The sequence below is a fragment of the Flavobacterium alvei genome, from assembly GCF_002920895.1.
In the GTDB taxonomy this organism is placed as follows: Bacteria; Bacteroidota; Bacteroidia; order Flavobacteriales; family Flavobacteriaceae; genus Flavobacterium; species Flavobacterium alvei.
Genome location: NZ_PQVG01000004.1, coordinates 57,672 through 115,342 on the forward strand (window position 1 = coordinate 57,672; position 57,671 = coordinate 115,342).

The 57,671-nt window shown below is 34.1% G+C and carries 48 protein-coding genes (2 of these 48 cut by a window edge); 23 read left to right on the forward strand and 25 right to left on the reverse strand.

The genetic code is table 11. The features are described 5' to 3' along the window. A protein-coding gene (locus tag C3L50_RS07800) for a S9 family peptidase (RefSeq protein WP_103805616.1) crosses the window boundary here: on the reverse strand, positions 1–63 show its start. The gene continues 1,839 nt to the left of window position 1, outside the view; 63 of the gene's 1,902 nt are visible here — the first part of the coding sequence; the start codon lies at positions 61–63; its stop codon lies off the left edge, out of view. A gap of 129 nt (positions 64–192) precedes the next feature. Here C3L50_RS07800 and mtgA point away from each other — a divergent pair, with 129 nt between their 5' ends. After that, positions 193–933, forward strand: a complete 741-nt coding sequence (gene mtgA / locus C3L50_RS07805) for a monofunctional biosynthetic peptidoglycan transglycosylase (protein WP_103805617.1) — start codon at positions 193–195, stop codon at positions 931–933. Between the two features lie 168 nt (positions 934–1,101). Next, a complete protein-coding gene (thiL, locus tag C3L50_RS07810) occupies positions 1,102–2,151 on the forward strand; it encodes a thiamine-phosphate kinase (protein WP_103805618.1) in 1,050 nt (349 codons plus the stop codon). A 55-nt stretch (positions 2,152–2,206) separates the two neighbouring features. On the opposite strand, the gene C3L50_RS07815 is transcribed toward thiL, so the two are convergent. The 4 genes from C3L50_RS07815 to C3L50_RS16475 form a co-directional block, all read right to left on the reverse strand. Beyond that, positions 2,207–2,902 (reverse strand): response regulator, encoded by a 696-nt coding sequence (locus C3L50_RS07815; RefSeq protein ID WP_103805939.1) that lies wholly within the window; start codon positions 2,900–2,902, stop codon positions 2,207–2,209. 16 nt (positions 2,903–2,918) lie between these two features. Then, a complete protein-coding gene (locus C3L50_RS07820; protein WP_243400352.1) occupies positions 2,919–4,943 on the reverse strand; it encodes a tetratricopeptide repeat-containing sensor histidine kinase in 2,025 nt (674 codons plus the stop codon). Positions 4,944–5,053: 110 nt separating this feature from the next. Then, positions 5,054–5,350, reverse strand: a complete 297-nt coding sequence (locus tag C3L50_RS07825) for a 3-oxoacyl-ACP reductase (RefSeq protein ID WP_133158861.1) — start codon at positions 5,348–5,350, stop codon at positions 5,054–5,056. A gap of 177 nt (positions 5,351–5,527) precedes the next feature. Further along, on the reverse strand, positions 5,528–6,610 hold the full coding sequence (locus tag C3L50_RS16475) for a LytR/AlgR family response regulator transcription factor (protein WP_243400353.1): 1,083 nt from the start codon (positions 6,608–6,610) through the stop codon (positions 5,528–5,530). Between the two features lie 323 nt (positions 6,611–6,933). Between C3L50_RS16475 and C3L50_RS07840 the strand changes: the two genes are divergently transcribed. Then, on the forward strand, positions 6,934–7,470 hold the full coding sequence (locus C3L50_RS07840; RefSeq protein ID WP_103805621.1) for a DUF3575 domain-containing protein: 537 nt from the start codon (positions 6,934–6,936) through the stop codon (positions 7,468–7,470). A 69-nt stretch (positions 7,471–7,539) separates the two neighbouring features. Here C3L50_RS07840 and C3L50_RS07845 read toward each other — a convergent pair whose 3' ends face one another. Then, positions 7,540–9,081: a glycine--tRNA ligase gene (locus C3L50_RS07845; protein WP_103805622.1), complete on the reverse strand. Its 1,542-nt coding sequence runs from the start codon at positions 9,079–9,081 to the stop codon at positions 7,540–7,542. A 96-nt stretch (positions 9,082–9,177) separates the two neighbouring features. On the opposite strand from C3L50_RS07845, the gene C3L50_RS07850 reads away from it, so the two are divergent. Beyond that, positions 9,178–9,861: a ComF family protein gene (locus tag C3L50_RS07850; RefSeq protein ID WP_103805623.1), complete on the forward strand. Its 684-nt coding sequence runs from the start codon at positions 9,178–9,180 to the stop codon at positions 9,859–9,861. Between the two features lie 129 nt (positions 9,862–9,990). After that, positions 9,991–11,658 (forward strand): Ig-like domain-containing protein, encoded by a 1,668-nt coding sequence (locus tag C3L50_RS07855; RefSeq protein ID WP_103805624.1) that lies wholly within the window; start codon positions 9,991–9,993, stop codon positions 11,656–11,658. On the opposite strand, the gene C3L50_RS07860 is transcribed toward C3L50_RS07855, so the two are convergent. After that, positions 11,647–12,414 (reverse strand): amidohydrolase, encoded by a 768-nt coding sequence (locus C3L50_RS07860; RefSeq protein WP_103805625.1) that lies wholly within the window; start codon positions 12,412–12,414, stop codon positions 11,647–11,649. The genes C3L50_RS07855 and C3L50_RS07860 overlap by 12 nt on opposite strands. Before the next feature lie 170 nt (positions 12,415–12,584). Between C3L50_RS07860 and C3L50_RS07865 the strand changes: the two genes are divergently transcribed. From C3L50_RS07865 to C3L50_RS07890, 7 genes are all read left to right on the forward strand, one after another. Then, a complete protein-coding gene (locus tag C3L50_RS07865) occupies positions 12,585–13,631 on the forward strand; it encodes a right-handed parallel beta-helix repeat-containing protein (RefSeq protein ID WP_133158862.1) in 1,047 nt (348 codons plus the stop codon). A gap of 65 nt (positions 13,632–13,696) precedes the next feature. After that, entirely contained in the window at positions 13,697–14,056 is a 360-nt protein-coding gene (locus tag C3L50_RS07870) for a hypothetical protein (RefSeq protein WP_103805627.1), read from the forward strand. Between the two features lie 71 nt (positions 14,057–14,127). Then, entirely contained in the window at positions 14,128–14,286 is a 159-nt protein-coding gene (locus C3L50_RS16315) for a hypothetical protein (protein WP_165783989.1), read from the forward strand. A 71-nt stretch (positions 14,287–14,357) separates the two neighbouring features. Beyond that, positions 14,358–15,143: a T9SS type A sorting domain-containing protein gene (locus C3L50_RS07875; protein ID WP_103805628.1), complete on the forward strand. Its 786-nt coding sequence runs from the start codon at positions 14,358–14,360 to the stop codon at positions 15,141–15,143. Between the two features lie 7 nt (positions 15,144–15,150). Continuing rightward, entirely contained in the window at positions 15,151–17,112 is a 1,962-nt protein-coding gene (locus C3L50_RS07880; RefSeq protein ID WP_103805629.1) for a leucine-rich repeat domain-containing protein, read from the forward strand. Positions 17,113–17,188: 76 nt separating this feature from the next. Further along, a complete protein-coding gene (locus tag C3L50_RS07885; protein WP_103805630.1) occupies positions 17,189–19,090 on the forward strand; it encodes a tetratricopeptide repeat-containing sensor histidine kinase in 1,902 nt (633 codons plus the stop codon). Next, positions 19,087–19,716 (forward strand): response regulator, encoded by a 630-nt coding sequence (locus C3L50_RS07890; RefSeq protein ID WP_103805631.1) that lies wholly within the window; start codon positions 19,087–19,089, stop codon positions 19,714–19,716. Before C3L50_RS07885 ends, C3L50_RS07890 begins: the two co-directional genes overlap by 4 nt. Before the next feature lie 70 nt (positions 19,717–19,786). On the opposite strand, the gene C3L50_RS07895 is transcribed toward C3L50_RS07890, so the two are convergent. Genes C3L50_RS07895 through C3L50_RS07905 form a run of 3 tightly spaced genes read right to left on the reverse strand, consistent with a single transcriptional unit; the run spans position 19,787 to position 23,248 of the window. Continuing rightward, positions 19,787–20,548 (reverse strand): succinate dehydrogenase/fumarate reductase iron-sulfur subunit, encoded by a 762-nt coding sequence (locus tag C3L50_RS07895; protein WP_103805632.1) that lies wholly within the window; start codon positions 20,546–20,548, stop codon positions 19,787–19,789. A 7-nt stretch (positions 20,549–20,555) separates the two neighbouring features. Next, positions 20,556–22,565, reverse strand: coding sequence for a fumarate reductase/succinate dehydrogenase flavoprotein subunit (locus C3L50_RS07900; protein WP_103805633.1), 2,010 nt, complete (start codon positions 22,563–22,565; stop codon positions 20,556–20,558). 14 nt (positions 22,566–22,579) lie between these two features. Then, on the reverse strand, positions 22,580–23,248 hold the full coding sequence (locus C3L50_RS07905; protein ID WP_103805634.1) for a succinate dehydrogenase cytochrome b subunit: 669 nt from the start codon (positions 23,246–23,248) through the stop codon (positions 22,580–22,582). 363 nt (positions 23,249–23,611) lie between these two features. Between C3L50_RS07905 and C3L50_RS07910 the strand changes: the two genes are divergently transcribed. The 3 genes from C3L50_RS07910 to C3L50_RS07920 all read left to right on the forward strand — a co-directional run bounded on the left by C3L50_RS07910 (position 23,612) and on the right by C3L50_RS07920 (position 27,062). Beyond that, positions 23,612–24,904 carry an aminopeptidase P family protein gene (locus tag C3L50_RS07910; protein ID WP_103805635.1) on the forward strand — a complete coding sequence of 431 codons (1,293 nt, stop codon included), beginning with the start codon at positions 23,612–23,614 and terminating at the stop codon, positions 24,902–24,904. 59 nt (positions 24,905–24,963) lie between these two features. Next, positions 24,964–26,112 carry a toxin-antitoxin system YwqK family antitoxin gene (locus tag C3L50_RS07915; protein WP_103805636.1) on the forward strand — a complete coding sequence of 383 codons (1,149 nt, stop codon included), beginning with the start codon at positions 24,964–24,966 and terminating at the stop codon, positions 26,110–26,112. A 167-nt stretch (positions 26,113–26,279) separates the two neighbouring features. Beyond that, positions 26,280–27,062: an alpha/beta fold hydrolase gene (locus C3L50_RS07920; RefSeq protein ID WP_103805637.1), complete on the forward strand. Its 783-nt coding sequence runs from the start codon at positions 26,280–26,282 to the stop codon at positions 27,060–27,062. A gap of 42 nt (positions 27,063–27,104) precedes the next feature. Here the strand turns inward: C3L50_RS07920 and C3L50_RS07925 are convergent, their stop codons facing one another. The 6 genes from C3L50_RS07925 to C3L50_RS07950 all read right to left on the reverse strand — a co-directional run bounded on the left by C3L50_RS07925 (position 27,105) and on the right by C3L50_RS07950 (position 38,967). Further along, positions 27,105–29,867, reverse strand: a complete 2,763-nt coding sequence (locus tag C3L50_RS07925) for a PD-(D/E)XK nuclease family protein (RefSeq protein ID WP_103805638.1) — start codon at positions 29,865–29,867, stop codon at positions 27,105–27,107. Between the two features lie 63 nt (positions 29,868–29,930). After that, positions 29,931–31,406: an OmpA family protein gene (locus C3L50_RS07930; protein WP_103805639.1), complete on the reverse strand. Its 1,476-nt coding sequence runs from the start codon at positions 31,404–31,406 to the stop codon at positions 29,931–29,933. Positions 31,407–31,749: 343 nt separating this feature from the next. Then, the gene (locus C3L50_RS07935) at positions 31,750–33,225 is read right to left on the reverse strand and encodes an OmpA family protein (RefSeq protein ID WP_103805640.1); all 1,476 of its coding nucleotides are present in this window, start codon (positions 33,223–33,225) and stop codon (positions 31,750–31,752) included. A 115-nt stretch (positions 33,226–33,340) separates the two neighbouring features. Next, on the reverse strand, positions 33,341–34,531 hold the full coding sequence (gene kbl, locus C3L50_RS07940; RefSeq protein ID WP_103805641.1) for a glycine C-acetyltransferase: 1,191 nt from the start codon (positions 34,529–34,531) through the stop codon (positions 33,341–33,343). A 39-nt stretch (positions 34,532–34,570) separates the two neighbouring features. After that, positions 34,571–37,720 (reverse strand): UvrD-helicase domain-containing protein, encoded by a 3,150-nt coding sequence (locus tag C3L50_RS07945; RefSeq protein ID WP_103805642.1) that lies wholly within the window; start codon positions 37,718–37,720, stop codon positions 34,571–34,573. Positions 37,721–37,899: 179 nt separating this feature from the next. Then, positions 37,900–38,967 carry a type I restriction endonuclease gene (locus C3L50_RS07950; protein WP_103805643.1) on the reverse strand — a complete coding sequence of 356 codons (1,068 nt, stop codon included), beginning with the start codon at positions 38,965–38,967 and terminating at the stop codon, positions 37,900–37,902. 200 nt (positions 38,968–39,167) lie between these two features. Between C3L50_RS07950 and C3L50_RS07955 the strand changes: the two genes are divergently transcribed. Together C3L50_RS07955 and C3L50_RS07960 are read left to right on the forward strand one after the other, a co-directional pair. Beyond that, on the forward strand, positions 39,168–39,386 hold the full coding sequence (locus tag C3L50_RS07955) for a helix-turn-helix domain-containing protein (RefSeq protein ID WP_103805644.1): 219 nt from the start codon (positions 39,168–39,170) through the stop codon (positions 39,384–39,386). A gap of 254 nt (positions 39,387–39,640) precedes the next feature. Further along, on the forward strand, positions 39,641–40,246 hold the full coding sequence (locus C3L50_RS07960; RefSeq protein WP_103805645.1) for a superoxide dismutase: 606 nt from the start codon (positions 39,641–39,643) through the stop codon (positions 40,244–40,246). Between the two features lie 90 nt (positions 40,247–40,336). Here the strand turns inward: C3L50_RS07960 and C3L50_RS07965 are convergent, their stop codons facing one another. From C3L50_RS07965 to gdhA, 8 genes are all read right to left on the reverse strand, one after another. Beyond that, complete coding sequence (locus C3L50_RS07965) at positions 40,337–40,945, reverse strand: lipoprotein signal peptidase (RefSeq protein WP_103805646.1); 609 nt, start codon at positions 40,943–40,945, stop codon at positions 40,337–40,339. 115 nt (positions 40,946–41,060) lie between these two features. Further along, entirely contained in the window at positions 41,061–41,441 is a 381-nt protein-coding gene (locus C3L50_RS07970; RefSeq protein WP_103805647.1) for a TraR/DksA family transcriptional regulator, read from the reverse strand. 7 nt (positions 41,442–41,448) lie between these two features. Continuing rightward, positions 41,449–44,850, reverse strand: coding sequence for an isoleucine--tRNA ligase (ileS, locus tag C3L50_RS07975; protein WP_103805648.1), 3,402 nt, complete (start codon positions 44,848–44,850; stop codon positions 41,449–41,451). Positions 44,851–44,937: 87 nt separating this feature from the next. Next, positions 44,938–45,651: a DNA repair protein RecO gene (gene recO / locus C3L50_RS07980; RefSeq protein ID WP_103805649.1), complete on the reverse strand. Its 714-nt coding sequence runs from the start codon at positions 45,649–45,651 to the stop codon at positions 44,938–44,940. After that, positions 45,645–46,934 carry a hypothetical protein gene (locus C3L50_RS07985; RefSeq protein WP_133158863.1) on the reverse strand — a complete coding sequence of 430 codons (1,290 nt, stop codon included), beginning with the start codon at positions 46,932–46,934 and terminating at the stop codon, positions 45,645–45,647. The genes recO and C3L50_RS07985 overlap by 7 nt, the downstream gene beginning before the upstream one ends. Before the next feature lie 2 nt (positions 46,935–46,936). Further along, positions 46,937–48,493 carry an NAD(P)/FAD-dependent oxidoreductase gene (locus C3L50_RS07990; RefSeq protein ID WP_103805651.1) on the reverse strand — a complete coding sequence of 519 codons (1,557 nt, stop codon included), beginning with the start codon at positions 48,491–48,493 and terminating at the stop codon, positions 46,937–46,939. A gap of 3 nt (positions 48,494–48,496) precedes the next feature. Continuing rightward, positions 48,497–50,791: a type IX secretion system anionic LPS delivery protein PorZ gene (gene porZ / locus C3L50_RS07995; RefSeq protein WP_103805652.1), complete on the reverse strand. Its 2,295-nt coding sequence runs from the start codon at positions 50,789–50,791 to the stop codon at positions 48,497–48,499. Positions 50,792–50,926: 135 nt separating this feature from the next. Continuing rightward, positions 50,927–52,270 carry an NADP-specific glutamate dehydrogenase gene (gene gdhA / locus C3L50_RS08000; RefSeq protein ID WP_103805653.1) on the reverse strand — a complete coding sequence of 448 codons (1,344 nt, stop codon included), beginning with the start codon at positions 52,268–52,270 and terminating at the stop codon, positions 50,927–50,929. Positions 52,271–52,602: 332 nt separating this feature from the next. On the opposite strand from gdhA, the gene C3L50_RS08005 reads away from it, so the two are divergent. Then, complete coding sequence (locus tag C3L50_RS08005) at positions 52,603–53,406, forward strand: THC0290_0291 family protein (RefSeq protein ID WP_103805654.1); 804 nt, start codon at positions 52,603–52,605, stop codon at positions 53,404–53,406. Positions 53,407–53,484: 78 nt separating this feature from the next. Here C3L50_RS08005 and C3L50_RS08010 read toward each other — a convergent pair whose 3' ends face one another. Beyond that, entirely contained in the window at positions 53,485–53,940 is a 456-nt protein-coding gene (locus C3L50_RS08010; RefSeq protein ID WP_103805655.1) for a DinB family protein, read from the reverse strand. 96 nt (positions 53,941–54,036) lie between these two features. Here C3L50_RS08010 and C3L50_RS08015 point away from each other — a divergent pair, with 96 nt between their 5' ends. The 5 genes from C3L50_RS08015 to gmk form a co-directional block, all read left to right on the forward strand. Beyond that, positions 54,037–54,393 carry an arsenate reductase family protein gene (locus C3L50_RS08015; RefSeq protein WP_103805656.1) on the forward strand — a complete coding sequence of 119 codons (357 nt, stop codon included), beginning with the start codon at positions 54,037–54,039 and terminating at the stop codon, positions 54,391–54,393. After that, positions 54,386–55,282, forward strand: a complete 897-nt coding sequence (locus C3L50_RS08020; RefSeq protein ID WP_103805657.1) for a DMT family transporter — start codon at positions 54,386–54,388, stop codon at positions 55,280–55,282. The genes C3L50_RS08015 and C3L50_RS08020 overlap by 8 nt, the downstream gene beginning before the upstream one ends. A 93-nt stretch (positions 55,283–55,375) precedes the next feature. Further along, positions 55,376–56,236, forward strand: coding sequence for a YicC/YloC family endoribonuclease (locus C3L50_RS08025; protein WP_103805658.1), 861 nt, complete (start codon positions 55,376–55,378; stop codon positions 56,234–56,236). 16 nt (positions 56,237–56,252) lie between these two features. Then, positions 56,253–57,128, forward strand: coding sequence for a hypothetical protein (locus tag C3L50_RS08030; protein ID WP_133158864.1), 876 nt, complete (start codon positions 56,253–56,255; stop codon positions 57,126–57,128). Between the two features lie 9 nt (positions 57,129–57,137). Next, a protein-coding gene (gmk, locus tag C3L50_RS08035; RefSeq protein WP_103805660.1) for a guanylate kinase crosses the window boundary here: on the forward strand, positions 57,138–57,671 show its 5' portion. The gene runs 36 nt beyond the window's last position; 534 of the gene's 570 nt are visible here — the first part of the coding sequence; it begins with the start codon at positions 57,138–57,140; its stop codon lies off the right edge, out of view.

The following is a 57,671-nucleotide window of genomic DNA, read 5'->3' on the forward strand; positions in this document are numbered from 1 at the left end:
TGCGTTTTGCGCCATCGCATTTAAGTTTATCATTATCAGTATTATAAAAGCTATTTTTTTCATTATAAATTGGGGATTTTTATAGTTTTAAAAATACAAAAACCAATCAGAATACGATGAAGTTATTTCTAGCAAATTTTAGAAATAAGAAGCAATTTTTTTTACTTTTATAAAAAAATCAGTTTTAACAGAATGGCGACAAAAATAACATCGAAAAAAACAAAAAAACCAGCAAAAAAAGATACTGGAACTTTCAGGAGCAAAGTCTCTAGGTTTTTATTCAAAGCAATGTTGTGGTTTTTTGGGGTGTCTATCTTTCTTGTGGTATTATTTAAGTTTGTGCCCGTTCCATTCACACCTTTGATGGTGATTCGAACCATAGAAAATAAGCTCGCTGGCAAAGAAAATTATTATAGCCACGACTGGGAACCCATAGAAAACATTTCGCTTAATTTGCAAAAAGCCGTAATTGCGAGTGAAGATGGAACTTTTCTGAGCCATCACGGTTTTGATTTTACAGCCATGCAAAAAGCCTATAAAAACAATGAAAGAGGGAGACGGATAAAAGGAGGAAGTACCATTTCGCAACAAACCGCTAAAAACGTTTTTCTTTGGCAAGGCAGAAGCTATTTGCGCAAAGGTTTGGAAGCTTATTTTACGATTTTGATAGAACTAATTTGGGGCAAAGAGCGCATTATGGAAGTCTATCTCAACAGCATCGAAATGGGAAATGGGATTTATGGAGCCCAAGCTGCAACGCAACATTGGTACCGAAAAGATGCTAAGAGTCTTACCAAAATTCAAGCCGCTGGAATTGCAGCTATTTTGCCGAATCCAAGAAAATATTCAGCGACCAGTTCTTCTTCTTATATCAATCGCAGAAAAGACAAAATTGTCCGTATAATGAGGCATATTGGCAAAATTAACTATTAAAAAAATGCTATAATTTAAATTACACATTCCTACTAAAGTGTAATTAACGATTTTTTACTGATTTATTTCAGTAAAAATCCTTGCCATTCGTGGCTAAAAAACTTTGTACCTTTGCACCTCAACACTAATTTAAATAATGAATGAAGATTGTTTCATTCCTGCAATACTATGATTGAAGATAAAAACCCACAACGAACCAGTATTGCTCAATTGGGCGAATTTGGATTGATAGAACACTTGACCAAAAACTTTGAAATCAATCAAACCTCGACCATAAAAGGCATTGGTGATGATGCTGCTGTTTTGAATTTTGCAGACAAAAAAGTTGTAGTTTCAACAGATATTTTGGTGGAAGGAGTTCATTTTGATTTGGCTTATATGCCTTTGAAACATTTAGGATACAAAGCTGTTGTAGTCAATGTTTCGGATATTTGTGCTATGAATGCAAAAGCAACACAAATTTTAGTTTCGATTGCAGTTTCAAATCGTTTTCCACTAGAAGCATTAGAAGAATTATTCGACGGAATTTCGCTAGCTGCAAATGAATATAAAATAGATGTTATTGGTGGTGACACTACTTCTTCTCAAAAAGGTATGATTATCAGCATTACAGTTCTTGGTGAAGCAGATGAAAATGAAATTGTGTATAGAAATGGAGCGGGACAAACTGACTTATTAGTAGTAACTGGAGATATTGGCGCTGCCTACATGGGATTACAAGTTTTAGAAAGAGAAAAACAAGTTTTTCAGGTAAACCCCAATTCGCAACCCGATTTAGATGCTTATACCTATTTAATTGAACGCCAATTAAAGCCAGAAGCCCGTAAAGACATTCGCACTTTATTGCACGCATTGGAAATACAACCAACAGCAATGATAGATATTTCAGACGGATTGTCTTCTGAGATTATGCATATTTGCAAACAATCCAAAGTGGGTTGTAATTTATATGAAGACAAATTGCCTCTTGATCCGCAATTTATGAATGTTTGCGAAGAATTTAACCTTGATGCAACCACTGTAGCAATCAATGGTGGCGAAGATTATGAATTACTCTTCACGATTAAAATGGAAGATTTTGAAAAAATAAAAGGAAATCCAAATTTCACAATTATTGGACATATGACCCAAGAAAGCGAAGGAATTCATTTGGTAACTCGTGCCAACACTAGAATTCCGCTGAAAGCTCGTGGCTGGAATGCTTTGAGTGAAGAATAAAAAAACCAAAAACGGCGCTGATTATGCGCCGTTTTCTTTTCTTGTATTTAATAGTTTAAAAAAGCAAACCTCTATTTTTAGCGACTCTCACTAATTCAATATCAGTTTCGTCAGTAATACTTAATAATTTTTTCAAATTCATTTTCCTTTTTTCAATAGCACTTAAAGAAATTGGAACATATTGTGGAATATCTTTTGTTTTTGTCCCTTTTGAGATGTGAAAAAGAATTTGTTTGTCGAAAAGATCAATTTCTATAGTTTCAAGTTCAGATTGATCTAACATTTTTTGAATAGATTGACTGTAATAAATTTCGTTGTTGATGACTTTATTAAATCCAAAAAGCAACTCGTCAAATGTTAAATCATTTTTTATAACAAGCCCAAGAGGGTTTATAGCATCTATTATAGTTCTAATTTTCAGCAATTCAGTGTACATAGTTAGCAAAATAATTTTACAGTTTGGCATATATTGATGTAACAATATTGCTAAATCTTCACCTGAAAAAATTCCTTTTTCATCATAAGAAGGCATACTTATATCTAAAAAAGCAACGTCAAAAGGCGGTGTTTCTGGGTTGGTTATAATATTATATCCAGATTCACAGTCTTTGGCTTCGGTTATAAAAAACTCATATTGGTTTGGATTGTACCTTGTAATTGCATTTTTATAACCTTGAATGATAAACGGATGATCATCTACAATTAATATATTATTCTTAATAGTTATATCGGCTGTTGATTCAGATGTCATTTTTTGTAATTTTTTATTAATTTGGTATTGTAACTTTAATTTTTGTTCCTTCTCCTTTTTTTGATTTAACTTCAAAAGTGCCCTGGCATTCATTCACTCTGGAAAGCATATTTTGCAACCCAATTCCTTTTTTGGCTTTATTCACATTAAAGCCAATTCCGTCATCACTTATATGTAATAATAATTCATTGACACCTTTTTTAAATTCTACCTTTATTTCATTGGCAAAAGCATATTTATTTGTGTTTTGGAGTGATTCTTGAATTATTCGGTACAAATTTATTTTAACAGCATTACTTATTAAATCCCATTTTATGTTAGAATCAATATGGGAAATTAATTTTGAATTATACGTTTTGTTTTGTTTTTCAAAAAGGATGTCTACAATGGCTACGAAGTTATTAATTAATTCCGATTTCTCCCTATTCAAATCATGTGAAATTTCACGAATATCCTGCTCGATATTTTTCAGTTCTATTATGTAGCTGTTTCTCTGCTCAGAAGCAAGTTCATCGTTTATTTTATTTAAACTATCTAAATTCATACGCACACCAAACATTCTACCCAAAACACCATCATGCAATTCTTGAGCTACACGTTTTTTTTCAATTACTCTGATGGTTTCAACATTATTCTGCTGCGAAATCATTAAATTGTAGATTTCCTCATTAGCTCTTTGTTGCTCTTGCTTGTACAAAAGCTCTCTATTTTTAGCTTTTTGCGCTTTAATGATATACAAAAACATCCCTAGAATCAAAATCGACCCAAAAATATAAACCAAATTCCTGTTTTGAGTTGTTAAATCAGTATTTTCTTGTTTGATTTCGTCGGTTTCATACTCAATACGAGTGAATTTTTCTTCCATTTTTCGCTCAGCCTTTTGCAAACTATCATTGATATGAATGTATTCTTTGTTGTATTCAGCAGCTTTTGTTGGTTCTATAATAGCCAATTGTTTTAATGGCAATAAATAATTTCTCCTGTTTTTCGATTTTTCAGCGGTATGAAGTGCTTCTTTCGAATATTGCAAAGCTTTTGAAACATCCTTTTTGGAAGCAAAATATTCTGACAAATGGATTTTTGTTGTAATAATTCCTGTAGTCAATTGTAGACTATCTCTAATTCTGAGAGATTCATAAAACAATTCGGGAAGTCCAGATGATTCTTCTATCTTAAATCTTGAATAGCCTAAATTATCCAACAATATTGCATATACAAATGGCTTATAAATAATTAAATCTTTTTTTTGTTCTAAGCCTTTTTGAAAATATGGAATAGCCTTTTTGTGTTGATTCATATTTTGATAAACAAAACCCATATTGTTCATCGAAGTGGCCATAGATTGAAACTCAATTGGAGTTGGATTTTCATTTAAACTTTTCAAAGCTTTATTATGATACTCAATGGCTTTATTATATTCTCCTAATTCATTATAAACTAGACCTAAAAGGTTATACAATTCATATAACGTTTCGTCTGCATTTACTCCTTTTAAGACACGCAATGCTTTGAAAGCTGATATTTCACAACCTAAAAAGTCGCTTTCTTTATATTGCAATTGTGCTTTATTTAACCGTGTTTTGGCTAAATTAATATTATCATTTTGTTGAAGATATATTTTTTCGGCTTTGAAATAATATGTAAAAGCAGTATCAGAAACGCCTTGTGATACATAATAATCCCCCAAATACGAATACGCTTTGGCTATACTCACAGTATCCTTACTTATTTCTGATTTTTCTAATACAATTTTTGCTATTTCTTGATATTTTTTCCAATCGTTCAAATTATAATAACGGTTGGCCACTCTAAACAAATTGACTCTTTGCAAAGAATCGTTTTCTTGATCAATAATAATAGTAAACGCTTTCTGAATGTATTCCTGCCTTTTTTTAGTGGAAGAACTAAAATCATTGGCTTTAGATAGATAAGCAGAAAGACTATCCTCTGAGGAAGTAGTCGTTTGATTTTCTGTATTTTTTTTAGTACATCCTAAGAAAATCAACAGCAATAATAACAATATGGAGTAGGCGTTTTTCAATAGTTGTTTTGAATTTCATCAAAAATACTAAAATAAAACTATTGACATAAAAAAAGGTTATCAAAAAATGATAACCTTTATAAATTTAAGTCTTATTTAAAACAAGTAAATCAGTCTAATCTAACATTTCCACCTGTAGCTCCATTGCCTGAGGCTTCTAATCTTGGATTTCCACCTGTAGCTCCATTTCCAGAAGCTTCTAATCTTGGATTTCCACCTGTTGCGCCATTTCCAGAAGCTTCTAATCTTGGATTTCCACCTGTTGCGCCATTTCCTGAGGCTTCTAATCTTGGATTTCCACCTGTTGCACCATTTCCTGAGGCATCAATTTTAGTTTCTGGTGTAGTGAAAGATGTTAATATCATTACTAATGTTAATAATCCGATGGTTAAGAATGACTTTTTCATAGTTTGGGTTTTTTATGTTTTTAATACGTTTTTACATTTTTTGGTGACCTTCATAGTGAAGTATCACGGTGTAAAACTACATCGGTTATCTTAAATTTTGCAGTAAAATCAAGGGGTTTTGGTAGAATGCACTCGTTTGATAGTGAATGACCATCAAATCTGGGTGGATGGATTTTTTTAAATTTCCAAATAATTGCCATTGGCAAATTCGGAGATAATTAAATCAACATTTTCCTTATAAGATTTTGAAAATGGAAGTTTTGTGGTAGTGTTTTTAATATAACAAACCGCATTTCCAGTATGAATTCTGGAAATATAATTACGATTTACAATATAACTGTTGTGAATTCTAGCAAAAGGATAAGGCAAAACACCTTCAAAATGCTTTAATGTTTTGAAAGCGGTAACCATTTCACCATTATTTAAATGGATATCTGTTGAATTATTATCGGCTTGAAAATAGCAAATATCACTGGCGTCAATGTATCGATAATCACCATAAGATTTAATACATAATACTAGAGGTTGTTCAACATTTGGTTTTGATTGTTGTATATAGGTTTCTGGAATTTGTCCCTCTAAAAGCTCTTGTGTCTCATCGAGAGCTACAACATCATCTTCTGTTGTATCATCAGAAGTAGTTTGTAATTGGTCGTCTAAAAGCTCTTGATCGTTTTCATTTAGAATTAGAATTTCCTCTTCTAATGTCTCTTGAACATCAACAGGAGTTTGTAGGTGTTCTTCTAAAAGCTCTTGATCGTTTTCATTTAGAATTAGAATTTCTTCTTCTATGGGCTTTTGAACATCAACAGGAATTTTTGGTTGTTCTACTTTAGTCTCCTGATGGGCTACTTGATTTTGAGCAATAAAACCATCATCCTCTCCAATTGATTTTTTTATTTTAAGAATCGATTTTATTAAATCAATTTTCTGAACTGGCTTAATTATATAATCTGCCACTTCATATTGTATGGCTTCAAATGCCAAATCTTTCTTGCTGGTAGTTATAATAATTTTAGGAATTACCTTCAAATACCGATACAATTCATTGATAAGAGCCAATGACAAATTGCTTGCTGTATCAGCTGGGTCAATTTCCAGAAAAATTAATTTGGGAGAATGCTCTAGAATTAAATTTAAACCATCCGCATAGTTATTTGCCGAAGCTACAAAGACAAGCTCCGAAAACCCGTCAGCAATTGCTTTGGTTTTCAAAACACTTTCTTGATTGTCGTCAATAATAATGTACGGGTAATTCATCAATGTTTTGTCCTAATTTGTTAGGCATAACATTAGACGTTTAAAGTAAATACTTTAAAATATTAAGCAATTTTGGTAGTTTTGGGGAAACTAATTAAATAAAATCATATAAAAAGACTCTATTTAACAAGCTAAAAGTAAACATTTACATCATTTTACATTTAAGTTGTTAATATGTTAGTAACAAATGTTAATACATTAAAATTAACTGCAAATAAATCCGATAAAATGCAATATATTAATACTTTATTCTCATTCTAAATATATAAAACAGCGCATCAATAATCAGAAAAATTTTATACATTTGAAATAAAAATAAAACTATGAAAAAATTATTTGTACTAATTTGTTTTTCTGTATTTGCTTTTGGCTACAGCCAAGAGAAAGAAAAAGAAAAAATTGATTTTCCAAGAAATGAAATTAAAGGAAACGCCCTCATACTAATTGCTGGTGGATTGGAAGTTACTTATGAACATTTATTAAATGAGGAATCTGGAATGGGGATATCAGTATTTGCACCATTCGTAAAAGATTTTGACACTAAATTCAGTTTAACTCCATATTACCGTTTTTATTTTGGAGAAAAACCTGCTGCCGGCTTTTTTGTTGAAGGGTTTGGTATGTTCAATACCTTTGAATATAGTGAGGATTGGCTTTTTAACGAAACTCCAATAGAATTCACAAAAAGACAATCGGATTTTGCCCTTGGTTTTGGATTGGGAGGAAAATGGGTAACAAAGAGAGGCTTTGTAGTAGAAGTAAATGGAGGTATCGGTCGAAATTTATTTAATTCATTAAGTGAAGATTATGGACATCAATTCGTTGGTCGTGGCGGAGTATCTTTGGGTTATCGCTTTTAAAATTCACAAAACATCATACAAGAAAGGCTTCTCAATGAGAAGCCTTTCTTTTTATAAATAAATGTGTAATTACATTTTCATCAACCAATTTTTCATCGAAACTTCATTTTCGATAATCGATTTTAAGTCTGCAATCGCTACACGATCTTGTTTCATTGTATCTCTGTGACGAATGGTTACTGTTTGGTCTTCGATAGTTTGATGATCTACCGTGATACAGAAAGGAGTTCCTAAAGCATCTTGCCTTCTGTAACGACGACCTACAGCATCTTTTTCGTCATAAGCAACATTGAAATCCCAACGCAAATCGTCGATGATTTTATTGGCAATTTCTGGTAATCCATCTTTTTTAACCAAAGGTAAAATAGCCGCTTTTGTTGGTGCTAAAACCGCTGGAAGTTTCAAAACTGTTCTGGTTGAACCGTCTTCCAAAGTTTCTTCTTTTAATGAAGTTGAGAAAATTGCCAAGAACATTCTATCCAATCCTACAGAAGTTTCCACTACATAAGGAACATAATTTTGGTTCAATTCGGCATCAAAATACTGTAATTTTCTACCTGAATATTGTTCGTGGGCTTTTAAGTCAAAATCGGTACGAGAGTGAATTCCTTCTAATTCTTTGAATCCAAAAGGGAAATTAAACTCAATATCGGCAGCTGCATTCGCATAGTGTGCTAATTTTTCGTGATCGTGAAAACGGTAATTTTCTTTTCCTAAACCAAGAGACAAATGCCAGTTCAAACGAGCTGTTTTCCAATGTTCGTACCATTGCATTTCTTCGCCTGGACGCACAAAAAATTGCATTTCCATTTGTTCGAATTCCCGCATACGGAAGATGAATTGTCTGGCTACGATTTCATTTCTAAAGGCTTTTCCAGTTTGTGCAATACCAAAAGGAACTTTCATTCTTCCTGATTTTTGAACGTTCAAGAAGTTGACAAAAATACCTTGAGCGGTTTCTGGACGCAAATACAAATCCATTGCCGTATCTGCAGAAGCTCCTAATTTGGTACCAAACATCAAGTTGAATTGACGCACTTCGGTCCAATTTCTAGAACCTGATTCCGGACAAGCAATTTCTAATTCTTCGATTAGTGCTTTTACGTCTTCTAAATCGCCATTACCCAAAGAACGTCCCATTCTTTCTAAAATTTCTCTTTCTTTAGCCAAATATTCGACCACTCTTGCGTTGGTTGTGATGAATTCTTGTTCATTGAAAGCTTCTCCAAAACGAACTTTCGCTTTTTCAATTTCTTTTTTTGCTTTTAGATTTAGCTTTTCGGCATAATCTTCAATCAAAACATCGGCACGGTATCTCCTTTTGGAATCTTTGTTGTCTATCAATGGATCGTTGAAGGCATCCACGTGACCCGATGCTTTCCAAGTGGTTGGGTGCATCAAAATCGCTGCATCCAAACCAACAATGTTATCGTTCATTTGAACCATTGCTTTCCACCAATATTCGCGTATGTTCTTTTTTAACTCTACTCCGTTTTGTGCATAATCATAAACTGCACTCAAACCATCGTATATTTCGCTTGACGGAAAAATAAATCCGTATTCTTTTGCGTGCGAAACTACATTCTTAAATAAATCTTCTTGTTTTGCCATAGTGGTGCAAAAATATAAAAAGTGAACTTAAAAAAAGAAACATTTTTAAAGTTTGAAGCATTGATTTTGCTATTTTTATAAAAATTTGGCTTTTTTATGTTCAAAAGCATTGTCAATCTCTTTTTTCCTCCCGTTTGTGCTGGTTGTCATTCGTTTCTAGTATCGAATGAAAACGTGATTTGTACCCTTTGCAGGCATAATCTTCCGTTGACCAATCATCATTTGAATCCAGAAAACGAGGCTTTCAAAAAGTTTTATGGTCGAATTCCTGTCGAACATTCTTCGGCAATGTTATATTTTCATAAAAAAGGAATTGTTCAGGAATTGATTCACAATCTGAAATACAAAGGTCAAGAAGAAATTGGAACAGTTTTGGGCGAATGGTATGCTTATGAATTGAAAAACATAGAAACACTTCAATCTGTCGATGAAATTATTCCTGTACCTTTGCATAAAAGAAAATACAGAGAAAGGGGCTACAATCAGTTGACAAATTTTGGAAAAACTCTTTCTAAAAAACTGAATATTCCTTATAACTCTAATGTTTTGGTTAGGAATATTTACTCCAAAACCCAATCTCGAAAAAGTTTTTTGAATCGAAGCGAAGGTATAGACACCATTTTTGATGTTAATTTTTCCGAAAAAGATCACGGCAAACATTTTTTATTGATTGATGATGTATTGACCACCGGCTCGACTTTAGAAGCTTGCTCTCACGCTTTACTAAAAATTCCAGGGACAAAAATCAGCATTGTCTGTATGGCCATGGCGCATTCTTGATTTTTCCAATCAAACAAGACCTAACCCGTTTTTGAAACCTGTAAGGTCTAAAAAGACTAATAATTTCATAAAAATTTCGATTACAGCGAATATAATTGTTATTTTGTAGCTTCTAAATTTTGATTTCTTATGTTGAAAAACAACTATAAATATATTTTGTTGTTACTTATATTAGTAATGACAAGTTGCGCTAAAAGAGGAAGTATTACAGGCGGTTTGAAAGATACACTTGCGCCGGTTGTGAAATTGAGTTTTCCAAAAAACTATAGCACTAATTTTAAAGGAACGGAAATCAAACTGACTTTTGACGAATATATTAAGTTGAAAGACCTAAAAAAACAATTGATTATTTCGCCTCCCTTGAAAAATGAACCTTTGATTTTACCAACAAGTGTGGGCAAATTTATTAGCATAAAAATAAATGACACTTTGCAAGCCAACACTACTTATAATTTCAATTTTGGACAAAGTATTGAGGATAATAATGAAGGAAATCCGCTCAACCAATTCAAATATGTGTTTTCGACAGGTTCTTATATCGATTCGCTTTCCATTTCTGGAGCTGTAAAAGACGCTTATACAAAGGATGTTGAATCTTTTGTTTCGGTGATGCTTTATGATGTAAATGACAAATTCAATGATTCAGTAGTTTACAAAGGAACTCCAAGATATATTACAAATACTTTGGACAGTTTGAAAACTTTCAAATTAGAGAATTTAAAAGCGGGGAAATACCTTCTTGTGGCGATGAAAGATTATGGTTCTAATAATAAATTCAACCCTAGTAAAGATAAAATTGCTTTTAATAAACAATTTGTCACCATTCCGAACGACACTATCTTTGAACTAAAATTATTCAAAGAAGTACAGCCTTTTAAAGCCATAAAGCCTATTCAAGCCTCTGGAAACAGATTGATTTTTCCGTATGAAGGAAAAGCAGATGGAGTAAAATTGGCCTTGAAAAACAAAGGTGTCGATTTGCCTATCATCATCACTAAATTTCCCAAAAAGGATTCACTTCAGGTTTGGTATAAACCTTTAAAAACGGATTCACTTTCTCTCGCAGTTTCTAAAGAAAAATACAACAAGAATTTTACGTTTAAATTTAAAGAACAGAAAAAAGACAGTTTAAATATAACCGCTCTTCAAAATGGCGTTTTGAATTTTAGAGAACAATTTACGATAGAAAGCGCAACACCATTGACAAAATTCGACAATTCGAAGATAAAACTCACTAACAAAGATTCGGTTGCTGTGCCTTTTACAACTAAATATGATGAGTATAACCAAAGATTGTTTTTTGATTTCAAAAAAGATTTTTCGCAAAATTATACTTTCAAGATGCTGCCTGGAGCAATGACCGATTATTTAGAAAAAACAAACGACACCTTAATTTATAGATTATCCACCAAAGAATTAGAAGATTATGGTAATCTAAAGGTGAATTTACAAAACGTTAAACGCTTTCCGGTAATGGTTCAACTGACTAATCAAGCAGGTGATGTAGTTGCAACAGAATATACCGAAACCAATACAAAAGTAGAATTCAATTTGGTAGAACCTGCTTTGTATTTACTCAGGGCTATTTATGACAACAATAAAAATAAGGAGTGGGATTCGGGAAATTATCTCGAAAAACGTCAAGCCGAAGAAGTGGTCTATCTTTCGAAAGAAATTGATATTCGTGCCAATTGGGATGTAGAACAAGTTTTTGATTTGAGTATTCCATACACTCCAGAACCCAAAAAGAAAGTGGACAAAAATAAAGTGGAGAAGAAAAAGAAATCAGGGTTTTAAGTCAAAAGAATCTTTATCATTGAGAAATCCTAACCTATTTCTTGCTTCAAGGAGTTTTTCTTTGTTTAATTCTATCACAAAAACACCTTCGTTTTCTTGTGGTTCCAAAACATAATTCCCCATAAAATCAACCACTTGCGAATGACCATCGTGTTCGAAATTGTTATTGTCCAAACCTACTCTGTTCACGCCAATAGTATAACACATATTTTCGACCGAACGGGCTTTAAGTAAAATATCCCAAGCTTGAATTCTTACTTTTGGCCAATTGGCAACATAAAGTAATACGTCATACTCTTCGACATTTCGAGCAAAAACAGGAAAACGCAAATCGTAACATACAAGCGGACAAATTTTCCAACCATTATACTCTACAATCAATTTTTCTTCGCCAGCTGTATAGACTTTATCTTCGCCAGCCAGCGTAAACAAATGTCGTTTATCATAAATCTGAATTTCACCAGACGGAAAAACAAATACCAATCGATTGTAGAAATTGTCGTTTTCTTTGATGACTAAACTTCCTGTAATCGCACAGTTTTTGGCTTTTGCCAAAGATTGCATCCACAAAAACGTTTCTCCTTGCATCGTTTCAAAAACAGCTTTAGGATTCATCGTAAAACCCGTTGAAAACATTTCTGGCAAAACAATCAAATCTACTTTTTCAGTAAGAGCATTGATTTTTTCTTCGAAATGGTTTCGATTGGCTTGGGGATTTTCCCAAATTAATGAGGATTGGATTAAGGCGATTTTCATTTTTTGTTAAATAATACCAAAATTACATAAAATAGAATTATCCACAACAGTGTAACTTATTTATCAGGGAAAACCCCGAATTTTTAAAATGGTCAATTCCCCTGATGAATGAATTGTTTGATGAATATAACTTGCATCAAAAATTTAAAGCAATTATAAAAAGTAAACCAATGAAAAATTCAATTACAAAAATCGCTACAGTTATAACGCTATTGTTATGCAATACGTTTTATGCTCAAAACATTATTACAGTTGATAATAATGTCAATTCATCTGCCAATTATACTTCATTGCAAACTGCAATCGACAATGCGCAGGAAAACGATTTTATCCACCTCTATCCCTCTGAAACTAGTTATGGCAGTTGTACTATTAAGAAAAAACTGCATCTTAGGGGTATTGGACATTCACCAGAAATAACTAACGGAGTAGGAGCAACCATAGCCTCGATAACTTTTGATAGAAGTACTACACCTGCAACAAATCCAACAGGAAGTTCCATTTCTGGGCTAATTATCTCAGGAATTTCTACAATTTATAGTTCAGGCACTCCTTTTTCGTTTAGCGATATTGTGTTGGAAAATAATAGAATAGCTAATATTTTAACAGCAACAAGTTGCCATAATTGGATAATTAGAGGAAATGTTATTACGGGTTATGTCTCTATTGAAACTAATAATCACAATTGGCAATTTGTTAATAATTTCTTTAATAGTAGTGTTTTTAGTGCAGTTCTTACGAATTTAAGAAACGATTGTGTTGTCTCAAATAATATTTTTCTGCGTTCAAATATGAGCGGTACTTCTTATGTTATTTTTTCTAATTGCTTCAATATAGCCAGCAACAATATGTTTATTGCTCAAAATGCAACAGTAACAGCAATTGACGTAACTAGTGGCGGTTCAAATGTATTATTATCCAATAGCCTTAGCTTTAATACCACAGGCACAACCTTGACAGACCTTTCTGGTACAGGAAATTATAATAACACAAATCCTTCTTTTGTATTGGCGCCAACACTAACTAGCTATTCCGTTACCAATGATTATCACTCTAGCAATGCGACACTATTGGGCACTGACGGAACAACAATTGGAATTTATGGATTGAATTTTCCTTTTAGCAAAAGAGGTTATTCATTTTCAATGCCTTACATAGAATCAATGACAATACTAAACCCACAATACCTGCAAATGGAACATTGCAAATTAATTTAACTGCCAAATCGAATTGATTTTTGTTAGAGTTATTTTTTTTAAATTAATCTAAAAAATCCAATGCGATGAAATCAATCCTAACCTTATTAGTACTATTGCTCTTTGGGAATCTCTATTCTCAAAGCGACATCAACCAAGCCGAATATTATTTTGATACCGATCCAGGTTTTGGCAGTGCCAATGCTATTACGGTGAGTGCTGGAAATACTTTTACACTTACTAATTATAGTATTGCCACACAAAACCTCCCCGAAGGCATTCATTTTCTATACATCAGATGCAAAGATGCCAACAACAAATGGAGTTTACCAATGCGAAAAGTAATGTACATTCATCCTAATCTTAATGCTAGTTCGCCTATTACTAATGCTGAATATTATTTTGATACCGATCCGGGTTTTGGCAGTGCAATGCCATTACTATAAACGCAGGAAATACCTTTACACTCACCAATTATAACATTGCCACTCAAAACCTCCCTGAGGGCATTCATTTCTTGTACATCAGATGCAAAGATGCCAACAACAAATGGAGTTTACCGATGCGAAAAGTAATGTACATTCATCCTAATCTTAATGCTAGTTCGCCTATTACTAATGCTGAATATTATTTTGATACCGATCCGGGTTTTGGCAGTGCAATGCCATTACTATAAACGCAGGAAATACCTTTACACTCACCAATTATAACATTGCCACTCAAAACCTCCCTGAGGGCATTCATTTCTTGTACATCAGATGCAAAGATGCCAACAACAAATGGAGTTTACCGATGCGAAAAGTAATGTACATTCATCCTAATCTTAATGCTAGTTCGCCTATTACTAATGCTGAATATTATTTTGATACCGATCCGGGTTTTGGCAGTGCCAATGCCATTACTATAAACGCAGGAAATACTTTAACACTCGCCAATTACAACATTGCCACACAAAACCTGCCCGAAGGCATTCATTTTCTATACATCAGATGCAAAGATGCCAACAACAAATGGAGTCTCCCGATGCGAAAAGTAATGTACATTCATCCTAATCTTAATGCTAGTTCGCCTATTACTAATGCTGAATATTATTTTGATACCGATCCAGGAGTTGGCCTAGCAAATGCAATAAGCCTAACCGCTGGAACTACAGTAAATCAAAGTTTTGACGTAGTTACTAATGGTTTAGCGGTAGGCAATCACAATCTATTTGTAAGAGTAAAAAATCAAGATGGTGTTTGGAGTGTCATTAGCAAAAAGGTTTTTACGTTGACCAGCCCACTTTCTGTTTCAGAAAATATGTATTTTGAGGCACAAGCGTTTCCCAATCCCACGACTGGATTTGTAACAATTCAACTACCACAAAACGAAAGCATTCGCAAAATCGAAATTATAGATATGCTTGGCAAAATAGTGGTTTCGCAAAATAGTTCGTCAAACACAATAGACCTTGAAACCTTACACTCTGGAATTTATTTCATCAAAGCTTTTGCCGATGAAAAAGTGTTTTTGAAGAAAATAATTAAACAGTAAAAAAATTATGAAAAAATTATTACTTATAATACTTACAGCAATAAGTGCCAGTGCTTTTGGACAAAATTTTACGTATAACGGTATTAATTATACCATTAACGATGCTACCAATTTTAAAGTTGCTGTTGGAAGCAATACTGGTTTTTCGGGTGATGCTAACATCCCAAGTACTGTTGTATATAATAGCCAAAATTACGAGGTAAATGCTATCGGAGTTAATGCTTTTTATAATTGTATGGGGTTAACTTCTGCAACTATTCCTAATTCGGTTACTACTATTGGAGAAGCTGCTTTTAGAGAATGTAGAGGTTTAACATCGGTTACTATTCCTAATTCGGTTATTACTATTGGAGAATCTGCTTTTAAAGAATGTAGAATTTTAACTTCGATTGCTATTCCTAATTCGGTCTCAACTATTGGAGCAGATGCTTTTTACAATTGCCGAATTTTAACTTCAATTACTATTCCTAATTCGGTTACTTCTATTGGCGAGGGGGCTTTTGAATTTTGTGTAAGTTTGCCATCGGTAACAATCCCTAGTTCTATTACAGCTATTCAAGGGTATGTTTTTGCCAATTGTTTTTCCTTAACTTCGGTTACAATTCCTGCCTCGGTTACAACTATTGGCGAGGCGGCTTTTTATTATTGTTATAATTTACCATCGATTGTTATTCCTAATTCTGTTACTTCTATCGGAACATTTGCCTTTAGAAAATGTTTAAGTTTAGCATCGGTAACTATCCCTGATTCGATTACTGCTATAGCAAATGAAACTTTTGGAGAATGTGCAAGTTTAACGTCTGTAACCATACCAAATTCAGTAACTTCTATTGGCAATGTCGCTTTTAATTCCTGTTCAAGTTTAACTTCACTTACCATTCCTAATTCGGTAACGTCTATTGGCGAGGGGGCATTTCAAAACTGTTCAAAACTGGTTTCGGTTACTATTCCCAATTCAGTTACAACTATGGGGTCTTATGCTTTTTATAATTGTATAAAATTAGCATCGGTTACCATTCCTGATTCAATGACTTCTATTGGAACTGGAATTTTTTATGAATGTTCAGGATTAACTTCGGTCACGATCCCAAATTCAGTTACATCTATAGGTAGTACTGCCTTTTATCGTTGTTATAAATTAACTTCCATCACTATTCCTAATTCGGTTACATCTATTGGAGCCAGCGCATTCTCTGGCTGCTATGGCTTAACTTCTTTTACCATTCCAGATTCAGTTACTTCTATAGGTAGTGCTGCTTTTCATCAATGTATTGCTTTACCTTCTATAATTATCCCCAATTCGGTTACTAGTCTTGCAACGGATACTTTTGCCTATTGTGCGGGATTAACCTCAATAACAATTCCAAATTCGGTTACTTCAATCGGAGATACGGCTTTTCAAAATTGTATAGGTTTAACATCTATAACCTTTCCTGATTCTGTAACTTCAATAGGTGCTTATGCCTTATATAATTGCAAAAAATTAGCTTCAGTAACAATTCCAAAATCAGTTACGGTTATCAAAAATGGTGCTTTTTCATACTGCCCGGTCCTAACTACGGTAAACTGCTATATCCCAACACCTTTAGTAATTAATTCTACTGTATTTCAAGAAGTTAATCAAGCAATATGTGCCTTAAATGTGCCTTCGGGAGCCGAAACAATGTATAGAACTGCCGCAATTTGGACCAATTTTAACCCAATAAACGGCACTTTGGCTACTGATAGTTTTGATATTAAAAACAATCTTTCTGTTTATCCAAATCCAACAACAGGAATTATTTCTGTTTCAAATCAGGATATGCTAGCCATTGACAAGGTTGAAATTATAGATGTTTTTGGAAAAACGGTAATGATTACAACAACAATAAATTCTCAAATAGATCTTGGTGGGTTACCTCAGGGAGTTTATATTTTTAAAATACATTCTAAAGAAACCATTTTTGTTAAAAAGATTATCAAACAGTAACAGCTTACAGGATATTTTATAGAAAAAAGCGGCATACTATTACTATATTTACAACTTTAGACCAAATATTTGTGCAATGAAAACAACCTTTTTAGTCATTATTTTATATTTAACGACAACTGTTGTAGCAGCGCAAATTGATACGCTCAAAATCCAAAAAATGATGGATGATGCTTATGCTTTGGAAGTAAGTCATCCACAAAAAGCATTGCAATTGTATAAAAAAACACATCAATTAAGTGTACAATCAAACTTCAAGAATGGCGCCTATAAATCACTATTATATAGAGGATTTATTTACAATGATATTGGAAAATATGATTCTGCTAAATATTATTTTGACAAAACAATTGATTATTGTAAAAAATCAAAAAATCTAATAGGAGAAGCTAAAGGTTATGCAAATTTAGCTAACACCTATCAATTCAAAGGCGAATATCCAGCAGCAATAAATAATTATATTAAATCTATCAAAATATTTGAAAAAACTAAAGATAGTGCCATAATTAGTCAGTCTTATCAAAATCTATCAGCTGTTTATACACAATTCATAAACAGAAAGTTAGAGTTTTTTTATCTTAAAAAAGCAGAACAATTTATGCCTAAAGCCAATAAAGTGCAATTAGCATTATTGTATGGCGACATTGGTCTTGGATTTATAAGATATAATGATTTTGCTGAAAGTTTTTCTTATTTCAAAAAAGCAGAAGCAATTACTGTCAAAGAAAACAATAACGAATTATGGTTTTATGTCTATAGAAATTTTGGAGAATATTACAGAATAAAAAAAGAGTATAAAAAAGCTATTCCATACTACGAAAAAGCATTTAAACTTGCTGATTTTGCTGTTGATATTATTAGAAAAAATGATTTGATGTACATTGTTAGTGGTTTATACTTTAAAAATGACAATTATTCCAAAGCTTTAGAATTAGCCAATCAATCTTTAGAACTTTCCAGAAAAATTGGGGCAAGTGAATTTGAATACAAAACATTAAAACGCCTTTCGGAAATTCATAACAAGCTTAACCAACCTCAAAAAGCGTATGATTTTTTAGAAAAAAGTTATGTTCTTAAAGATACTTTTTTTTCTCAAAATCATTTAAAAGAGACAACTTTACTTCAAACCAAATTTGAAACCGAAAAAAAAGACAAATCTATTGCTGAACAACAAATAAAACTCAAACAACAAGAATTAGATTTAATCAAAAGCCAAAAAGAAAAACAACTCTATTTTATTGCCAGCCTTTGTTTAATTATAGTGTCTTTGGGAATTTGGTATTTCTTCAGACAAAGACAAAAGCTTAAAAACCAAGAAATTGAAACTTTAAAACAAAACCAAGAAATTGCCAAATTAGAAGCATTAATAGACGGCGAAGAAAAAGAAAGGCGTAGAATTGCTCAAGAATTGCACGATGGCTTAAACGGCGATTTATCGGCCATAAAATACCGTTTGTCAACACTGGAAGAATCGGGTTTAAGTGCTATTGATACTGAAAACTTGAATAAAGTTATCGATATGATAGACGAATCTTGTGCACAAGTACGCAGCATTTCGCATAATTTGATGCCTTCGTCGATACTAGAATATGGTTTAATAGAAAGTATTCGCGAATATTGTATTAAAATTAAAAGTTCCGATAATTTCAAAATTGATTTTCAAATCTTTGGCAGTTACATCGCTTTATCCAAGAAAAATGAAACGGTAATTTATAGAATTATTCAAGAATTGGTGACCAATATTCTAAAACATTCCAAAGCCACCGAGGCAATGATTCAATTCAATTATAGAGAAGATGAACTTTTTATAACCGTAGAAGATAACGGAATTGGTTTTGACAAAAATGCGGTTTCAAAAGGAATTGGACATCAAAACATTCAAACCCGAATTGATTTTTTGAATGCCAATTTAGATGTGAATACATCTGCCGATGGAACATCTTACACCATTTCAATTGATTTAAACAAAGTAAAATGATTCAAATAGCCATAACAGACGACCACACAATTGTAATCGAAGGCATAAAAACAATGCTAAAATCGAACAAAGAAATTGAAGTCGTTCAATCTTTTGAAAACCTAAAAGACACGTTTGAACAATTAGATCCTTCAGTAGAAATTTTGCTATTAGACATCAATTTACCCGACGGCAATGGCATTCAGGCCTGCAAAGAATTATTAGAAAAATATTCTCACTTAAAAATCATAGCCTTAACTAATTTTGAAGACAGTATTTTTATAAAACAAATTCTAAAAAACGGAGCTTTGGGATATTTGCTCAAAAACACCAGTAAAACTGAATTGACCGAAGCCTTAAAACAAGTTCAATTAGGCAATCGCTATTTGCCAAAAAAGATAAGTGACATTCTGCTAAACGACTCGATTGGACTTGAAAATTCTAACTATTTCATCCCAAAATTAACGACTCGAGAAAAAGAAATTCTAGCTTTAATAATCCAGGAATTTACCACCGAGGAAATGGCAAAAAAACTTTATGTAAGCACCAAAACCGTAGAATCACACCGCAGTAATCTAATCCAGAAACTGGGCGTGAAAAATACCGCTGGATTGGTTCGTGTGGCTTTTGAAAAAGGATTGATTTAAACAAAAAAAGCGTCCCAATTTCTCGGGACGCTTTTTACTTTTTGCCTTTTGGCTACTGCCTAAAAAGCTATTATTTCAAACTTGCCGATAAATATTCTCTATTCATACGAGCGATGTTTTCCAAAGAAATTCCTTTAGGACATTCAATTTCGCAAGCTCCAGTATTGGTACAGTTACCAAAACCTTCTTCATCCATTTGACGAACCATATTCAAAACACGGTCTGTAGCTTCAATTCTTCCTTGTGGTAACAAAGCATATTGTGAAACTTTTGCTCCAACAAATAACATCGCTGAACCATTTTTACAAGTAGCTACACAAGCACCACAACCGATACAAGCTGCTGCTTCAAAAGCTTTGTCAGCATCACTTTTGTTAATTGGAGTGGCATTCGCATCGATAGTGTTTCCTGAAGTATTTACAGAAACGAAACCTCCAGCTTGTTGAATTCTGTCGAAAGAAGTTCTGTCCACAATCAAATCTTTAATAACAGGGAAAGCTGCTGAACGCCAAGGCTCGATAACGATAGTATCACCATCATTAAACATTCTCATATGCAATTGACAAGTAGTGATTCCAGTATCTGGTCCGTGTGCACGTCCGTTGATATACAAAGAACACATTCCGCAAATTCCTTCACGACAGTCGTGGTCAAATGCGATTGGTTCTTTTCTTTCGTTTACTAATTGTTCGTTCAATTGGTCTAACATTTCCAAAAATGAACTTGCCGTAGAAACATCGTTCAATTTGTATGTTTCCATTTTTCCTTTTTCTTTGGAGTTTTTCTGACGCCAAATTTGAAGGCTTATATTGATATTTTTTGCTGCACTCATAATTTTTTTATTTGTAATTTCTTGCGGCTATTTTAATAAACTCGTATTTCAATTCCTCTTTGTGAAGTTCCGATTTTGTAACATCGTATCCTTTGTTTTCCCAAGCTCCTACGAATGAGAAGTTTTCATCATCACGAAGTGTTTCTCCTTCTGAATCCTGATATTCTTCACGGAAGTGACCTCCACAAGATTCTTTACGCTGTAAAGCATCCATAGCCATCAATTGTCCTAATTCGATGAAATCGGCAACACGAAGTGCTTTTTCCAATTCAGGATTTAATTCATCTGAACTTCCAGGAACATAAACATCTTTGTAGAATTCTTCTTTTAAAGCGGCAATTTCTGAAATGGCTTCTGTCAAACCTTTTTCATTACGACCCATTCCTACTTTATTCCACATAATATGACCTAACCGTTTGTGGAAATGATCCACCGTTTTAGAACCATTATTAGATAAGAATTTATTGATTTGGTCTTTTACATTGTTTTCAGCAGCTACGAATTCTGGTAAATCTGTAGAGATTTTTCCAGTACGAATATCATCAGCCAAATAATTAGAAACCGTGTAAGGCAATACAAAATAGCCATCAGCCAAACCTTGCATCAACGCCGAAGCTCCCAAACGGTTCGCTCCGTGATCAGAGAAGTTAGCCTCTCCTGCAACGAAACAACCTGGAATAGTAGATTGTAAATTGTAATCAACCCAAACGCCACCCATTGTATAGTGAACTGCAGGGTAAATTTTCATTGGAGTTTCATAAGGATTCTCATCTGTGATTTTTTGGTACATAGTAAACAAGTTACCGTATTTTTCCTCCAACCATTTTTTTCCTAAAGTAAGAATTTCTTCTTGAGAAGGATTGTGATTTCCTTTGGCGTAAGCCGTTTGTTTTCCTTTATTTTGAATCTCTGTAGAGAAATCCAAATAAACTCCTTCATTGGTATCGTTAGCCTCAATTCCGCGACCTTCGTCACAAACTTCTTTTCCTGCTCTTGAAGCCACATCACGAGGAACTAAATTTCCAAATGCCGGATATTTTCTTTCTAAATAGTAGTCTCTATCTTCTTCAGGAATTTGAGTTGGTTTTAATTTACCTGCACGAATCGCTTCTGAATCTTCTTTTTTCTTTGGAACCCAAATACGTCCAGAGTTTCTTAACGACTCCGACATCAAAGTCAATTTAGATTGGTTGGTTCCGTGTACTGGGATACAAGTTGGGTGAATTTGCACATAGCAAGGATTTGCGAACAAAGCTCCTTGTTTGTGAATTTTCCAACCAGCAGTTACATTCGATCCCATAGCATTGGTAGAAAGGAAATAAACATTTCCGTAACCTCCAGTTGCAATAATTACAGCGTGAGCAGAATGTCTTTCTAATTCACCGGTAATCAAGTTACGAGCAATGATTCCACGAGCTTTACCATCTACTTTAACCAATTCCAACATTTCGTGACGGTTGTACATATCCACACGACCTAAACCGATTTGTCTTGATAAAGCTGAATAAGCTCCCAATAATAATTGTTGTCCTGTTTGTCCAGCAGCGTAAAAAGTACGTTGTACTTGTGTACCACCAAAAGAACGGTTGTCCAACATTCCACCGTAATCACGAGCAAAAGGAACACCTTGAGCCACACATTGGTCGATGATGTTTCCAGAAACTTCCGCTAAACGGTGAACATTTGCTTCACGAGCTCTGTAATCTCCCCCTTTGATAGTGTCATAAAACAAACGGAAAGTACTATCACCATCATTTTGATAATTTTTTGCAGCGTTGATACCTCCTTGTGCAGCAATAGAGTGTGCACGACGTGGAGAATCTTGATAACAAAATGCTTTTACATTATAACCCATTTCGGCAAAAGACGCGGCTGCCGAAGCACCAGCTAATCCAGTTCCTACAACGATAATATCTATTTTTGGTCGGTTATTTGGAGCAACTAATCGTAAGTGATCTTTATAATCAGTCCATTTTTGTGAAATGTGACCTTCTGGTATTTTAGAATCTAGTTTCATTATATAGATTGATATTAATTATTAATAAAATGGTGAAATAATGCAATGAAAATAAATCCAAAAGGAACTATTACCGCAAACGCATAACAGATTTTATGCAATGACTTCCCTATTTTGTTGTCGAATCCAACCGATTGCAAAGAAGAAGTGAAACCGTGCCAAAGGTGTAAACCTAACAACACGAAAGCCACACTATACAATCCTGTACGAACTGGACTTTCAAATTTATGAACCAATTCTCCATAATAACGAGTTTCGTCTATTGGATTTGCTAAACAATACTTATAGGCAATTTCTTGCACCCAAAAGTCATACATATGCAAACCTAAAAAAGCCAACACCACAACTCCAGAAATAATCATGTTTCTGGAAGCCCAAGAAGCATTTGCTGCACCATCATATTTCACATAGGCAACAGGTCTAGCGCTTCGGTTTTTTAATTCCAAAACAAACCCCATAACGAAATGAAAAACAACACCAGCAATTAAAACGGGTTGCATTACAAATTGGATTAACGGATTGTAACCCATAAAATGTGACATCGCATTAAATGAATCGGCACTAAAAACCGAAACCATATTAATAAAAAAGTGAAGCGATAGAAACATAATCAAAAAAAGTCCTGAAAGCGCCATTGCCACTTTTTTAGCAATTGACGACTTCAATATTGCAGATTTTGCCATAAGTATAAAATAAATTGTTTTTTAAAAAGTTTCACAAAAATAGGGTTATTTGAAAAACCCTACAACCTTTTTCAACTAATTTATATTAGGTCTAAAGTGTTTAATTAATAATAAACTTTACTCTCAAATACCATCAAATATTATTATATATTTTTAAAAAATAAGTATTTTTACGTATAAACAAAAATTAATACGTGTTTTTACTTGTTTTTCAAGAAAAACATAAAAACGGCATTTCAGAAAATACAATAGAAATAGTTGTAATCCAAGTTTTAAAACAAACTAAAATAAAAATGTTATTTTTTTTATTATTGGTCACAAAGTTTCTACTTTTGATTACTCAAAATAAAAATCTGAATTGTTATGAAATACCACCCAATCGACCGACAACTTTTTATAAAAAACCGCGCCAAATTCACTACTCAGATGAAGCCAAATAGCGTGGCCATTTTCAATTCCAACGATATTTATCCCGTTTCTGCCGACAGCACTTTACCGTTTGCACAACACCGAGATATTTTCTATTTGTCTGGCGTTGACCAAGAAGAAAGCATTTTATTACTTTTCCCTGACGCTCCTTACGAAAACCAAAGAGAAATGCTATTCCTGAAAGAAACCAGCGAACACATTGCGATTTGGGAAGGTGAAAAACTGACCAAAGACCGCGCTTTTGAAGTTTCGGGAATTAAAACCGTGCATTGGTTGCAAGATTTCGAGAAAGTGTTGTTCGAACTAATGACCTATTCCGATACGATTTACATCAACACCAACGAACATTATCGCGCCACCGTGGAAACCGAAACCCGAGAAGCTCGTTTTGTAAAATGGTGGAAAGAAAAATACCCCGCACACGCCGTAGCCAAAAGCAACCCGATTTTGCAACGCATTCGTTCTGTAAAAGAAACCGAAGAGTTGGATTTAATCCAAAATGCCTGCGATATTACCGAAAAAGGTTTCAGAAGATTGCTTCCGTTTGTAAAACCAAATGTAATGGAATACGAAATCGAAGCTGAGTTGATTCACGAATTCATTCGCAATCGTTCCAAAGGTTTTGCCTACACGCCCATTATCGCTTCGGGAAACAATGCTAATGTCTTGCATTACATCGAAAACAACCAACAATGCAAGGCAGGCGATTTGATTTTATTGGACGTTGCCGCCGAATATGCCAATTATTCCAGTGATTTAACACGAACTATTCCAGTTTCTGGTCGTTATTCCGACAGACAAAAAGCAGTTTATAATGCGGTTTTAAGAGTAAAAAATGAAGCTACTAATATGCTTACTCCAGGAACAATCTGGAAACAATATCACGTTGAAGTAGGTAAATTAATGACTTCGGAATTGCTTGGTTTGGGACTTTTGGACAAAGCCGACGTGCAAAACGAAAACCCCGATTGGCCAGCTTACAAAAAATATTTTATGCACGGAACTTCTCATCATATGGGACTAGACACCCACGATTACGGAAAACTTACCGAACCCATGCAAGCCAATATGGTTTTCACCGTAGAACCCGGAATCTATATTCCTGCCGAAGGTTTCGGAATTAGATTAGAAGATAATGTGGTAATTCAAAAAACTGGAGAACCTTTTAATTTAATGCGCAATATTCCGATTGAAATTGAGGAAATTGAGAGTTTGATGAATTCTTGAATTAGAGAAAGAATATAGTTGTGGCTGTTTTAAGGCAAAACAATAAAAATTAGAAAATAATGAAACAAATAATATTTTTAACAATTAGCTTATTTCTTTTTACTCCAAGAAGTTTTGGTCAAGATAAAACTGAAAATATTGTTTATGTTGTTGACAAAATAACCATTCTCGAAGATCCTGAAAAAGGCAATGAAATTGTTGAAAGTGAAATTGCTGATATAAACGTAATCAAAAATAAAGACAGTTTAAAAAACCTTGGTTTTGAAAAATTTGATGGCGCAATTTACATTTACACAAAAGAATACAGAAAAAGACCAGAAGAAATAAAACAAATTCCCTCAACAAAACAGATGGAAAGAAAAAATGGAATTTGGTACTTAAATAATAAAATTTATAACGGGAAATTTATTGACTATTATTATAGTGGACGAATTCAAGGTGAAGGGATATTGAAAAACGGAAAACTTGATGGATTACGCAAAATGTATTTTCAAAATGGTAATTTATCTGTAGAAAGATACTACACAAATTCTATTTCTAATGGACTTGAAAAAGAATATTATGAAGATGGAACCTTAAAGCAAAAAGGTGTTTTAATCTTCGGGAAAGAAGATGGTATTTGGGAAATCTATTTCCCAAATGGACAAGTTAAGCGACGAACTAATTATAAAAACGGCATATTTGACGGAGAAAGTACAATTTATTATTCAACAGGAAAAATTTTGTCAGTTGAATTGGGACAAAATGGTAAAATAATACCCGACAAAAGACTTGAAAAAATTACTCAATTGATGAATAAGAGCAACGAAAGTTATAAAAATGACGATAGAAAAGCAGCACTAAGGTTTTGTGACAAAGCTATTGAATTGGACAATGAATATGCTGAAGCGTATTTTTCAAGAGGAACTATAAAACTAAATGAAATGCAGTTTGATGAAGCAATTGCCGACCTTGATAAAGCTTTGTCAATTGAACCATTTATGAGTAATGCAATATCAAATAGAGCTTTTGCGAGAATAAGAAAATATGAATTTAAGAACAGTAGAAAATTAGTTGAAAATAGTGAAATAACTGTTATAGCTTCAAAAGAAAAAGTAGAAATTCCCCAAACAGAAAAGGAAAAAATTTGCAATGATTTAAAACAAGCAATTAAATTGGGCGATAATTTAGAAATGATACTGGAAGCAGAAACAAAATATTGTAAGTAAAAAAAAAACTCTAACTACAGTTTATAGAAAAAACGGTTTACGAAAGTGAGCCGTCTTTTATTTACCACATAAGGTATTTAAGCACATTTAAGATTTTCTTATATGATCTTAAATATCTTATATGGTTCAAAAAAATAAAACCTTATTTTTGCTCCAAGTATAAAGCAATGAATCAAATCATCTACAAAAACACGAAAATCTCCTATTCCGATACAGGAAAAGGCAATGCTATTGTGTTGCTTCACGGTTTTTTGGAAAACCAAACAATGTGGCAGGATTTAGTTCCAGAATTGAGCAAAAAATATCGAATCATAACAATAGATTTGTTGGGTCACGGCGAAACGGAATGTTTGGGTTATGTGCATTCGATGGAAGACAACGCCGATGTTGTTCAAGCGGTTTTGTCTAAATTACGAATCCGAAAAGCGATTTTTGTCGGACATTCTATGGGCGGTTATGTGGCTTTGGCTTTCGCCGAATTGTACCCTGAAAATGTGAGAGGTTTGGTTTTAATGAACTCCACTTCCAAAGCCGACAGCGAGGAACGAAAAACCAATCGAGATCGCGCCATCAAAGCGGTGAAGAAAGATTACACCACTTTTATCAGACTTTCGATTGCCAATCTTTTTAGTCCAGACAATCGCGAACGATTAATCGACGAAATCGAAAAGGTAAAAACGGAAGCTTTGAAAACACCGTTACAAGGAGTAGTCGCCTCACTCGAAGGAATGAAAATCCGCAAAGACCGAGAAGTTTTATTGCATCTTACTCCTTACCCAAAAATGCTAATCTTGGGCAAAAACGATCCTGTTTTAATTTACGAAAACGCTTTGGAACAAATTGAAGAAACCGCTGTAAAACTGGTTACTTTATCCGACGGACATATGAGCCACATTGAAAATCGAGACGAATTGTTAAAGATATTATTAGACTTTTTCAAAAGCATTTAAAATCTCATTGTGACCTTTGCGAAACCTTTGTGGACTTTGTGTTTAAATCTTCTCTTCAAAAGGTTTTGCTTCATCCAGAATTTCATTCAACAACAAAACCATTTGTTCCAGATAATCATTTAAAACTGCCGAGTCAATCGTGGTATTTACCTCTTTTCCATCTTTAAAACTGAAAGGCAAAAATCCAGATTTCAAATTCTTGAACGAAATAATTCCCGCTTCAATTGGTTTATCGTTAGCTTCTTTTTCATACATAAAAGCATAAGCCAAAACCTGAATAATTTTGTCATTTTTGATTTCTTCTGTTAATCCTTTCCACGATTTTAGGGTTACGTTTGGCTTTTCGACCTTTCCCGTTTTATAATCAATGATTCTGATAATGCCGTTGTACTCTTCGATTCGGTCCACATTCCCCTTGAATAAAACTGGAAAAGGCAAACTCGGATGTTCCAACTTTCTTTCCAAGGTTTTTTCAAGTTCCAAAATCTTGATGGCGTCACCGTTTTTGATGCGTTCCAATTCGACTTTCAAAAAATTCGAAACATTGCGCTTCGCCACTTCAAAAGCCAACAAGTTTCTTCCTTTCTTGATTTCGCCTTCTTTGTAAACCAATTTGAATTGTTTCAAGACCTCATTATCCAACAATTTGAAACAACCTAAAATATCATTTTCAGACAAAAACTTCCCGATAAAAGGCGAATACAAGGCTTCCAAAGTTTCGTGAATAATCGTTCCCAAAGTATTCAAAGCGATATTTTCCTCGACTTCCTCGACTTCGCTAATGCGTAAAATCTTTTGGAAATAAAAATCAATCGGATTTCGGATATAACTCGTCAAAGCCGATGGAGAAAATCCTTTTTCGGCAATTTCCTTCAAACGTATCATTACCGACTCCGACTTTGGAACTTTAATTGGTTGATAAGCTATCTCGGGCAAAACTGCATTATATATTTCGTGAGTTAGTATGTGTTTTTGCTGTTTTTCGACTTCTAATTGCGTGATAAAACGACTTTTTTCGCCCGCATCCAAACCTTCACTTTCCGTATTGTAAATCAAATAAATATTCTTGGCGCGTTGCAACAAATGATAGAAGTGATAGGTATAAATCGCGTCTTTTTCCTTGAAAGTGGGCAAACCCAATTCTCTCTTCACATCATAAGGAATAAATGAATTCTGTGATTTCCCCGCCGGAAATTTTCCTTCATTCATTGAAGTGACAATCACGGTTTCGAAATCCAAAACACGACTTTCCAAGACTCCCATTATTTGTAAACCATTCAAAGGTTCTCCTTCGAAAGAAACTTCAGCCAAATCAATAACCTGTTTGTAAATCGCATACAAGGTTTCGATTTTATCGATATTCGAATGTTGCGAATAGTAATTCATCAATTTGTTGATGGTCTTGAAAATGGCATAAACAAAGGCTTTGGCAATTTTCTCTTCTTCGTTGTCGTTGCCCAAATTCGACTTGATACTAAGCAACAAACTGGAAATGGTTTCCAGAACCGCCATCGAACCATTCTCCCATTTTTGGAACAACAACAAGAACAAATCAGTCGGATTGGGATTCAATTCCAATAATTTCTGATGGGTAATAAAAGTATAGTTGTTTTGATTGATTAGATTCACCAAAGCATTGGTTTTGGCATAAGGTTCCACCAATGGATGCGTCAAAATATCCAAAACATCCTTATAATACAGCACATAACTTTTGGCGTTTCTGGACAAAGCATTCGTGTGCATTTTGAATAATTTAGCAATTAAAATCTGCGCCGGATTGTTCTTGCTTGAATAGCCCATCGTGATGTTCAAAGCACCAACCGTTGAAGGCAACGAATATAAAAGCGGCACTAATAAATTTTCCTCCCCAAGTACTACAGCAACTTTATCCAATGTTGCATTTGGATTGTCATTGATGATATTTTCAATAATACTTCCTGCAATTTTGGCTTGACCAATACTTTTGGGTGTACCAATAACCTGAATATTTTTCGACTGCGAAAAATCATCTACAATCCATTCAAAAGGACTGGATTTGTAGTGTTTCCAACTCGATTTGAAACGCCGCACAAACAATCCTGCATCGTGATACGGATCGTTCAAAAAAGTTTGATCGACATCCCAATAAATGGCGGCTTGATCCGAAGCTATCAAATGTTGAATGATTCGCTCTTCGGCGGCATTCAAGGCATTGAAACCCGCAAAGACAAATTGTTTATCTTTTATAGAATCGGAAAAATGATTGAGATTATTTACAGCTTCCCGATAAATTAATCCTTGATAGCCGATTCCTTTATTCAGTAAATGATTATAAAGTGATTGATAATAATTAGGTAGTAATTTCCAAAAATCAATGTATTTTTCGAGTAATTGGGTTTTGTTTTCGACTTCAATTCCCCATTTTTTGATGTCTTCAATATCTTTCAGATACGAAAGTACGTGTGATGGATCTAATAAATAACGGTCAATCTCGTTAAAATCCTGCAACAATGTTTTAGCCCAATTGGCAAACAATTCAAAAGATTGTTGATGTTGTTTTTCAGTAATTGATAAATACACTTCATAGAACTCGAATAATAATTCTATGGGATCGATGTTGCGAATACTAGCAATGTCTTGAATAAATTCTTCAATACTAATAATTTCGGGAGACAGAATATTGTTTGAAACTTGTTTTTTTAAAGCTTCCACCAAAAATATCTTGGCCCGCTTGTTTGGTAAAACAACAATGGTATTGGAAAGTTTTCCAGAATAATTTTCAATTAAAACTGTTGCGATTTTATCTAAAAAAGAAATATTTGTCATTGTATAAAAATAAAAAAAGCCGTTCAATTAAGAACGGCTTTTTCAAAAATATATTTATTAATATTATTTCATATTAACTTTCATTCCATCAACACCACCAACGTAGATAACTTCAGTTCTTCTGTTTTTAGCTCTACCTTCTTTAGTTTTATTAGAGGCAACTGGTTTGCTTGGTCCATAACCTTTAGAAGTAATGTTTTCAGCTTTAATTCCATTTTGAACCATTAAATCAACAACAGCTTTTGCTCTGTCTTCAGAAAGTTTTTGGTTAAGTTTAGCACCACCTGTACTATCTGTATGTCCTTGAACTTCCCATTTAGCAGTAGGATAGTTTTTAAGGATAGTTTTAATTGCGTCTAAACTCTCATTAGATTTTACATTAGCAGTATTGAAAGTTGCTTTTCCTGAATTGAAATTAATCTCTCTTGCTTGAGTTCTGAGTTGTTCAACAACCTCTTCAGTTACTACAGGACAGCCTTTGTTGCTAGCAGGACCAGCTACTATAGGACAATCATCTTCTAAATCTGGAACACCATCTTTGTCAGCATCCAATACTGGACAACCACCATTAGATTTAGGACCAGCTACAGTAGGGCATTTATCATCTTTGTCAGTCAAACCATCTCCGTCTGTATCAGGACAACCTTTGAAAGCAGCTAAACCTGCAGTATCAGGACAAGCATCATCTTTATCAGCAATACCGTCTCCGTCTTTATCAGGACATCCGTTTAATGCAGCTAAACCAAATTCTGTTGGACAAGCATCACTTCCGTCAATGATTCCATCTCCGTCTGTATCAGGACATCCGTTGAATTGTTTTAAACCAGCAACTTCTGGACAAGCATCATCTTTGTCATATATTCCGTCTCCGTCTGTATCTTTTCCACCAAATTGGAAAACAATACCAGCAGTATGTTGGAAATGAGATGGAGAATCTGGAGTGTAAGGATCTCCATAAACACTTCTATCTCCAAAAGATTTTTTATATGTAGTTTCTAAGGCCAAACCAACATTTTCAGTAAACCAAAAAGTCAAACCAGCACCTGGATTAACCGTTCCATAACTATTATCTCCTAACCAAGTGTAACCTCCTCCAAGACGCAAAGACGGGTCAATAGTTTTAGATTTAATTAACGACATAAAGCTATACTTTACGTATGCATCAACACCATAATACATTAAATCTCCAGGATTAGTAACTACATAACCACTAGAATTATGCCCAGGTGCAGTTGGATCAAAAACTACAAATTTGTCTATTTTGTTGATAGAACCTTGAATTCCAACAGAAAAATTATCTCCAATTGATCTAGCTAAGCCAAGATAAGATATTGAAGGAAGGATATTCCAGTTTTCACTAACATTGAATGCTTGAGAAACGTGCGCATCAAGCCAGTTTTTTCCACCACCAGCACTAGCTCGTGTATCAACTGCATTTACGCCAAACGAAAGCGCCCAAGGGTTGTTGCTATTTTGTGCGTGTGAGCTCATGGCTAACACCATCATCGCACCAAGTAAAAGTCTGTTAAGATGTTTCATACTTAATTTAGTTTAATTACAATTTAGTTAATTTTAAGGCAAAAGTAATACGAATATAAGGTAATTTTACATAACTACATTAATAATTTTATAAGAAACTACAGTTCAAAATTATTTCAGCACTAAAATTATATTATTTTAATTACATAACAAAAGTAACACTTTTTATCATCTAAAAAAAATGTAGTATTAAATTTGCAATGAATTATTTATACTTAAAATCGTCATTGCTAAGAATCTATTAAAAAAGAAAGTTCCTTAAAATAGAAAGCTACTGATTCATGAAAACAAAAAAGCCGTTCAATTAAGAACGGCTTTTTAAAATTATTTATTTAAAAGTAAATTACAATTTACCTTCATATGTAGAACCTACGTGTTTCACTTCAGTTCTTCTGTTTTGAGCTTTACCAGCTTTAGTTTTGTTAGAAGCAACTGGTTTAGATTCACCAAAACCTACAGCAGTTAAGTTTTCAGCTTTAACTCCGTTTTCGATTAATACATTTTTAATTGCATTTGCTCTATCTTCTGAAAGTTTTTGGTTGAATTTATCAGAACCATCACTATCTGTATGTCCTTCAATACTCCATTTTGCATTAGGGTAGTTTTTAAGGATTTCTTTGATAGCATCTAAACTTTTAACAGTTGCAGCATCTCCAGTTTTGAAAGAAGATTTTCCTGAGTTAAAGAATACTGATCTAGCTTGAACTTTAAGATTTTCAACAGCTTCTGGTGTTACTTCTGGACAACCTTTGTTGCTAGCAGGACCAGCTACAGTAGGACAATCATCGTCTTTGTCAGCTACACCATCTTTATCAGCATCCAATACTGGACAACCTCCATTAGATTTTGGACCAGCTACAGTAGGACATTTATCATCTTTGTCAGCTAAACCGTCTCCGTCAGTATCAGGACAACCTTTGAAAGCAGCTAAACCTGCAGTATCAGGACAAGCATCATCTTTATCAGCAATACCGTCTCCGTCTTTATCAGGACATCCGTTTAATGCAGCTAAACCAAATTCTGTTGGACAAGCATCACTTCCGTCAATGATTCCATCTCCGTCTGTATCAGGACATCCGTTGAATTGTTTTAAACCAGCAACTTCTGGACAAGCATCATCTTTGTCATATATTCCGTCTCCGTCTGTATCTTTTCCACCAAATTGGAAAACAATACCAGCAGTATGTTGGAAATGAGATGGAGAATCTGGAGCGTAAATATCACCAGGCATATGACGATCTTGACCAAGTAATTGAGAAACTTTATAAGTAGTTTCTAAAGCCAAACCAACATTTTCAGTAAACCAAAAAGTCAAACCAGCACCAACATTTGCATTAAAGAAACTATTATCGCCTAACCAAGTGTAACCTCCACCAAGACGAAAAGATGGATCAATAATTTTAGATCCAATTAATGACATAAAGCTATACTTTACGTTTGCATCAATACCATAATACATTAAATCTCCAGGATTAGTAACTACATAACCACTAGAATTATGACCTGGCGCAGTTGGATCAAAAACTACAAATTTATCCATTTTGTTAATAGATCCTTGAATTCCAACAGAAAAATTATTTCCAATTGATCTCGCTAAGCCAAGATAAGATACAGAAGGAAGAATGTTCCAGTTTTCACTAACATTGAATGCTTGAGAAACGTGCGCATCAAGCCAGTTTTTTCCACCACCAGCACTAGCTCGTGTATCAACTGCATTTACGCCAAACGAAAGCGCCCAAGGGTTGTTGCTATTTTGTGCGTGTGAGCTCATAGCCAACACCATCATTACAGCAAGTAAAAGTTTGTTAAGATGTTTCATACTTAATTTAGTTTAATTACAATTTAGTTAATTTTAAGGCAAAAGTAGTACGTAATTTTTTAACTACAAAATAAAAAGTTAAAAAAAATACAAAAATAACCCATAAAAACAACGATTATAGAACATTTAGACTCATTCCAACTTCAATAAAGGCTTGAATAGCCATATCTAAATTTTTTTGTGAATGAGAAGCCGACAATTGCACTCTAATCCTCGCTTTGTCTTTTGGGACAACCGGAAAAAAGAATCCAATGACATAAATTCCTTTTTTCAAAAGTTCATTGGCCATTGTTTGCGCCAGTTTTGCATCATACAACATCACGGGAACAATCGCCGAATCGCCATCGATGATGTCGAAACCTGCTTTTTTCATTCCAGCCTTGAAATAATTCGTGTTCCACTCTAATTTATCTCGAAGCGATGTGTCTTTTTCCAACAATTCAAACACCTTGATGGAAGCTCCAACAATGGCTGGCGCTAACGAATTGGAAAACAAATAAGGTCTGGAACGCTGACGCAACAATTCTATAATTTCTTTTTTGGCCGTCGTATAACCACCCATTGCACCTCCAAGTGCTTTTCCAAGAGTCCCTGTAATTATGTCAACCCTTCCCATCACGCCTTTGGCTTCCAAAGTCCCTTTTCCGGTTGCCCCGATAAAACCTGCCGCATGACATTCGTCCACCATAACCATTGCATCATATTTATCGGCCAAATCACAAATTTTGTCCAAAGGCGCCACGACGCCGTCCATAGAAAAAACACCATCAGTAACAATTAGTTTGAAACGGGCACCAGCTTCATTGGCTTTTATTAATTGTTGCTCCAAATCTTCCATATTGCTGTTTTCATAGCGATATCGAGCCGCTTTGCACAAACGGACTCCATCAATGATAGAAGCGTGATTCAAACTATCCGAAATTATCGCATCGTTTTCATTTAATAATGGTTCGAAAACTCCTCCATTGGCATCAAAGGCTGCTGCATATAGAATTGTATCTTCGGTTCCGTAGAAATCCGAAATCTTTTTTTCCAAGGTTTTGTGAATATCTTGAGTGCCACAAATAAATCGAACGGACGACATTCCAAAACCGTGCGTGTCCATTGTATCTTTCGCCGCCTGAATAACTTCAGGATGCGAGGAAAGTCCCAAATAATTATTGGCACAAAAATTCAAAACCGTTTCTCCGTTCACGGTAATTTCAGCTCCTTGCGGCGAAGTGATAATTCTTTCCCTTTTGAAAATACCGTTATCTTCTGTAGCTTGAAGTTCAGATTGCAAAAAATCTTTTATTTTTCCATACATATTAAAAAGTTTAGAAATTTATGTTTTAGAATTAGTCTTTCACAAATTTACCACAGTGATTTGGTCTCCTATATATACTAGTGATTTTTTCACCACTTTATAACCCATTTTCTCAATGGCATTTTGATAATTTTCCAGTTGTAATTGATATTTCGGATTATGTATTCCCGTTTTATAATCCAACAAATAAACTTCTTTGTTTTTAGTAAAAACCATTCTATCGGGTTTGATGGTTTTTTCCTCTTTCCGAATAATGGTTTGCTCGTTCAAAACCTGGTTACCTTCTTCAAAACAAATTGAAAGTTCGGAATGATTTACAATTTCTTGAATGGTCTTGAAAACTGCATCCTTTTGATTAAAAGTAATTAACCCACTTTCGATGGCTTTGATTATAGCCAAATCGACATCGGATTTTGTTTTTACAAAAGACAAAATTTCGTGTACCACGTTTCCATATTCAATGGCTTCCTGCTGATGCGTTCCCCACATAAACGATTCTCGTTGGGCAATTTTAATGTTTTTCGGATTCAAAACTTCATTAACAGATTGAATCAATTGCACCTCTTCTGTTTTATCACTTTCAGAAGATAATTTAACCGCACTACCAAATTCGTATTCCAATTTACCCTCTTCAAATTCTCTTTTATGGATTAAATATTTAATAAAGAAGGAAGCCATATTATTTGGATACTCTCCATCTTTTTTAGGATTTACTAATTCTGAAATTACAAACAATTGTTCTTCGGCACGGGTTAAAGCAACGTACAAGACATTGATGTTGTCCAGTAATTCTTCCTGTGATTTCTGGACATAAACCGATTTGGCCGCTTCTCCAAAACCTTCCACGGCTTTACTGTTGTCCACCAAAACTTTAGGCAAACCAAATTCATCTTTTTCAGCATCAATCCATAATTTACTTTTAGGGCTTTTAGCATAATCTTCGTCGGCAAAAGGCATAATCACGACTGGAAATTCCAAACCTTTCGATTTGTGAATGGTCATAATTCGAACGGCATTTTTCCCTTCGGGCGATGGAATACTGAATTTTTCGGCATTTTTGTCCCAGTAATTCAAGAAGTCCGAAATTCCTGCCTGATTTCGAACATCTCGATCTAAAACAATATCCAAAAAATATTGAACATAAGCGTTCCCGTTTTGCGAACGAAGAAATTTTGCAACAATAAGCTCCACTGCTTCATAAAGTGATTTTTTTCGAATGTCTTGAAACGAAAGTGAAATATCAAAATCGGTCAACCAAATTTCAAATTCAGATTCCTTTTTATGTTCCATTCCTTGAGCAATGAAATCGTGAACTTCTAATTGATCCTGAACTTTTTCGGCGATATAATGTAGGAAACGAGATTTAGCCTCCAAATCGGAATTGTTCTTCAAATATTTCAACAAATAAATGATGAATCGAACTTCGGTGGCGTTTTGAATCATCAAGGTTTCCGATGACAGAAGCGGAATTCCCTGCTCGGTCAAATAATTGGCAACCGCAATTCCGTGACTGCGTTTTCGAGTCAAAATCACAATGTCTTTGAGTTCAAAACCCTGTTTTTGCACTTTTTGAATCGTGTTTAATGTTGCCAATAAATACAAATCCGTTTTATCCAATACTTCTTCATCATCTTCGTTTTCTTCTATTTTGGAGATGAACGAAATATTCACATAACCTCCTTTTTTGTCGTTACTTTTTTGATGGCTATGATTTTGGTACAAATCTTTGTAATCTTCCTGCTCGAATTCATTGGACAGCAATTGAAAAAATTCGTTGTTAAATTCAATGATTTGCGAATAGGAACGGTAATTTTTGTCTAAATGTTCTAAAACTTTTTCAGGATTATTGAACGGATTGTGGTCTTTACTCAATTCGATAAATTGTTCCGCTTTTCCACCACGCCAACGGTAAATGGATTGTTTCGGGTCGCCTACAATCATCAAAGTTCCTTTTTCTCCGTCAATTTCACTCGATGTGGCGTTATCTATCAGCGGAATCAGGTTTTGCCATTGCATTTCGGACGTATCCTGAAATTCATCGATGAAAAAATGACGATAGCGCTCGCCCAATCTTTCGTATATAAATGGAGCCGGCTGGTTTTGAATTTCACGATGAATAATCGCATTGAATTCCGAAATGGAAAGCAGGTTTTGTTCATCTTGAATTTTTGCCAATTCATTACTGACGGTATTCAACAACGACAAAGGTGTAATGTTTTTGAGAAATGCATTGTAGAAATCCCGCTTTTCGAAGTTTTTATAAACGGCACCCAAAATTTGTAATAATTCGGGTATAACACTTTCGATAATTGCTGCGTCTTTGGCAGTTTTGTTGATTTTTATATCTTCAAATTCGTGATACGTTTTATTTTTCGGGTTGAATTTTCCTTCCTGAATACTTATCAAATGTTTTGGAAAATAGCCTCCCGAAAATGATTTAATGTCAATTCCGTTTTTTTCGATTAATGACAAGGCGTTTTCGGCAAATGCTGTATTTTCTTTTTCTAAAACGTTGCAGACTTCTTTAAGTTTCTTCTTAATTTCGACAAATTCAGCAATAGTTTTGTCTTGAAAATGCGTGATTTCATTTCGATTGTTTTCATTCAAAACCAATTTACCCGTTTCGAGAATTTCTCTTGAAATATCCCAAGATTTGTCATCGTCGGTTTTTTCCATCGTAAAATCGACGAGTAATTTGGTCAAAGTTTCGTCTTCTCCAGCTTGTGCAATAATGGCATCAACGGCTTCTATCAGCAAATTTTCGGCATCCAAAGTCACTTCAAACGTCATTGGCAAACCCAAATCGTGGGCAAACGCCCTAATAACTTTGTGCGTAAATTTATCGATGGTAGAAATATCAAAAGCAGCATAATTATGAATGATGTGCTTGATGATTTGCTGTGATTTGGTCTTGATTTGAATGATAGAAAGTTGGGTGTCAGCAGCCAAATCCTGCATTAAATCCTGTGCTTTTTGGCTCGGTTCGTCTTTGGCAAATTCGGATAAATTACCCACAATTCTGCTTTTCATTTCGTGCACCGCTTTGTTTGTAAACGTAATGGCAAGAATGTTGCGATAGGCATCATTTTTAGGAGCAACCAGAATAATTTTTAGATATTCTTTGACAAGCGCATAGGTTTTTCCAGAACCTGCTGATGCGTCGTATATGGAAAATGAGGGTCTTTGCATATTTTGTTTACCGCTGATTCGCAGATTTTTTTTTGATTTTTATTAATCAACACTAAAGTAATATAAAGTTTTATAACTTTCTGTTGTTTTTAAATCTTAATCGTTTAAACCCACAATTAAACAAAAAACCTTTGGCTTTGTCCAAAGGTTTTTCAAATTAAAGAAATAAAAAATCGTTTTTACTTTTCGTACAACTCAATAGTCTTCAATAACTCTATTGAAAATTTAAAAATATCATCCAAAGTTTCTATCTCGTTTTTTGTTTCTTTTTTGTTCTCGTCAAACAAACCAATATATTTCTTTCCACCGTTTAAATACAATCTGCAAACAACTTTTCGATTATTATCATCAAGAAAAATTGCAAAATATGATTGTGCGTCTCTGTATGTTACTCTTGTTGCTGGAATATTTTGTCTCAAAATAGTTTTTACAATCAAAAACCCTTCAAGTTCTTCTTCCGTTGTATTTATTTTACTAATATCGTCTAAATTTTGTTCGGCTGAGATTTCGTTTGAACTTTCAGACTTATTTTTCTCGCCTTCTTTTGACAAAGCATTTTTCAATCTTTCGGTAATTAAATCGCTTATATATTGTTGAATAGATTTTTTGGTTAACTCTGTAAATTGCTCCAAAACTCTTGCAGTTACAACACTTGGATAAACTTGTTTGGCAAAATACTTTACAAATTCTGGAGTTGGTTCTGTAAGTTCTTTATTCAACAAATGTTTGAGTTCATTCATAAATTTCATTTCACTTGCAGTATTCACAATGCTTTCGGCATCAAAATTGGCTTTATGAAACTTTTTCAATTCCTCAACTTGGTTGTCCTTAATTTCGGTAATGTTAAATTCTAAAAATGGTTTTTCATCCATTTTATTTGGCATCACTAAATCGGAATAAAACCTATAAACTATTCCGTTTGTCAACAAACCGAACTTTGCTTTTGAAACATGAAAATACCTCAAAAGCTGTCCGTCATGGACGTTCAAGTTTTGCCTCCAATCCTTACATTCAACTAAAATTGTTGGATTCCCATCTTTGAAAATGGCATAATCAATTTTCTCTCCTTTTTTAATTCCAATGTCTGCAACAAACTCAGGAACAACCTCTAAAGGATTAAAAACATCATAACCTAAACTTTGCAAAAAAGGCATAATGAATGCGTTCTTTGTAGCTTCTTCAGTTTGAATATTGTCTTTGTGTTTTGTTCGGTCAGCAATTAATTTAAGTTGGTCTTTCAAATCCATAATTTTCTCTTTTAGTGTATTGTTATTATCTTAAGTTGTTTGTTTCTATTTATAATCTTCTTTCAAATTTAATTATGTGAAAACACATTATTTTACGGTTTTCCTCATTTTGATAAAATAATTTTTTAGTTATCATTTATGATAACCACATTAAACAAATATAAAACAAATTTTGACTTGTCGTAAATGATAATTAAAATTTGAAAGATTCAATACAAATACAAGTTGGCAAGCGCATCCAAAAAATCCGAATTGAGAAAAATATATCTCAACAGGATTTGGCTGCCAAATGTAATTTTGAAAAAAGTAATATGTCTAGATTGGAAGCAGGTAGAGCAAATGCGACTCTTTCTACGTTAGATATTGTATCAAAAGCTTTGGAAATAAATATGATTGAATTATTTAAGTTTAACGATTAGTACTGATTTTCAAAATCAAAAATTTTCATTAAAAAATAAATATATTTCTATCCCGACTGCCCTAGCCCTGATGGAAACGGCATCCTTTACTGCCAGAGTTGGGCAGTGAAGATATAGTGTACAGCAGGAAACAGCTCCTGAAAACACCACTATCAATTTATTTAATAAAACTATAACGAAATAGAATTTCCTTTTCAAAGTTAATTGTTTAATTTTGAATAAAATATTTTATAAACCAATAAACAAAAATAATTATGGCTTTTGAATTACCACAATTACCTTATGCATATGATGCGTTAGAACCTCATATTGATGCACGCACGATGGAAATCCATCACACGAAACATCATAATGCTTATACAACAAACCTTAATGCTGCTATTGCAGGAACTGAATTGGAAGGTAAAAGCATTGAAGAAATTTTAGGAAATTTGGATTTGAAAAACGGAGCTGTTCGCAACAACGGTGGAGGTTTTTTTAACCACAATTTATTTTGGACAGTAATGTCTCCAAACGGTGGCGGATTGCCAACTGGTGAAGTTGCTGCTGCCATTGATGCTGCTTTTGGTTCATTTGATGCCTTTAAAGCTGCTTTTTCTAAAGCTGGAGCGACACAATTTGGTTCAGGATGGGCTTGGTTGTGCGTGAAAGACGGAAAACTAGAAGTTTGCGGAACGCCAAATCAAGACAACACTTTGATGCCAGGAGTTGGTTGTGGCGGAACTCCAATCTTAGGAATGGATGTTTGGGAACACGCTTATTACTTGAACTACCAAAACAGAAGACCTGATTATATTGAAGCTTTCTTTAATGTAATAAATTGGGATGAAGTAGCTAAAAGATATGCTGCTGCAAAATAGTCTCTTTTAGAAAATAGAATAAAGAACATAGAGAATAGACGGATAGACGAAAAGTTTATTCGTCTATTTTTTTTATTCATAACTTTAATCCTAATGTTGGTGATGGAAAGCTTTTTTGTTGAAAACCAACAAAATTCCAACCCCAATAGAAATAGCGGCATCGGCAACATTGAAAATGGCATTGAAGAATTTAAAATGTTGACCGCCTAAAACAGGCAACCATTCGGGCCAATTTCCTTCGAATAATGGAAAGTACAACATATCGACCACTTTGCCATGAAACCAAGTTCCATATGGTTTTTCAGAAAATATAGTAGCTAAATGACCGTAGCTATCGTCGAAAATCACGCCATAAAAAACAGAGTCGATGATGTTGCCAAAAGCTCCAGCAAGAATTAAAGAAATGGCCACAATCAAATAGTTGGAACTGTGTTTTCTTTCGACAGAATCCCATAGCCAATAGCCAATTCCCGTTACGGCAACTAAACGAAAAACGGTAAGGAATAATTTTCCATAAATTCCTGGAATAACGGTTCCCCAAGCCATTCCTTCATTTTCTATCAATAGAATTTTGAACCAACTTGTAACGTCAATTTGACCACTTTCGCCATAGACAAAATTAGTTTTTATATATATTTTAGAAAATTGGTCAACCAGTAGGATGATAAAAACTATCAGATAAGCTTTTCGTAAAGACATTTTGTAAATTTTAATGGCGCAAAAATAGGTAAATTCTAAAAATTAAATTCCAAATTCCAATAATTTATAAATCATTGTTGGAATTTGGAATTTTCATATTGAATTTTTGAATTGCTTATCGTTGCAAATTTTTTGCTTCGATGCTCATTGTAGCGTGAGGAACAATCAACAATCGCTCTTTGCTGATTAATTTACCTGTTACTTTACAAGTTCCATAAGTTTTGTTTTCTACACGGAAAAGTGCATTTTTCAAGTCACGGATAAACTTCTCTTGACGAATTGCCAACTGCGAGTTTGCTTCTTTAGACATGGTTTCGCTTCCTTCTTCAAATGCTTTGAATGTTGGCGAAGTATCGTCGGTTCCGTTATTTAAATCGTTCATATAAGCACTTTTTATCAAATCTAAATCTGCTTGTGCTTTTTGTATTTTTTTAATAATAAGCTCTTTAAACTCAGCTAAATCTGCGTCTGAGTATCTTGCAATTTCATCTATCATCTTCTAATTATTTTGTAATTGATATTTTGGTTTTTATGTCGTCGAATTCTATTTCTATTCCGTTGTTTATGGTGTCTTCAAAAACTAATACTTCTGTTAATGTTTCTGATTTTATATAAACTTCATTTGCCATTACGGCGTTTTCTAATTCTGAATTTTTTTGCAAATGCACTTTAATTTTGTCTGTAACCTCAAAACCAGAATCTTTTCTGATGTTCTGAATTCTGTTGACCAATTCTCTGGCAATTCCTTCTTCTTTCAATTCTGGAGAGATAGTGATGTCAAGCGCAACGGTTATTCCGTTTGAATTGGCAACCAGCCAACCCTCAATATCTTGCGAAGAAATCTCCACTTCTTCTTGCGATAAAGTTATACTATTTCCCGAAATAACAATATCTATGCTTCCTTGCTTGTCTAATTGACTGATTTGCACTTGCGAAAATGACTGTATCTCTTTGGCAATCAATCCCATATCTTTTCCAAATCGGGGTCCTAACGTCTTGAAATTCGGTTTAATTTGCTTGACCAAAATTCCCGAAGCATCGTCCAAAAGTGTAACTTCTTTTACGTTAACTTCCGCTTTAATCAGGTCGGAAACGGCTTCAATTTCGGCACGCTGATTCTCGTCAAGTACTGGTATCATTACCTTTTGCAACGGTTGACGCACCTTAATCATTTCCTTTTTTCGAAGCGATAAAACTAGTGAAGAAATCGTCTGTGCTTTCTGCATTTTGCTCTCCAACGATTTATCAACAAAGTTTTCAACGAATTTTGGAAATTCGGCCAAATGTACAGAGTCGAATTTTTCTGATTGTGTTGCCTGTGTTAAGTCTTTGTAAAGTTTGTCCATATAGAACGGAGCGATTGGCGCACCCAATTTACTAATGGTTAACAAACAAGTATATAACGTTTGGTAAGCCGCAATTTTATCTTGTGCATAATCACCTTTCCAAAAACGACGACGACACAAACGAACGTACCAGTTACTCAAGTTTTCCTGTACAAATTCCGAAATAGCACGAGCCGCTTTCGTTGGTTCGTAATCAGCATAAGCTTCGTCCACCACTTTCACCAAAGTATTCAATTCCGAAATAATCCATCTATCAATTTCCGGTCTTTCGTTCATCGGAACATCGGCTTCGGCATATGTAAAATTGTCGATATTGGCATACAACGCAAAGAAAGAATAAGTGTTGTATAAAGTTCCAAAAAACTTACGACGAACCTCGGCAATTCCTTCAATGTCAAATTTCAAATTGTCCCAAGGATTCGCATTCGAAATCATATACCAGCGTGTGGCATCTGGGCCGTATTCTGCAATTGTTTCAAAAGGATCGGTAGCGTTTCCTAAACGTTTGGACATTTTATGTCCGTTTTTGTCCAAAACCAATCCGTTAGAAACTACGTTTTTATACGAAGGCTTATCGAAAACCAAAGTCGCAATGGCGTGCAGGGTATAAAACCAACCACGAGTTTGATCCACTCCTTCGGCAATGAAATCTGCTGGAAAATCTTGGTTTCCATCGATTTTATCTTTGTTTTCAAAAGGATAATGCCATTGTGCATACGGCATTGAACCCGAATCAAACCAAACGTCAATCAAATCAGATTCGCGTTTCATTGGTTTTCCAGAAGCCGAAACCAAGGTGATTTCATCGACCACATTTTTGTGCAAATCAATCAAATCATAATTTGCTTCGTCCATATTTCCAATTTCAAAACCTTTGAAAGGGTTTTCCTTTTGGAAGCCGGCTGCGATAGATTTTTCGATTTCGTTGTATAATTCTTCAACCGAACCGATTAATATTTCTTCTGTTCCTTCTTCGTTTCTCCAAATTGGCAACGGAATTCCCCAAAAACGAGAGCGTGACAAGTTCCAATCGTTGGCATTTTTTAACCAATTCCCGAAACGTCCTTCACCGGTTGCTTTTGGTTTCCAGTTTATGGTTTCGTTCAATTCGAACATTCTATCCCTAACTTCCGTGATTTTGATAAACCAGGAATCCAACGGATAATATAAAATTGGCGTGTCCGTTCTCCAGCAATGTGGGTAACTGTGCACGTATTTCTCTACTTTGAACGCCTTGTTTTCTTCTTTTAACTGAATGGCAATTTCCACATCGGCAGAACGTTCCGGTGCTTCGCCTTCGTTATAATATTCATTTTTAACGTATTTACCCGAATAATTTCCTAAACCGTCAATGAATTTTCCTTGCAAATTTACCAATGGAACCGGGTTTCCGTTTTCGTCTAAAACCAACATTGGTGGCACTTCGGGAGTAGCTTCTTTGGCTACTTTAGCATCATCAGCACCAAATGTTGGAGCGGTGTGCACAATTCCTGTTCCGTCTTCGGTAGTCACAAAATCCCCTGAAATTACTCGGAAAGCGTTTTCTGGATTTTGATATGGTAAAGCCAATGGCATCAATTGTTCGTAACGAATTCCAACTAAATCAGCGCCTTTGCATTCGATCAGGATTTGGTATGGGATTTTCTTGTCGCCTTCTTTGAAATTTTCAAAATCGGAAGCTTCAGTACTTGGGAAAAATCCTTTTGAAAATTGTTTTCCAACCAGGTTTTTAGCCAAAATTACTTTTACAGGTCGGAAAGTATATTGATTGAAAGTTTCAACCAACACATAATCAATTTTTGGACCAACGGTCAAAGCGGTGTTAGATGGCAAAGTCCAAGGCGTTGTCGTCCAAGCCAAGATGTGAATATCTCCAAATCCTTGCAGAAATGAAGGTAAAGTTTCGTTTAATGCTTTGAATTGGGCAACTATCGTCGTATCCGTTACATCACGGTAACTTCCCGGCTGGTTCACTTCGTGCGAAGACAATCCTGTTCCAGCTTTTGGAGAATACGGCTGAATAGTATAACCCTTGTACATCAAATCCTTGTTGTAGATTTGTTTCAAAATCCACCAAACAGTTTCCATATACTTGGATTTGTAAGTCACATACGGATCTTCCATATCGACCCAATAACCCATTTTTTCGGTCAAATCGTTCCACACATCGGTGTAACGCATCACGGTTTTTTTACAGGCTTCGTTGTATTCGGCTACGGAAATGGTTTTCCCAATATCTTCCTTAGTAATTCCCAAAGAAGCTTCGGTACCTAATTCCACAGGCAAACCGTGGGTATCCCAGCCCGCTTTACGCTTCACTTGGAATCCTTTTTGAGTTTTATAACGGCAAAAAATATCTTTAATCGCACGTGCCATCACGTGGTGAATTCCCGGCAGTCCATTGGCCGAAGGTGGTCCTTCAAAAAACACGAATGGGGTGTTGCCTTCGCGAGTGGTTACACTCTTCTCGAATATGTTTTCTTTTTTCCAAAAATCAAGTACTTCCGATGCCGCTGTAGGCAGGTTAAGTCCTTTGTATTCAGTAAATTTTGTGCTCATTTTATCCTTTTCTTTAATCGCGGTGCGAAAGTAAGAAATAGTTATGAATTATGAGTTATGAGTTATGAGTTTTTGTGGTTGAATTTTTCAAGAAAAAACTGCCGACAAAACCTCCAAAGATTTTGGTTTTCGGAAACCGCCGAGATGAAAAGTGTAATAATCGATCAGTGTTTTTAAAAGGATTTGTCTTTCGATAACGTGGAAGATTTTCTGGTCGTTGTCGAATTTCAAAGCAATGAGTTTTTTGAAAAGATTGGTTTCGTGTTCCGTGAGTGAACCCAGACCGTGAAATGGCGTAAAAACACCTTCGTTGGCATCGAAAAAAGGAAAATCCATTTCGGAAATATCAGGATAAAAACCTAGATATTTGGTTATTTCGAGCATTAGAATCAGGTGAAAATTGGCAATTTGGTTGTGATTGTCGAGCCAATGCAAAGCGGTTTCCAAGAAAGTAAAAAGTTGTTCGTTTTTCTCTTCTTCGTGAATGGAATGGTGCAGAATTTCGGAAATGAACATCACGATGGTGCTCTTGAAAATATCCGAATGAATGGTTTGAAATGGAGTGGCAATCTTGATTTCCTTGAAGTTTTCCAATGTTCCCTTATTTTTATGGACGGCTTCAATTTCGAGAATGGTCAGCGGTTGGAAATAGGCAATTTTCTGGTTTGATTTTCGGGAAGAAAAAGCGTCGCGAACAAAATAGGTTTTTAAACCGTGTGATTGCGTAAAGCATTTCACAATCAAGCTTTTCTCTTGGTATTTGAGAGAAGAAAGAACGATGGCTTTGGTTTTGACTAACACTTTGAAGCTTTTTGATTTAGAGACTTCGATTTATATTGCATTCCCAAAACGGCAAAAACGATCACTATTCCTTGAAAAGGCATCATATATCGGGAACAATTCACGGGACCCGAAACCAATATATAATAAGCAAATAATACAATTAAATAATACATATTTAAGGTCAATTTGTTAAATATTAGACACTTAATAACATAAAACCATTTCATACAATTTATCAAAAAAATTGGAATTAATAGTAAATAAACAAATGCCACTTTATTTTTAAATAGTGACCAAATAGATTTGTCGCTATTTAAGACTTCCAAAAATCCTTGTCTGCCATTTTCCTTTTCAAAAAAGGTAATTAAATCATATCTTCCTGGGTCAAATATGCCTCTGACAGCCGTATAGAAATGGTAAAAGGAATATCGAAACAAGTTTTTCTTTATTTCATTGGTTGCCATTTGCTTGAGGTAAATATTCTGTTCTGCAAAATTCTTTCCAACGTATCTATTATCTTTATACACTGAATCCAACCACAAATCAGCTTTTTTTTTAGACTGGGTTGAAGATTTAAAATAATATAGATTATAGTCTATTAAATTTTTATTTTCTATAGACGAAAAATGTCTGTAACCAGTTAGATTTTCATTGTGATTTAAATAGAATTGCAAACAAATTATTGGCAAAAATAACCAAAAACTAAAAACTTTATTTTTCAACATATACACTAAGAAGAATATAGAATTGATGTAAATAAAAGGGTAAAAAATGGGTTTTGTAAAGGCTAATAAAACGGTGATTATTTGAATATAGGCGAAATTATTTTTGGTCCATTTTTGAGAAAGCAACCAAAAAAGCATCGTTAAAAACAACATCACCAACCATTCTGACATTATCAATTGGGCGTAGATAAAAATTGATGGCGTAAACAAAAACAGCAATAACAACTTATTAGTCAGTTGAATGTTATACTGTTTTATTATTTTAAACAATATAAAAGTATTGAAAAGACTCAAAATAGTTTGAACAACAATTACAATCAAAGGATTGAAATCGACGAAAAAAGACAAGAAAAAAGGATACAAAAAAGGTCTTCTTGTAATTAATTCTGGATGGGTTGAAGATTCAAAATAAGTAAAATTTCGAATGGCTTTTGCAACTTCAAAATACTCGTAAGAATCCGTCAAAAAATAGATGTTGGAAACCATTCTTGCTATAAAAAACAGGAAATACAAAACGCTAATTATTAGAAATAATTTCTTTTCGGATTGCGTAAAATCATTTTTTAAAAGTGCCATTTTTATTTTTGTTCGTGATATTCTTCTTCGGTATTTATAGACCAAATATTAGACTTATCGGTATGTTTGTTTATTATGTTTTGAACGGCTTGCATTGCAGTAAGCATCGAATGGTCTTGATTGTTATATTTATGCATTCCATTTCTTCCTACCAAGAAAAGATTTTCAATAGTATCTGTAAAGTTTCTTATTTCATTAAAATCTGAATAACTCCCAAAATAGGCCGGATAGGTTTTTGGAACTTTAATCACTTTGGCATCTAATACATTTTCACCCGAATTTACAAACCCCAATTGTATCATTTCGTCAGTAGCTAATTGTACCATTTCGCTTTCAGAAAAGTGCCAAATAGGATCGGTTTGGTTGCAAAAATATTCTAAACCAACCCAGGTTTTATCAGCATCATTAACCATAAATGGACTCCAATTATTAAATACCTGAAGTCGTCCCACTTTTACATATGATTCCTGAATATAAATCCAATTATCCTCTAATTGAAAATTGACATTGTTTAAAAGCAAACCAACAGTGACAAAATCTCTATAGATTAAGCCTTTTGCCACTTCTTTTACTTTCATCGGAACTTCACAACTAAACCCTTTTATTAATTCTTGTATAGGCATAGTAGAAAAGCAGTAATCACAAGCTATTGTTTCTATTTCTTTTGTTAAACTATTTTCTATAACAACGCTATTAACCTTGTTGTTTTCAATATTTATTGCAATTACCTTTGTATTTTGCTTTAAAATCGCACCCTCTTTTTTAACTTTTTCAGCAACGGTTTCCCACATTTGACCTGGACCAAATTTTGGATACAAAAAATATTCAATCAAAGAAGTTTCAGTGCTTTTTTGCCTAATATCTTTTTTGTTATTTCTAAAAATACTTGTAACTGCATTGGTTAGAGTTTTAGTAACAGACAAACCTTTTATTCGTTGTGCGCCCCATTCTGAACTAATTTCAGTACAAGAAACCCCCCAAACTTTTTCGGTATAGTCCTTGAAAAACGTTTTGTACAAGCGGCTTCCAAACCTATTAATAAAAAAATGCTCTAGTGTTGTTTGTTTTTTAATGGGAAACAACACCGCTTTAGTATAACTTATACCTATTAAAAAAGTATTAAATAAGCCCAGACTTAAAATGGTTTGAAAGGACAAACTAATTGGATATTCGAAAAATTTCTTATTGAAAAAAATTCTAGATTTTCGTTTTCTAACTAATAAAATATTGTCATCCTTGTCGGAAATGTTTTTGCCATCAATTTCAATATTTTTTTTATCATTTTGATATGAAATGCTAATTGAACTTTCATCTGAACAAATAGGTAGAATTTCTTGCCACCAGTTCATAACAATTTCTGATTTTGAAAAAAACCGATGTCCTCCAATGTCAATTCTGTTGCCATTATGATTTTCAGTTCTAGAAATTCCTCCCCAAAATTCACTCATTTCAATAACTATTGGCAAAACCTTGGAATGTTTTATAAGTTCGTATGCAGCGGTTAATCCTGCTGGACCACCCCCGATTATTAGCGCTTTTTGGTTTACTCTATTTGACATTTATCATCTTACAATCATTACTTTTTTGACTTTCGTTTCAATCCCATCTTGTGCCGAAATAAAAATCATATACACTCCTGAAGCTACTTTGTGTTTTCCAAAAGCAGTAGTATCCCATTCTATTGTTCCCCCTTCGGAAGTAGTTTCATAAACCAAATTCCCTTCGATATCGGTAATTTTTACGGTGGCTTTGTTTAATAATCCTGATATTTTTACCGTTCCCTCATATTCTGGGCGAACAGGATTTGGATATACGAACACATTATTTAAATCTTCGTTTGCACCTGTAGCAGTTCCTTTAAAAGATATCATTCCCTTGGTTGTGGCTATAAAAACTTCCCCAGTTACACTATTAATATCAATATCATTAATGGTATTACTGGGCAATGGCGAATTGGTTTCTGTAAAATGATACTTTGTTTCCTGACCATTTGAAGAAACTAAAAACACACCCGAATCAACAGTTCCAATCCATTTATTATTAGCACCATCAACAACGATATCTGTAATAAATTGTTCATACATCAATTCTTGAGCAAGACCATCTTCGAGAATAATGATGGGTTTTGTCGTTAATTGATTTTCCGATGAAAAACTTCCAACGTTTGACAACACCCTCAATCCTTTTGTGGTTCCAATCCAGAGCTGATTATTATTGTCTGCTGCAGCAACTCTTACATTGGCATCCGGCAAATTTCCTGTATCAGCTCCAATAGTGATTTTTTTGAAAACATTATTTTTTTCATTAAATCCTATTAGACCATCTCTATCTGTTGCAATCCATTTTGTGCCATTTTTATCGATAGACAATCTAGCAAAATTAGTATTAGAACTGGCTAGTAAAATTTTATCTAAAGAATAACTTTGCCATTTTCCGCTTGTGTCTAATGTTTTTAATCCATTTTTTATTAAACTATTAGTAACCCAAAGAATTCCGTTTTTATCAAATGCAGCTCCATTTATTCTAATATCAATATAACTCGGATTGGGCGGTGCTAATATTAGCGACTCTAATCCGCTATTGGATTGATCATATAAAATTTTTGGAACATCATCTACAATTTTGAGTAATCCCGAAAAAAAAGAACTGGCATATACTTCTTTTTCATTACTAGGATTAACGGTAATTCTGGATATGGATTTTGCTCCAAATACTTTATCATAAGGAATACTTAACCAGCCTGTTTCGCTAAACTTGCTAATTCCATAAGTATCCAATGGATAAGGATTATAAAAAAGATTATAATCTCCATAAACAGCCCAAAGTGAAGTTGTTGTTGCTTGGATTGCAAAAATATTATTACGACTTGGCCCTGAGGGCATTGTATTTTCTATAGCCGAAGACACTGAAATTGTTGTACTGTACATTCCGTTTTCATTGGTTCCAATATATAGTGTGTCGTCAATATTTGTTGCACAAGTAAAACTTACAGTTGTTCCTACAATTTGACTGCTAGTAATTTGACGAACAACTCCCATTTGCTTATTATAAACAGAAACAGTCGTTGGTGTAGTTATCATCAAATAATTATCCGTAGCCCTCATATCGACAGCGGCTTGAGGAAGTTGAAATAATCCGTTAAAGAAATTTGTTGCCGAATCGTATTTCTGAACATTTCCAGAAGCATTAATAGCTATAAGTTGGGTGTCGAAAGCTTCAACACTAGACCAACTTCCTGATGCAATTAAACTCCACTGATTGAAATCTACTAAGTTTTTATTCGTACTATCCGCTTTTCGAATGCCATCTATTGTTGCTGCATATATAAATCCATTAAAAACTGTGGTTTGTTTTACACTTATTTCGGAGCCATTATTACCAATAAAATAGGTGTCACCAAAAAGCATAGTTGCTAAATTGAATTGTACGATTCCAAAATCGCAGGAAACATAAACAATCCCATTGTATTCCATAAAATGATTGATTCTTTTTAAGTTTGCTGGAAGTTGTTTACTGATAATATCCACAATGTTTAGCATACTTCCATCGGCTTCATTGATTACTATCATAAGCCCATTTTCATATCCCACAAGAGTTTTATTGGCAGTAGAACTATGCAATAAAGAAGTTATCGTTTGCCCCGAAAGTCCATCAATAGTATTGGTTGTTTTTAATTGACCTGTACTTGTGTTTTTTGAAAACAAGGCGTTTTCTGAAGCAGCAAAAAGGGTGGTCGAAGATTGAGACACATCCTTAATGTCATTATAAGAAAAATAGCCTTGCCACACCATGTTGTTTTGGGCAAAACTAATTTGCAAAAAAAGCAAAAACACAAAATATAGAAATCTGTTTTTCATTATTTGAAGAATATTTTGTTCACAAATATAATACAAACGAAAGTATTAGGATTTTGTTACCCACAAAAAAAAGCCTTTCATCAAATCTTGAATTTTCAAGTTGAAGAAAGGCTATTAATAAGTCAAATTTAAAATCTAAACGATACCCTGAGCAAGCATAGCATCGGCAACTTTAACAAATCCTGCAATATTGGCTCCTGTTACATAATCTACATATCCAGTTTCATCGGTTCCATATTTTTTACATTGATTGTGAATTCCAACCATAATCTCTTTTAGTCTATTATCTACTTCTTCGCTTGACCAGTTCAAACGAATCGAGTTTTGAGTCATCTCTAAACCAGAAGCTGCCACTCCTCCAGCATTAGCGGCTTTCCCGGGAGCAAAAAGAATTTTTTTACCTAACAAATATTTGATAGCATCTAATGTACAAGGCATATTAGCGGCTTCGGTAACACAAATTACTCCATTTTCAACTAGTTTTATGGCGTCTTCTTCATTCAATTCGTTTTGAGTAGCACACGGAATGGCGATATCGGCTTTTACTTCCCAAACTCGTTTTCCTTTGTGAAAAACGGCATTTGGATATTTTTCTACATACATTTCGGCTCTATTAGTTCCGCTATCTCTCATCTCAAGCATATAATCAATTTTTTCGCCCGAAATTCCGTCTGCATCATATATGTAGCCATCTGGTCCCGAAATGGTCAAAAGTTTTCCTCCTAATTCATTTATTTTCAAAGCTACTCCCCAAGCCACATTTCCAAATCCAGAAATAACAAAAGTTTTTCCTTTTATTTCTTGCCCGATGGTATGAAGCATTTGTTCTGTAAAATAAACCACGCCATATCCTGTTGCTTCTGGTCGAATTAACGAACCTCCATAAGCCAATCCTTTTCCAGTTAACACTCCAGTAAATTCATTTCTAATGCGTTTGTACTGACCAAACAAATAGCCAATTTCTCTTGCTCCTACACCAATATCTCCAGCAGGAACATCAATTTCTGGCCCAATATGGCGACACAATTCGGTCATAAAAGATTGGCAAAAACGCATTATTTCGCCATCAGATTTACCTTGAGGATCAAAATCCGAACCTCCTTTTCCGCCTCCCATTGGAAGTGTTGTTAAACTATTTTTGAATACTTGTTCGAAAGCAAGAAATTTAAGTACCGATAAATTAACTGAATTGTGAAAACGAATTCCTCCTTTATAAGGTCCAATAGCTGAATTCATCTGAATTCTAAACCCTCTATTGACTTTAATTTCTCCTGTATCATCAACCCAAACTACTCGAAAAGTTATTGTTCTTTCGGGTTCGGTAATTCTAAGAAGAATATGTTTACCATCATATTTTCGTTTCGAAGCTATAAAAGGAATTACTGTTTCAGCAAATTCTCTAACGGCTTGAATAAATTCAGGCTCATTTGGATTTTTGGCCTCAACTTGAGCCATAAAATTATTGATTTTTTCTTCCATATTGAAATAAATTAGTGTATCAAATTTACTATTAATCGTTTACTTAACCAAAACTTTTTGTTTTTTAAGAAAACGTTTTCGTAAGTCTTGCAAATATACAGTATATGAGAATATTTGTATCCAAATTTAATGATTCTTAACACATTGCGAATGCTTTTTATGTATGTTGGAATGATTTTATTCAAAACCAAAACTATTGATGACAAAACACAAAAATTTGTGTAGTTTGTTTATATAATTTTTCTATTGTTTATCGTTTTATCATATTTACATAGAAAACATAAGGATTGATTGATGTTTTTATATATTTGTAAAAAAGTAATTCATTTAGAATGATTCAAAAATTCATTGTATTTTTCTGTCTTTTCCTCTTCGGATTTTCAAATGTTGCGATTGCGCAATTTGGATTTTCGCACGAAATTGGAGTAATTGCTGGTCCAGTAGCCTTTCAATCTGACTATGGAGAAAGACACGATTTATCAACAAATGCTGGTAATTCAGGATTTGGAATTGGTTTAATTCATTATATGAATTTCTCTTACACAGCTGAATGTAATTGTTATACTCCTGAAACTTATTTTAATGATCATTTCAAACTAAGAAGTGAGTTGTCCTATAACAAAACCAAATTAAACCATTTCGGACAATGGGTTGAAGGCAATCCCTCATTGGGCAAAGAACAATTAAAAGCCATGAACGGAAATACTGCTGTAACCAACGTCGGTATGCAATTAGAGTTTTTCCCTTTAAGTATTCGTGATTTTACAGAAACCATTGGAAGTTTTGGGCCTTTTATTAGCCTTGGAGGACAATACAGTTTTTATAATACAAAAGCTTCGTCAACAATGGGACCATTAGGAACTCCTTTGACCACTTTTCCTAAATATTTAACACCAACCGATGACCGCTCTTATGGTTTTTCTACTGAATCAAGTTCAGTTTGGTCGGTAGTTTCAAGTGTGGGAACTCGTTACAAACTTTCTCCATTATCTGATTTGATGGTCGATTTAAGATTGCAATATTATTTTTCTGACTGGGTAGATGGATTAAAACCTAATCCTGACCTTTATAAAGAAAACAAAGCCAATGACTGGCTGGTTTGGTTTAATGTCGGATATATTTATTACTTACAATAATAGCCAACAATTAACCATAAAAAAATCCCAATTCTTCAACTATTTCAAAATTGGGATTTTTTTATACTTCAAAATAGTTTAAACCAATTTTCGAATGCTCATCAAAATTCCAATGTGCAGTCCTTCGTGAAAATTATTAAAATTCAATGCGTCTTGAACGCTATTCAAAACAAAACCTGTTGAAGTGGGATACTCTGTATAGTTTTTGAAAATTCCATTTTCGTAATCTTCTTTTGTTTTTTCGATGGTTGAGAACAACAAAGACTTGATTTCATCTACTTCGTCTTGAGTTGCTGCTTGTTCTGGTTTGGTTCCTTTTTTGTATTTTTCTACCAATTCATCCGAAACCATTATTGGCAATCCTGAAAGTTTATAAACCAAAAGTTGTTGTGTCACAATAACGTGGGCAATATTCCAAATCAAATTATTACCAAATCCTTCAGGAATTTTATTGAGTTGTTCCAATGTGTGTTTTTCTAAAATTTTAGAAATCATATTTCGGCTAGTTGTATTCACGTTGAATGCTGAAGTCATTTTTTTCGATTTTATTGTTTTTCAAATTTTCGATAAAAATAATCATTTTCCGTTGTAAATGGATTTTCTTTGCATAAAGAAATTGTACCTACCGTTATGAACAAAATATACTACCTCGCTTCCTGCGATACTTGTCGAAAAATCATCAAATCCTTGCCACAAAATCATAATTTGACCTTTCACGACATCAAACAAGACCCCATTACGATTGAAGAATTGGAGAAAATGCACCAACTTTCGGGAAGTTACGAAGCACTTTTTAGCAAAAAAGCACAACTCTACAAATCGATGGATTTGAAAAACAAATCCTTGACCGAAGCCGATTTCAAAAAATACATTCTGGAACATTACACTTTTTTGAGTCGCCCCGTTTTTATTATTGACAGCAAAATATTCATTGGCAACAGTCAACAAAATATTCTTCAAGTAATGAAAGCGTTATCGAATGTCTAAAAAAACCCTTGCCCTCATTACCGCCACCATCGTTTCCATTATTTATGGAATGACCTTCACAATTGCCAAAGACGTGATGCCCCAATATGTCGATGCATACGGGTTTATCATAATGCGAGTGGGTGGAGCCAGCATTTTGTTTTGGTTGGCTTGGTTTTTTAGCAGGAAATCCTCAGCAATTCGAGAAGAGCAAATAGACCCAAAAGATTACCCAAGAATTATTGCTGCAGCTTTTTTTGGCGTAGCACTGAATATGCTGTCTTTCTTCAAAGGATTGAGTTTGACTTCGCCCATTTCGGCTTCGGTACTAATGGTTTCAACGCCTATTATTGTACTCGTACTTTCGGCCATTATTCTCAAGGAACGAATGCAAAAACGAATGGTTTTTGGAATTGTTTTAGGACTCATCGGCACTGTTTTTCTGATACTTTACGGGAAATCTTCGGGAAATGCCACCAATCCAACCTTGGGGAATTTTCTAGTTTTCATCAATGCAAGTTCCTACGGATTGTACTTGGTTCTTGTCAAAAAATTGATGCAAAAATACAATCCCTTCAACTTTGCCAAATGGATTTATCTAATTGGTTTTATAATGGTTTTACCTTTTGGTTGGAACGAATTCGATGCCGTAAATTGGACTTCGATGCCAATGGATATTTATTTAAAAATAGGTTTTGTGGTGGTGTTTTCGACCTTCGGAACTTATCTGTTGAATTTGCTTTCGATGCGAGAATTAAAACCCACCACCATCGCCGTTTTTGTTTACTTACAACCCTTGTTCGCTACCATTTTTGCCATTAGTTTAGGAAAAGACGAACTGACTTTGGTCAAAATCGTTTCGGCTATTTTAATATTTGCAGGTGTGTATTTGGTAACGCAAAAAAAGTGATTAGCCATTAGTAAATAGCTTTTTGTAGCAACTAATCACTAATTACTAATTACTCTGAACTTTTCTTATCTTTGAACTCTTTTAGAAAAATATATGATACAATCAATGACTGGATTTGGTAAAGCAAGCTTGCAATTGCCAACCAAAAAAATAACAGTAGAAGTAAAATCCCTGAACAGCAAAGGCTTAGATTTAAGCGTGAGAATGCCTTCGTCTTACCGCGAAATGGAACTGGGTTTACGCAACCAAATCGCCTTGAAACTCGAAAGAGGAAAAGTGGATTTCTCGATTTTTATCGAAAGTACCGCCGAGCAAACTTCCACGAAGGTGAATGTTCCCATCGTAAAAGCCTACATCAACCAATTACGGGAAGTATATCCTGATGCCGATGAAACTGAATTGATGAAAATGGCCGTAAGAATGCCCGATACATTAAAAACCGAAAGAGAAGAAATTGACGAAAACGACTGGATTGAAATTCAAAAAGTAATTGCGGAAGCTTTGGATTATATCGCCAATTTCCGAAAAGATGAAGGTGCTTCCCTAGAGAAAGAATTCCAGTTACGCATTGGAAACATCCGTCAATATATGAACGATGCCTTGGCTCTTGATCCAGAACGTGTTCAGGCGATAAAAGACCGTTTGCAAACTGCCATTTCAGAATTAAAAGTGAATGTTGATGAAAACCGTTTTGAACAAGAATTGATTTATTACCTAGAAAAATTAGACATCACTGAAGAAAAAGTACGTTTGACCAATCACTTGGATTATTTCCTGGAAACCATCAACGGAACCGAAGCTAATGGTAGAAAACTAGGTTTCATCACCCAAGAAATGGGTCGTGAAATCAACACAATGGGTTCGAAATCGAATCACGCCCAAATGCAAAAATTAGTCGTGATGATGAAGGACGAATTGGAAAAAATCAAGGAACAGGTTTTGAATGTACTTTAGTTTAAAATTTATTGAAATGAGGAAAATTATTTTACTGTTTTTTCTAATAACATTAACTTGTTTTTCTCAACAAAAAAATATTTCAATTGAAAGCTTCAGAACTAATGATAGAATTTTTTACGGTTCAATTGATGATAAATATGACATCACTATCTATTTAAAAGTTGAAAATTTTTCAGAAGATCATTTATATGTATATTCAGTTAAAGGCTGGTACTATTATAATAAAGTAAAGAAAAACATTCCATTAGTTGGTGTTTTTAATCCAATGACAGGATTGACATTATTTAACACTAACGATAAAACTTTTGAAAAAAAAATATTGGATTTTTATTTTACAGGTGTTGTTTGGGATAAACTAGACGAAATTGAAGCTTTCAAAAATTATAATGAAAAAATTTTTATTTCAAATAATACTAAAGAAAGCAACAGTTGGTCAAACAACGCTAAAAATTTGAAATTAACTATTAATAATGAATTAGAAGACATATATATATTCGAAGATTTTAAGTTTTTAAAAATAGGAAGTTCCATAATCAACCTTTCCAATTATCATTTGAATTATAAGGATTTAGAAATCATATCAAAAAAAACATCAACTTCAGAGATAAGATTATTATTAAAATATGAGCAATTTGGGAATCCAAACATTCAAGGTATGTGTGGAGGATCGATGGATTTCGGTTATATAATTCTGGTGATTAATAATAAAAATGAGTTGATTCAATTTGAAGAAATAGAAATAGAAAATTGTAGAGCATTCATTTATTCACAACAGTTAGAAGAAAACAATAAAAAAATACTTAAATATAAAATTACAGATTCAAGTAATGATAAAGAAAACAACAAAACAATCACAATTGATACTGAATCTATAAGACTTATAAAATAGGGCAACATAATGAAAAAAGGAAAATTAATAGTGTTTTCGGCACCATCGGGTTCAGGGAAAACCACCATCGTTAGGCATTTATTAAAGCAAGAAGACTTGAATTTGGAGTTTTCGATTTCGGCGGCAACGCGTGAAGCTCGTGGCGAAGAAGTAAATGGAAAAGACTATTACTTTATGTCGCTAAAAGATTTTAAAACCCACATCAAAAACGAAGATTTTGTGGAATGGGAAGAAGTCTATAGAGATAATTTTTACGGAACGCTAAAAAGCGAAGTCGAACGCATTTGGGCCAAAGGAAAAAACGTGATTTTCGACATTGACGTTGCCGGAGGGTTGCGCATCAAGCATAAATTCCCTGAAGAAACCTTGGCTGTTTTCGTGAAACCACCCAGCGTGGACGAACTCAAAAGAAGACTCAAGGAACGTTCTACAGAAAGTGAAGAAAAAATCAATATGCGTATTGCCAAAGCCCACGTCGAATTGGCGACAGCACCACAATTTGATGTTGTGATTAAAAACTATGATTTGGAAATTGCTTTAGAA

Excerpts from the sequence above, each read along its gene's own strand:
- mtgA (WP_103805617.1), top strand. The coding sequence starts at position 193 with ATGGCGACAAAAATAACATCGAAAAAAACAAAAAAACCAGCAAAAAAA.
- thiL (WP_103805618.1), top strand. The coding sequence starts at position 1,102 with ATGATTGAAGATAAAAACCCACAACGAACCAGTATTGCTCAATTGGGC.
- C3L50_RS07815 (WP_103805939.1), bottom strand. The coding sequence starts at position 2,902 with ATGACATCTGAATCAACAGCCGATATAACTATTAAGAATAATATATTA.
- C3L50_RS07825 (WP_133158861.1), bottom strand. The coding sequence starts at position 5,350 with ATGAAAAAGTCATTCTTAACCATCGGATTATTAACATTAGTAATGATA.
- C3L50_RS16475 (WP_243400353.1), bottom strand. The coding sequence starts at position 6,610 with ATGAATTACCCGTACATTATTATTGACGACAATCAAGAAAGTGTTTTG.
- C3L50_RS07840 (WP_103805621.1), top strand. The coding sequence starts at position 6,934 with ATGAAAAAATTATTTGTACTAATTTGTTTTTCTGTATTTGCTTTTGGC.
- C3L50_RS07845 (WP_103805622.1), bottom strand. The coding sequence starts at position 9,081 with ATGGCAAAACAAGAAGATTTATTTAAGAATGTAGTTTCGCACGCAAAA.
- C3L50_RS07850 (WP_103805623.1), top strand. The coding sequence starts at position 9,178 with ATGTTCAAAAGCATTGTCAATCTCTTTTTTCCTCCCGTTTGTGCTGGT.
- C3L50_RS07855 (WP_103805624.1), top strand. The coding sequence starts at position 9,991 with ATGTTGAAAAACAACTATAAATATATTTTGTTGTTACTTATATTAGTA.
- C3L50_RS07860 (WP_103805625.1), bottom strand. The coding sequence starts at position 12,414 with ATGAAAATCGCCTTAATCCAATCCTCATTAATTTGGGAAAATCCCCAA.
- C3L50_RS07865 (WP_133158862.1), top strand. The coding sequence starts at position 12,585 with ATGAAAAATTCAATTACAAAAATCGCTACAGTTATAACGCTATTGTTA.
- C3L50_RS07870 (WP_103805627.1), top strand. The coding sequence starts at position 13,697 with ATGAAATCAATCCTAACCTTATTAGTACTATTGCTCTTTGGGAATCTC.
- C3L50_RS07880 (WP_103805629.1), top strand. The coding sequence starts at position 15,151 with ATGAAAAAATTATTACTTATAATACTTACAGCAATAAGTGCCAGTGCT.
- C3L50_RS07885 (WP_103805630.1), top strand. The coding sequence starts at position 17,189 with ATGAAAACAACCTTTTTAGTCATTATTTTATATTTAACGACAACTGTT.
- C3L50_RS07890 (WP_103805631.1), top strand. The coding sequence starts at position 19,087 with ATGATTCAAATAGCCATAACAGACGACCACACAATTGTAATCGAAGGC.
- C3L50_RS07895 (WP_103805632.1), bottom strand. The coding sequence starts at position 20,548 with ATGAGTGCAGCAAAAAATATCAATATAAGCCTTCAAATTTGGCGTCAG.
- C3L50_RS07900 (WP_103805633.1), bottom strand. The coding sequence starts at position 22,565 with ATGAAACTAGATTCTAAAATACCAGAAGGTCACATTTCACAAAAATGG.
- C3L50_RS07905 (WP_103805634.1), bottom strand. The coding sequence starts at position 23,248 with ATGGCAAAATCTGCAATATTGAAGTCGTCAATTGCTAAAAAAGTGGCA.
- C3L50_RS07910 (WP_103805635.1), top strand. The coding sequence starts at position 23,612 with ATGAAATACCACCCAATCGACCGACAACTTTTTATAAAAAACCGCGCC.
- C3L50_RS07915 (WP_103805636.1), top strand. The coding sequence starts at position 24,964 with ATGAAACAAATAATATTTTTAACAATTAGCTTATTTCTTTTTACTCCA.
- C3L50_RS07920 (WP_103805637.1), top strand. The coding sequence starts at position 26,280 with ATGAATCAAATCATCTACAAAAACACGAAAATCTCCTATTCCGATACA.
- C3L50_RS07925 (WP_103805638.1), bottom strand. The coding sequence starts at position 29,867 with ATGACAAATATTTCTTTTTTAGATAAAATCGCAACAGTTTTAATTGAA.
- C3L50_RS07930 (WP_103805639.1), bottom strand. The coding sequence starts at position 31,406 with ATGAAACATCTTAACAGACTTTTACTTGGTGCGATGATGGTGTTAGCC.
- C3L50_RS07935 (WP_103805640.1), bottom strand. The coding sequence starts at position 33,225 with ATGAAACATCTTAACAAACTTTTACTTGCTGTAATGATGGTGTTGGCT.
- kbl (WP_103805641.1), bottom strand. The coding sequence starts at position 34,531 with ATGTATGGAAAAATAAAAGATTTTTTGCAATCTGAACTTCAAGCTACA.
- C3L50_RS07945 (WP_103805642.1), bottom strand. The coding sequence starts at position 37,720 with ATGCAAAGACCCTCATTTTCCATATACGACGCATCAGCAGGTTCTGGA.
- C3L50_RS07950 (WP_103805643.1), bottom strand. The coding sequence starts at position 38,967 with ATGGATTTGAAAGACCAACTTAAATTAATTGCTGACCGAACAAAACAC.
- C3L50_RS07960 (WP_103805645.1), top strand. The coding sequence starts at position 39,641 with ATGGCTTTTGAATTACCACAATTACCTTATGCATATGATGCGTTAGAA.
- C3L50_RS07965 (WP_103805646.1), bottom strand. The coding sequence starts at position 40,945 with ATGTCTTTACGAAAAGCTTATCTGATAGTTTTTATCATCCTACTGGTT.
- C3L50_RS07970 (WP_103805647.1), bottom strand. The coding sequence starts at position 41,441 with ATGATAGATGAAATTGCAAGATACTCAGACGCAGATTTAGCTGAGTTT.
- ileS (WP_103805648.1), bottom strand. The coding sequence starts at position 44,850 with ATGAGCACAAAATTTACTGAATACAAAGGACTTAACCTGCCTACAGCG.
- C3L50_RS07985 (WP_133158863.1), bottom strand. The coding sequence starts at position 46,934 with ATGGCACTTTTAAAAAATGATTTTACGCAATCCGAAAAGAAATTATTT.
- C3L50_RS07990 (WP_103805651.1), bottom strand. The coding sequence starts at position 48,493 with ATGTCAAATAGAGTAAACCAAAAAGCGCTAATAATCGGGGGTGGTCCA.
- porZ (WP_103805652.1), bottom strand. The coding sequence starts at position 50,791 with ATGAAAAACAGATTTCTATATTTTGTGTTTTTGCTTTTTTTGCAAATT.
- gdhA (WP_103805653.1), bottom strand. The coding sequence starts at position 52,270 with ATGGAAGAAAAAATCAATAATTTTATGGCTCAAGTTGAGGCCAAAAAT.
- C3L50_RS08005 (WP_103805654.1), top strand. The coding sequence starts at position 52,603 with ATGATTCAAAAATTCATTGTATTTTTCTGTCTTTTCCTCTTCGGATTT.
- C3L50_RS08010 (WP_103805655.1), bottom strand. The coding sequence starts at position 53,940 with ATGACTTCAGCATTCAACGTGAATACAACTAGCCGAAATATGATTTCT.
- C3L50_RS08015 (WP_103805656.1), top strand. The coding sequence starts at position 54,037 with ATGAACAAAATATACTACCTCGCTTCCTGCGATACTTGTCGAAAAATC.
- C3L50_RS08020 (WP_103805657.1), top strand. The coding sequence starts at position 54,386 with ATGTCTAAAAAAACCCTTGCCCTCATTACCGCCACCATCGTTTCCATT.
- C3L50_RS08025 (WP_103805658.1), top strand. The coding sequence starts at position 55,376 with ATGATACAATCAATGACTGGATTTGGTAAAGCAAGCTTGCAATTGCCA.
- C3L50_RS08030 (WP_133158864.1), top strand. The coding sequence starts at position 56,253 with ATGAGGAAAATTATTTTACTGTTTTTTCTAATAACATTAACTTGTTTT.